Annotated in this window: 58 protein-coding genes and 8 pseudogenes (2 of these 66 running past the window's edge); 38 read left to right on the top strand and 28 right to left on the bottom strand. The window is 61.0% G+C overall.

What is annotated here, in order from left to right:
- From ABIA96_RS18095 to ABIA96_RS18065, 7 genes and pseudogenes are all read right to left on the bottom strand, one after another.
- Positions 1-169, bottom strand: a pseudogene (locus ABIA96_RS18095) (four-helix bundle copper-binding protein) (its annotated part extends 41 nt beyond the left edge of the window); the annotation flags it as partial.
- A 54-nt stretch (positions 170-223) separates the two neighbouring features.
- Positions 224-490, bottom strand: a complete 267-nt coding sequence (locus tag ABIA96_RS18090) for a hypothetical protein (protein WP_354138395.1) — start codon at positions 488-490, stop codon at positions 224-226.
- Positions 487-705, bottom strand: a complete 219-nt coding sequence (locus ABIA96_RS18085) for a hypothetical protein (RefSeq protein ID WP_354138394.1) — start codon at positions 703-705, stop codon at positions 487-489. Before ABIA96_RS18085 ends, ABIA96_RS18090 begins: the two co-directional genes overlap by 4 nt.
- 266 nt (positions 706-971) lie before the next feature.
- A complete protein-coding gene (locus tag ABIA96_RS18080) occupies positions 972-1,718 on the bottom strand; it encodes a Crp/Fnr family transcriptional regulator (protein WP_354138393.1) in 747 nt (248 codons plus the stop codon).
- Positions 1,718-4,876 carry a CheR family methyltransferase gene (locus ABIA96_RS18075; protein ID WP_354138392.1) on the bottom strand — a complete coding sequence of 1,053 codons (3,159 nt, stop codon included), beginning with the start codon at positions 4,874-4,876 and terminating at the stop codon, positions 1,718-1,720. Before ABIA96_RS18075 ends, ABIA96_RS18080 begins: the two co-directional genes overlap by 1 nt.
- Before the next feature lie 269 nt (positions 4,877-5,145).
- Entirely contained in the window at positions 5,146-5,427 is a 282-nt protein-coding gene (locus ABIA96_RS18070) for a hypothetical protein (RefSeq protein ID WP_354138391.1), read from the bottom strand.
- A 9-nt stretch (positions 5,428-5,436) separates the two neighbouring features.
- Positions 5,437-6,444 carry a chemotaxis protein CheB gene (locus ABIA96_RS18065; RefSeq protein ID WP_354138390.1) on the bottom strand — a complete coding sequence of 336 codons (1,008 nt, stop codon included), beginning with the start codon at positions 6,442-6,444 and terminating at the stop codon, positions 5,437-5,439.
- Positions 6,445-6,530: 86 nt separating this feature from the next.
- Between ABIA96_RS18065 and ABIA96_RS18060 the strand changes: the two genes are divergently transcribed.
- On the top strand, positions 6,531-6,932 hold the full coding sequence (locus ABIA96_RS18060; RefSeq protein WP_354138389.1) for a response regulator: 402 nt from the start codon (positions 6,531-6,533) through the stop codon (positions 6,930-6,932).
- A 1,484-nt stretch (positions 6,933-8,416) separates the two neighbouring features.
- Here ABIA96_RS18060 and ABIA96_RS36635 read toward each other — a convergent pair.
- Positions 8,417-8,614 (bottom strand): recombinase zinc ribbon domain-containing protein, encoded by a 198-nt coding sequence (locus tag ABIA96_RS36635; RefSeq protein ID WP_502918827.1) that lies wholly within the window; start codon positions 8,612-8,614, stop codon positions 8,417-8,419.
- 237 nt (positions 8,615-8,851) lie between these two features.
- Here ABIA96_RS36635 and ABIA96_RS18045 point away from each other — a divergent pair, with 237 nt between their 5' ends.
- The 3 genes from ABIA96_RS18045 to ABIA96_RS18035 all read left to right on the top strand — a co-directional run bounded on the left by ABIA96_RS18045 (position 8,852) and on the right by ABIA96_RS18035 (position 10,131).
- Positions 8,852-9,064, top strand: a complete 213-nt coding sequence (locus tag ABIA96_RS18045) for a hypothetical protein (protein ID WP_354138388.1) — start codon at positions 8,852-8,854, stop codon at positions 9,062-9,064.
- 15 nt (positions 9,065-9,079) lie between these two features.
- The gene (locus tag ABIA96_RS18040) at positions 9,080-9,331 is read left to right on the top strand and encodes a gamma-glutamylcyclotransferase family protein (protein WP_354138387.1); all 252 of its coding nucleotides are present in this window, start codon (positions 9,080-9,082) and stop codon (positions 9,329-9,331) included.
- A gap of 629 nt (positions 9,332-9,960) precedes the next feature.
- Positions 9,961-10,131, top strand: coding sequence for a DUF2934 domain-containing protein (locus ABIA96_RS18035; protein ID WP_354138386.1), 171 nt, complete (start codon positions 9,961-9,963; stop codon positions 10,129-10,131).
- On the opposite strand, the gene ABIA96_RS18030 is transcribed toward ABIA96_RS18035, so the two are convergent.
- Genes ABIA96_RS18030 through ABIA96_RS18020 form a run of 3 tightly spaced genes read right to left on the bottom strand, consistent with a single transcriptional unit; the run spans position 10,121 to position 12,234 of the window.
- Positions 10,121-10,558, bottom strand: coding sequence for a DUF3147 family protein (locus ABIA96_RS18030; protein WP_354138385.1), 438 nt, complete (start codon positions 10,556-10,558; stop codon positions 10,121-10,123). The two genes, ABIA96_RS18035 and ABIA96_RS18030, sit on opposite strands and share 11 nt — an antisense overlap.
- Positions 10,559-10,562: 4 nt before the next feature.
- The gene (locus tag ABIA96_RS18025; RefSeq protein WP_354138384.1) at positions 10,563-10,901 is read right to left on the bottom strand and encodes a DUF3147 family protein; all 339 of its coding nucleotides are present in this window, start codon (positions 10,899-10,901) and stop codon (positions 10,563-10,565) included.
- A 22-nt stretch (positions 10,902-10,923) separates the two neighbouring features.
- Positions 10,924-12,234, bottom strand: coding sequence for an Nramp family divalent metal transporter (locus ABIA96_RS18020; RefSeq protein ID WP_354138383.1), 1,311 nt, complete (start codon positions 12,232-12,234; stop codon positions 10,924-10,926).
- A 395-nt stretch (positions 12,235-12,629) separates the two neighbouring features.
- Here ABIA96_RS18020 and ABIA96_RS18015 point away from each other — a divergent pair, with 395 nt between their 5' ends.
- From ABIA96_RS18015 to ABIA96_RS17995, 5 genes are all read left to right on the top strand, one after another.
- Positions 12,630-13,184 (top strand): phosphatase PAP2 family protein, encoded by a 555-nt coding sequence (locus ABIA96_RS18015; protein WP_354138382.1) that lies wholly within the window; start codon positions 12,630-12,632, stop codon positions 13,182-13,184.
- A 2-nt stretch (positions 13,185-13,186) separates the two neighbouring features.
- Entirely contained in the window at positions 13,187-13,795 is a 609-nt protein-coding gene (locus ABIA96_RS18010; protein ID WP_354138381.1) for a cysteine hydrolase family protein, read from the top strand.
- Positions 13,796-13,938: 143 nt separating this feature from the next.
- Positions 13,939-14,202: a hypothetical protein gene (locus ABIA96_RS18005; protein WP_354138380.1), complete on the top strand. Its 264-nt coding sequence runs from the start codon at positions 13,939-13,941 to the stop codon at positions 14,200-14,202.
- A 7-nt stretch (positions 14,203-14,209) separates the two neighbouring features.
- Positions 14,210-14,665: a carbohydrate porin gene (locus ABIA96_RS18000; RefSeq protein ID WP_354138379.1), complete on the top strand. Its 456-nt coding sequence runs from the start codon at positions 14,210-14,212 to the stop codon at positions 14,663-14,665.
- Complete coding sequence (locus ABIA96_RS17995) at positions 14,619-15,341, top strand: carbohydrate porin (protein ID WP_354138378.1); 723 nt, start codon at positions 14,619-14,621, stop codon at positions 15,339-15,341. The genes ABIA96_RS18000 and ABIA96_RS17995 overlap by 47 nt, the downstream gene beginning before the upstream one ends.
- Positions 15,342-15,436: 95 nt before the next feature.
- Here the strand turns inward: ABIA96_RS17995 and ABIA96_RS17990 are convergent.
- From ABIA96_RS17990 to ABIA96_RS17980, 3 genes and pseudogenes are all read right to left on the bottom strand, one after another.
- A pseudogene (locus ABIA96_RS17990) lies at positions 15,437-15,634 on the bottom strand (DUF6496 domain-containing protein); the annotation flags it as partial.
- 366 nt (positions 15,635-16,000) lie between these two features.
- Positions 16,001-16,516 (bottom strand): inorganic diphosphatase, encoded by a 516-nt coding sequence (locus ABIA96_RS17985; protein ID WP_354138377.1) that lies wholly within the window; start codon positions 16,514-16,516, stop codon positions 16,001-16,003.
- A 70-nt stretch (positions 16,517-16,586) separates the two neighbouring features.
- Positions 16,587-17,102 (bottom strand): YciE/YciF ferroxidase family protein, encoded by a 516-nt coding sequence (locus ABIA96_RS17980; RefSeq protein WP_354138376.1) that lies wholly within the window; start codon positions 17,100-17,102, stop codon positions 16,587-16,589.
- 82 nt (positions 17,103-17,184) lie between these two features.
- Between ABIA96_RS17980 and ABIA96_RS17975 the strand changes: the two are divergent.
- Positions 17,185-17,661 (top strand): annotated as a pseudogene (locus ABIA96_RS17975) (FAD-dependent oxidoreductase); the annotation flags it as partial.
- 68 nt (positions 17,662-17,729) lie between these two features.
- Here the strand turns inward: ABIA96_RS17975 and ABIA96_RS36630 are convergent.
- Positions 17,730-17,801, bottom strand: a pseudogene (locus ABIA96_RS36630) (DUF72 domain-containing protein); the annotation flags it as partial.
- A 646-nt stretch (positions 17,802-18,447) separates the two neighbouring features.
- On the opposite strand from ABIA96_RS36630, the pseudogene ABIA96_RS17970 reads away from it, so the two are divergent.
- From ABIA96_RS17970 to ABIA96_RS17945, 6 genes and pseudogenes are all read left to right on the top strand, one after another.
- Positions 18,448-18,648 (top strand): annotated as a pseudogene (locus ABIA96_RS17970) (DUF892 family protein); the annotation flags it as partial.
- 85 nt (positions 18,649-18,733) lie between these two features.
- The gene (locus tag ABIA96_RS36625) at positions 18,734-19,153 is read left to right on the top strand and encodes a hypothetical protein (RefSeq protein WP_502918826.1); all 420 of its coding nucleotides are present in this window, start codon (positions 18,734-18,736) and stop codon (positions 19,151-19,153) included.
- Positions 19,154-19,222: 69 nt separating this feature from the next.
- On the top strand, positions 19,223-19,408 hold the full coding sequence (locus ABIA96_RS17960) for a hypothetical protein (protein ID WP_085402360.1): 186 nt from the start codon (positions 19,223-19,225) through the stop codon (positions 19,406-19,408).
- Between the two features lie 71 nt (positions 19,409-19,479).
- Positions 19,480-19,782, top strand: a complete 303-nt coding sequence (locus tag ABIA96_RS17955) for a plasmid stabilization protein (RefSeq protein ID WP_354138374.1) — start codon at positions 19,480-19,482, stop codon at positions 19,780-19,782.
- A 20-nt stretch (positions 19,783-19,802) separates the two neighbouring features.
- Positions 19,803-19,949 carry a hypothetical protein gene (locus tag ABIA96_RS17950; protein WP_354138373.1) on the top strand — a complete coding sequence of 49 codons (147 nt, stop codon included), beginning with the start codon at positions 19,803-19,805 and terminating at the stop codon, positions 19,947-19,949.
- 7 nt (positions 19,950-19,956) lie between these two features.
- Positions 19,957-20,708 (top strand): annotated as a pseudogene (locus ABIA96_RS17945) (MauE/DoxX family redox-associated membrane protein).
- A gap of 53 nt (positions 20,709-20,761) precedes the next feature.
- On the opposite strand, the gene ABIA96_RS17940 reads toward ABIA96_RS17945, so the two are convergent.
- The 4 genes from ABIA96_RS17940 to fdhD form a co-directional block, all read right to left on the bottom strand.
- Positions 20,762-23,026 carry a xanthine dehydrogenase family protein molybdopterin-binding subunit gene (locus tag ABIA96_RS17940; protein WP_502918832.1) on the bottom strand — a complete coding sequence of 755 codons (2,265 nt, stop codon included), beginning with the start codon at positions 23,024-23,026 and terminating at the stop codon, positions 20,762-20,764.
- Positions 23,027-23,028: 2 nt separating this feature from the next.
- Positions 23,029-24,045: an FAD binding domain-containing protein gene (locus ABIA96_RS17935; RefSeq protein WP_354138371.1), complete on the bottom strand. Its 1,017-nt coding sequence runs from the start codon at positions 24,043-24,045 to the stop codon at positions 23,029-23,031.
- On the bottom strand, positions 24,042-24,551 hold the full coding sequence (locus tag ABIA96_RS17930) for a (2Fe-2S)-binding protein (RefSeq protein ID WP_354138370.1): 510 nt from the start codon (positions 24,549-24,551) through the stop codon (positions 24,042-24,044). Before ABIA96_RS17930 ends, ABIA96_RS17935 begins: the two co-directional genes overlap by 4 nt.
- Before the next feature lie 163 nt (positions 24,552-24,714).
- Positions 24,715-25,443, bottom strand: coding sequence for a formate dehydrogenase accessory sulfurtransferase FdhD (gene fdhD, locus ABIA96_RS17925; RefSeq protein ID WP_354138369.1), 729 nt, complete (start codon positions 25,441-25,443; stop codon positions 24,715-24,717).
- Positions 25,444-25,653: 210 nt separating this feature from the next.
- On the opposite strand from fdhD, the gene ABIA96_RS17920 reads away from it, so the two are divergent.
- The 7 genes and pseudogenes from ABIA96_RS17920 to ABIA96_RS17890 all read left to right on the top strand — a co-directional run bounded on the left by ABIA96_RS17920 (position 25,654) and on the right by ABIA96_RS17890 (position 33,238).
- Positions 25,654-27,975 carry an FdhF/YdeP family oxidoreductase gene (locus tag ABIA96_RS17920; RefSeq protein ID WP_354138368.1) on the top strand — a complete coding sequence of 774 codons (2,322 nt, stop codon included), beginning with the start codon at positions 25,654-25,656 and terminating at the stop codon, positions 27,973-27,975.
- A 27-nt stretch (positions 27,976-28,002) separates the two neighbouring features.
- Positions 28,003-28,437 carry a PPC domain-containing DNA-binding protein gene (locus tag ABIA96_RS17915; RefSeq protein WP_354138367.1) on the top strand — a complete coding sequence of 145 codons (435 nt, stop codon included), beginning with the start codon at positions 28,003-28,005 and terminating at the stop codon, positions 28,435-28,437.
- A 14-nt stretch (positions 28,438-28,451) separates the two neighbouring features.
- Positions 28,452-28,661, top strand: a complete 210-nt coding sequence (locus ABIA96_RS17910) for a hypothetical protein (RefSeq protein WP_354138366.1) — start codon at positions 28,452-28,454, stop codon at positions 28,659-28,661.
- Positions 28,662-28,693: 32 nt separating this feature from the next.
- A complete protein-coding gene (locus tag ABIA96_RS17905; protein ID WP_354138365.1) occupies positions 28,694-29,407 on the top strand; it encodes an MgtC/SapB family protein in 714 nt (237 codons plus the stop codon).
- Positions 29,408-29,656: 249 nt separating this feature from the next.
- A complete protein-coding gene (locus tag ABIA96_RS17900) occupies positions 29,657-30,229 on the top strand; it encodes a gluconate 2-dehydrogenase subunit 3 family protein (RefSeq protein ID WP_354138364.1) in 573 nt (190 codons plus the stop codon).
- A gap of 9 nt (positions 30,230-30,238) precedes the next feature.
- Positions 30,239-32,016: pseudogene (locus ABIA96_RS17895) on the top strand (GMC family oxidoreductase).
- Positions 32,009-33,238 (top strand): c-type cytochrome, encoded by a 1,230-nt coding sequence (locus ABIA96_RS17890; RefSeq protein ID WP_354138363.1) that lies wholly within the window; start codon positions 32,009-32,011, stop codon positions 33,236-33,238. The pseudogene ABIA96_RS17895 and the gene ABIA96_RS17890 overlap by 8 nt, the downstream one beginning before the upstream one ends.
- 4 nt (positions 33,239-33,242) lie before the next feature.
- Here ABIA96_RS17890 and ABIA96_RS17885 read toward each other — a convergent pair whose 3' ends face one another.
- The 5 genes from ABIA96_RS17885 to ABIA96_RS17865 are packed head-to-tail and all read right to left on the bottom strand — an operon-like array spanning position 33,243 to position 37,086.
- Complete coding sequence (locus tag ABIA96_RS17885; RefSeq protein ID WP_354138362.1) at positions 33,243-33,518, bottom strand: cytochrome C oxidase subunit IV family protein; 276 nt, start codon at positions 33,516-33,518, stop codon at positions 33,243-33,245.
- Positions 33,515-34,159: a cytochrome c oxidase subunit 3 gene (locus ABIA96_RS17880; RefSeq protein ID WP_354138361.1), complete on the bottom strand. Its 645-nt coding sequence runs from the start codon at positions 34,157-34,159 to the stop codon at positions 33,515-33,517. Before ABIA96_RS17880 ends, ABIA96_RS17885 begins: the two co-directional genes overlap by 4 nt.
- Positions 34,152-35,759, bottom strand: coding sequence for a cytochrome c oxidase subunit I (ctaD, locus tag ABIA96_RS17875; RefSeq protein WP_354138360.1), 1,608 nt, complete (start codon positions 35,757-35,759; stop codon positions 34,152-34,154). The genes ABIA96_RS17880 and ctaD overlap by 8 nt, the downstream gene beginning before the upstream one ends.
- The gene (gene coxB, locus ABIA96_RS17870) at positions 35,756-36,697 is read right to left on the bottom strand and encodes a cytochrome c oxidase subunit II (RefSeq protein WP_354138359.1); all 942 of its coding nucleotides are present in this window, start codon (positions 36,695-36,697) and stop codon (positions 35,756-35,758) included. Before coxB ends, ctaD begins: the two co-directional genes overlap by 4 nt.
- Positions 36,698-36,732: 35 nt before the next feature.
- Positions 36,733-37,086: a hypothetical protein gene (locus ABIA96_RS17865; protein WP_354138358.1), complete on the bottom strand. Its 354-nt coding sequence runs from the start codon at positions 37,084-37,086 to the stop codon at positions 36,733-36,735.
- A 118-nt stretch (positions 37,087-37,204) separates the two neighbouring features.
- Here ABIA96_RS17865 and ABIA96_RS17860 point away from each other — a divergent pair, with 118 nt between their 5' ends.
- The 6 genes from ABIA96_RS17860 to ABIA96_RS17835 are packed head-to-tail and all read left to right on the top strand — an operon-like array spanning position 37,205 to position 44,266.
- Positions 37,205-37,861 carry a cytochrome c3 family protein gene (locus ABIA96_RS17860; RefSeq protein WP_354138357.1) on the top strand — a complete coding sequence of 219 codons (657 nt, stop codon included), beginning with the start codon at positions 37,205-37,207 and terminating at the stop codon, positions 37,859-37,861.
- Entirely contained in the window at positions 37,858-40,761 is a 2,904-nt protein-coding gene (locus tag ABIA96_RS17855; protein ID WP_354138356.1) for a TAT-variant-translocated molybdopterin oxidoreductase, read from the top strand. The genes ABIA96_RS17860 and ABIA96_RS17855 overlap by 4 nt, the downstream gene beginning before the upstream one ends.
- Positions 40,758-42,110 carry an NrfD/PsrC family molybdoenzyme membrane anchor subunit gene (gene nrfD / locus ABIA96_RS17850; protein WP_354138355.1) on the top strand — a complete coding sequence of 451 codons (1,353 nt, stop codon included), beginning with the start codon at positions 40,758-40,760 and terminating at the stop codon, positions 42,108-42,110. The genes ABIA96_RS17855 and nrfD overlap by 4 nt, the downstream gene beginning before the upstream one ends.
- Positions 42,103-42,633 (top strand): DUF3341 domain-containing protein, encoded by a 531-nt coding sequence (locus ABIA96_RS17845; RefSeq protein WP_354138354.1) that lies wholly within the window; start codon positions 42,103-42,105, stop codon positions 42,631-42,633. Before nrfD ends, ABIA96_RS17845 begins: the two co-directional genes overlap by 8 nt.
- Positions 42,630-43,160, top strand: a complete 531-nt coding sequence (locus ABIA96_RS17840; RefSeq protein ID WP_354138353.1) for a c-type cytochrome — start codon at positions 42,630-42,632, stop codon at positions 43,158-43,160. Before ABIA96_RS17845 ends, ABIA96_RS17840 begins: the two co-directional genes overlap by 4 nt.
- Complete coding sequence (locus tag ABIA96_RS17835; RefSeq protein ID WP_354138352.1) at positions 43,157-44,266, top strand: hypothetical protein; 1,110 nt, start codon at positions 43,157-43,159, stop codon at positions 44,264-44,266. Before ABIA96_RS17840 ends, ABIA96_RS17835 begins: the two co-directional genes overlap by 4 nt.
- On the opposite strand, the gene ABIA96_RS17830 is transcribed toward ABIA96_RS17835, so the two are convergent.
- Positions 44,208-45,041 carry a thioredoxin domain-containing protein gene (locus ABIA96_RS17830; RefSeq protein WP_354138351.1) on the bottom strand — a complete coding sequence of 278 codons (834 nt, stop codon included), beginning with the start codon at positions 45,039-45,041 and terminating at the stop codon, positions 44,208-44,210. The two genes, ABIA96_RS17835 and ABIA96_RS17830, sit on opposite strands and share 59 nt — an antisense overlap.
- Positions 45,042-45,180: 139 nt before the next feature.
- Between ABIA96_RS17830 and ABIA96_RS17825 the strand changes: the two are divergent.
- A pseudogene (locus ABIA96_RS17825) lies at positions 45,181-45,782 on the top strand (cysteine hydrolase family protein).
- On the opposite strand, the gene ABIA96_RS17820 reads toward ABIA96_RS17825, so the two are convergent.
- The gene (locus ABIA96_RS17820) at positions 45,783-46,982 is read right to left on the bottom strand and encodes an oxalate decarboxylase family bicupin (RefSeq protein ID WP_354138618.1); all 1,200 of its coding nucleotides are present in this window, start codon (positions 46,980-46,982) and stop codon (positions 45,783-45,785) included.
- A gap of 12 nt (positions 46,983-46,994) precedes the next feature.
- Positions 46,995-47,918 carry an NADP-dependent oxidoreductase gene (locus tag ABIA96_RS17815; RefSeq protein ID WP_354138350.1) on the bottom strand — a complete coding sequence of 308 codons (924 nt, stop codon included), beginning with the start codon at positions 47,916-47,918 and terminating at the stop codon, positions 46,995-46,997.
- A gap of 144 nt (positions 47,919-48,062) precedes the next feature.
- Here ABIA96_RS17815 and ABIA96_RS17810 point away from each other — a divergent pair, with 144 nt between their 5' ends.
- The 4 genes from ABIA96_RS17810 to ABIA96_RS17795 all read left to right on the top strand — a co-directional run bounded on the left by ABIA96_RS17810 (position 48,063) and on the right by ABIA96_RS17795 (position 50,724).
- On the top strand, positions 48,063-49,139 hold the full coding sequence (locus ABIA96_RS17810) for a flavodoxin family protein (protein WP_354138349.1): 1,077 nt from the start codon (positions 48,063-48,065) through the stop codon (positions 49,137-49,139).
- 16 nt (positions 49,140-49,155) lie between these two features.
- Positions 49,156-50,115, top strand: a complete 960-nt coding sequence (locus tag ABIA96_RS17805; RefSeq protein WP_354138348.1) for a cation diffusion facilitator family transporter — start codon at positions 49,156-49,158, stop codon at positions 50,113-50,115.
- 94 nt (positions 50,116-50,209) lie between these two features.
- Positions 50,210-50,539, top strand: coding sequence for a four-helix bundle copper-binding protein (locus ABIA96_RS17800; RefSeq protein ID WP_354138347.1), 330 nt, complete (start codon positions 50,210-50,212; stop codon positions 50,537-50,539).
- Positions 50,540-50,550: 11 nt separating this feature from the next.
- On the top strand, positions 50,551-50,724 hold the full coding sequence (locus ABIA96_RS17795; RefSeq protein WP_354138346.1) for a hypothetical protein: 174 nt from the start codon (positions 50,551-50,553) through the stop codon (positions 50,722-50,724).
- Here the strand turns inward: ABIA96_RS17795 and ABIA96_RS17790 are convergent, their stop codons facing one another.
- Positions 50,725-51,447 (bottom strand): DUF72 domain-containing protein, encoded by a 723-nt coding sequence (locus ABIA96_RS17790; RefSeq protein WP_354138345.1) that lies wholly within the window; start codon positions 51,445-51,447, stop codon positions 50,725-50,727.
- A gap of 227 nt (positions 51,448-51,674) precedes the next feature.
- On the opposite strand from ABIA96_RS17790, the gene ABIA96_RS17785 reads away from it, so the two are divergent.
- The 4 genes from ABIA96_RS17785 to ABIA96_RS17770 all read left to right on the top strand — a co-directional run.
- On the top strand, positions 51,675-53,462 hold the full coding sequence (locus ABIA96_RS17785) for a thiamine pyrophosphate-requiring protein (RefSeq protein WP_354138344.1): 1,788 nt from the start codon (positions 51,675-51,677) through the stop codon (positions 53,460-53,462).
- 3 nt (positions 53,463-53,465) lie between these two features.
- Positions 53,466-53,693 (top strand): hypothetical protein, encoded by a 228-nt coding sequence (locus tag ABIA96_RS17780; protein ID WP_354138343.1) that lies wholly within the window; start codon positions 53,466-53,468, stop codon positions 53,691-53,693.
- Between the two features lie 82 nt (positions 53,694-53,775).
- A complete protein-coding gene (locus ABIA96_RS17775; protein WP_354138342.1) occupies positions 53,776-54,327 on the top strand; it encodes a DUF4142 domain-containing protein in 552 nt (183 codons plus the stop codon).
- A 197-nt stretch (positions 54,328-54,524) separates the two neighbouring features.
- A protein-coding gene (locus tag ABIA96_RS17770; protein ID WP_502918831.1) for an SDR family oxidoreductase crosses the window boundary here: on the top strand, positions 54,525-55,080 show its 5' portion. 335 nt of this gene lie beyond the right edge of the window; the window shows 556 of its 891 coding nt (coding positions 1-556); it begins with the start codon at positions 54,525-54,527; the stop codon falls past the right edge of the window.

The following is a 55,080-nucleotide window of genomic DNA, read 5'->3' as shown; positions in this document are numbered from 1 at the left end:
ACATCGCTGCGCATTCCTCCATATCGCCAACGCGCATGCAGTCCCTGGCACATTCTGCGCAGATCTCCGCACATTCCTTGCAAGTATGCTTGTAGTGAGGGGTGTTGATCAGCATGAAGTGAGCCGACGTCCGGCACATCTCCGCACACGCCATCATTAAGCGAAAATGCCCCATCAGACTGCAGCGTCATGCTCGCTCCTCGGAAAGCTGACTGCAATCCGTCTAACACGGCGCGACCCGCGCGGCTCCTGGTGGCTCCAGCGACGCGCCGTTCAGATACTGACGAGGTCGCATAGCCCGATAGTCTGCAATACCAGAAGCGGCATCGAACAATCCGATCCGCCGGTCTAGGCGCCTCAGCTCGATGCGATGGAGCAGTACCAGCCCTGCGGCCTGTCGCTTGGCTTCATCATCGCCATCACAAACCAGATTTATGCAGCCAAAGATATGGCCGCCCGGGTCAATCTGAAAGGCACGGTAGTGTTTCATGATCCTCCTCGTTCCCGGTATCCTTGGATGCCCGGAGCGGTCAGCCACTGCGTCAGGCTTGAGGTCACCTCGCTCTGCTTCGCACGACGCAACAACATTTCGCGATCTTTGCCCGGCGGCATGCGGCGCGCGCGGTCTCGCGCGTTTTCGGCCCATTTAAGAAGCCGTTGCTGCAGCGATTGATCGTGTTTCGTTCGATTGCGTTTGGCGGTCATTGGCGTTCGGTAAAAGAGGCAACCGGCCCCGGCGGGAGGTGACGCCGAGGCCAATTAGCGTGACGGTCGGGGGCTGCCCAAACCGGTATTGTTGGAGTTTTGGCGGAAATGTGAGTTCCGGCATTTCCATAGGTTAATGCGTTGATTTTTTATGCGCCGAGCCAGATGCCGCATCGCAGCCTGACGCTGGGGATGCAGGCTTCGATATTTGACGGCAGCTCACGCCCAACGAAAACGCCGAACGGAAAATCGAGCGATGCCGTGCGTCAACCGGGACGGTATATCTGCAAGTAGCCCGGTGAATACATCGCCACGTTCTTGAGGGCCTCGATATCGTTGATCGTCAGCATCCGGTCCCGCAGCACGATCAGGCCAGCAGCCCGCAATTCCTGAAGGGTCCGGTTGAGATGGACGACCGATAAGCCGGTGGCATCAGCGAGGTCCATTTGGGTCACGGGAAGACCGCACGAATTGCCGTCGGTCAGACCGACCGGACGCAGCCGCTCGAACAACTCGCAAAAGAGATGGGCAACTCGCTCCAGTGCCGTGCGCCGACCGAGATTGGTCGCCCACTCGCGCTGAATTGCATTGTTCAGGAGCGTTTCGCACCAGAACGCCTCCGCCAGGGAGTGGTCGTCGGCCACCATCTTCTCCAAACGCGCACGCTTGATTTCCCCATAGGTGACCGGCGTGATGGCTGCGATCGAGTGATCCATCCGCGACAACAGGTAGGCGTACACATCGCAGGTCTCACCAGGAACGACGAAATTGACGATCTGGCGCCGGCCATCCTCGAGCGTCTTGTACCGGCATAACCATCCCGACAGCAGAATCCGAATGCTGTCGACCATATCCCCTTCCGAGATCAGATCTTCACCTGGTCCAGCATGGTGCAAGCCCTCGAGGACCGCGTACTCGAGGGTGGCGATCGCTTGTTCCGTCAGGGATCGCAAGGCGTTCAGGCGGCGAACGACCGTGTGCGCGAGACTCCCCTGAGAGACCGGCGTATGCATCAGTTGGCTACAGCGGGTGTATGAAACGCGCGTCTGCTGAGAGGCATCGTGATCGTACAGTCCAGCCCATGGCTGTTGTACGCCAGGCTCGTCTGCCCCTTGAACTCAAAAGCAAGTGTCCGTTCCAGGAGCTCGGTGCCAAAACCCTTGCGTTGCGGCGGACTGACCTTCGGCCCACCCCGCTCGCGCCATTCGAAAACAAGTTGCGGCGGATCCACCGACTCGTCGATGCGCCAGGATACTTCGATACGACCTGAGGATTGGCTCAAGGCGCCGTATTTGAGCGCGTTGGTTGCGAGTTCATGGATGGCCAGCGCAAAGGTCTCCGCCGGCTTCGGCTGGAATCGCACGGCGGGTCCGGAGACGCGTAATTGGTCGTCTTCGCTGGCGTTGCAAGCGAGCACTTCCTCGACCAGGAGATATTCGAGATCGACGCCCCCTTCGGGATCGCGCGTGACCACGGCTTGCGTCCGCGCGAACGCATTGAGGCGACCATCGAGATGCGCCGAATATTCCTCTACGGTGGTGCTGCTCTCGGCCGACCGGCGGGCGATCGAGCGGACGACGCCCAGGGTGTTGCGCACCCGATGCTGAAGTTCGGCAAGGAGCAGGCGCTGCTGCTCTTCGGCCCGCGTGATCGCGGTGACGTCGACGAACGTGATCACGACGCCGGCAATGAAATTATCGATGCTTCGATAGGGCAAAATCCGGACAATGTAGCGCGTTCCGCTGTCGGGCGCGGTCAGCTCGCGCTCCGAGCTCGCGAGCGTACGCAGCACGCGACGCACGTCTTCATAGAGGTCCTCGATGGGGATACGCGCCTTGATATGGGCAATCGGACGGCCCGCATCGGTCTCGACCATGTGCAGGACTTGCGTGATCGCCGGCGTGAAATTCATCACGCGCAGGTCATTGTCCAGGAACACGGTCGCGATCTGCGTGCTCTCGAGGAAATTCTTGAGGTCGCTGGTGGCGCGCGTCAATTCTTGCACGCGGTGGGCCAGCTCGCCGTTGACCGTCGTGAGCTCCTCGTTGACCGATTGCAACTCCTCGCGCGAGGTCTCTAGTTCCTCATTTGCGGATTGTAGCTCCTCGTTCAGGGACTGGTACTCCTCGTTCGACGATTTCAATTCCTCGTTGGTACTTTCGAGTTCCTCGATCGTGGACTGGAGGCGTTCGCGCGCCGCCCGCAATTCACCTTCAAGTCGCTCGACGTGCTCCGTTCGGATCAGCGCGTTCGGATTGTTGTCCAGATCTTCTTTGGCGCCGAGCGGACCATCCTTGAACAGCACGACGAAATTGCGGGTGCCGCTGGCACCATCCTCGATCGGCTCGATCGTGATATCGACGAGCACACGGTGACCGTTGACGCCAAGCTGCACCTGCTCGACATGGACGGCTTCTTTGCTCTCGACGGCACGGCTGAGCGCAGTGCGCAATTCCAACCTGAGGTCCCGGTGCACGAGTTGAAGCAGTTCGAGCGTCGCCGCGCCCGCCGTTGGCTCGATATAGCGCCCCGTGCGCCCGGCGAAATGCAGGATATGGAAATTATCGTCGATGATGACGTAGGCCGGTGCGTGGCGTTCAGCGATGCGCTGGGCCCGGCGTTCCAGGCCGATGTCGGGATTGAAAGATCGTATCGGCGGCACTCGCCCTGCCGAAGTCGTGATCGGAAACTCCGGCGGCAGCCGCGTGCCGGTCTCGAGCTTCTTGAAGATGCGCGCTCGGCGATCCAGCGGCGTAAACAGTTTTGGATGCCGCGTTACGTTCTCGGAATTGCCAAGAAACAGGAAACGGTCCGGCAGCAGCGCAAAGTGGAACAGCGGGATCACCCGGTTCTGGAGCTCGGCGTTGAGATAGATCAGGAGATTGCGGCACGAGACCAGGTCGAGCTTGGAGAAGGGCGCATCCTTGATGACGTTGTGCTGCGAGAAGATGCACATCTCGCGCAACTCCTTTACGACGCAATAGGTATCGCCCTCGCGAACGAACCAGCGCGCAAGGCGCTCCGGCGACATGTTGTCCTCGATATTCGTCCGGTAACGACCGACCCGCGCTGCGGCGAGCGCCCGTCCGTCGATATCGGTTGCGAAAATCTGCACCTGTGGCGCGGAGTCGAGCTTCGTCATGTGTTCGCGAAGTAGAATGCCGATCGAATAGGCCTCTTCACCGGTGGCGCACCCAAGCACCCAGACGCGGACCTGCTGGCCTGCGCGCTTGCCTTTGAAGATGTCCGGGACGATCTGCGTCTCCAGGACCTCGAATTCACGCTTGTCGCGGAAGAATTCGGTGACACCGATCAGCAGGTCATTAAAGAGGTGATGGACTTCGTCCTTGTCGTTCTTGAGGAAATCGACATAGGCGGCAATCTCGTCGATCTGCACCACCAGCATGCGCCGCTGCACGCGGCGAAGGAAAGTGTTCTGCTTGTAGCCGTGGAAATCATTGCCGGTCTTGGTGCGAAGGACGTCCGCGATGCGGGACAGCGAGGTCGAGGCAGCCGCGAGGACTTCATCAAATCCGAGCTTTTCCTCGAGCCGGCGCAAATGGCGGGCATAGATCTGGACGTGCTCGGGAATCTGTTCCGGCGGCAGCACATAGTCGGAAATTGCCGCGGCCTTGTTGCTGTCGTGTAGGTGTTCGGAACCCGGGTGCTCGACCTGTTCGGCGATCGCGAGGCCACCATGGTCTTTCAGCGTGGCGACGCCGAGCGTGCCGTCACCGCCTGTGCCGGCCAGCACCACACCGATGGAGTGCTCGGCTCGATCCTCGGCGAGCGATACGAGAAAACTGTCGATCGTTGCCCGTTCGCCGGGCTCCTGCGCCGCCTTGCGCACTGCGAACTTGTCGCCCTGAACGGTGGTGATCATCGCAGTCGGACACACGTAGATCGTGCCGCCCTCGACGATGGCTCCATCATGGATATCGGAGACATCGCCGCCGCGGGCCTTCGCGAGAATCTCGCGCAATCGGGTCTCGTCGAGCGCCTCATGAAGTTGTAGTGCGAGCACGATTGCCTGATCGGGCTCGAGCGAAAGCTTGGAGAAAAAGCGGTCGATACTGTTCATCGCGCCGGCGGAAGCGCCCACGCCAATGATCAGCCGCGCCCCGGACTGGCGTTCCCGGTTGGCCGGGGCGGCGGCGGCTTTGTCGTCCATGCTGCTGTATGCTCCCGTTTCTTAGCTTCTTGTTTGAGCACGATCTTTTCGGAAAGCCTCTATCCGGTTTCCCGGAGCATGCTCTGAACCGGATATCTTCTCCGGCCTTCTGCAAATAGCAGAATTGATGTAATCCCAACAACTAAAAGGACAAAACCTGCCTGACCGTTTCAAGCCATGTGCTCGCTTCGCGATTGTCACGCGACGGGCGAAGCATCGACGAGAGCAACCACCGCCGTCATATCGTTTCGATGCAACGGGACAGTCCGTCAGTGGCGGACGGGCGGAACCGGGAAGACCACCGTCCGAAGGTAGGCGATGCGCTGCTCGATCAGGACATGATGCCGTTGCCATTCGGTCAGGCTTTCCCTGAGCGCCAAAACCAGCCGCTCGGCCTGCCGCGTATCGTGGCCAGAATCCTGTAACCAAGTCAGCCGGTCCTGCTGATCGCGGAGCCGTTTGCCGCCCTCACTGAGGTCCGTCTCGGACTTGATCAACAGAAGTTCTTCCCGGCGAAGCTCCTCGGCACGGTCGGCAGGGAAGTTGGCCATGATGGTGCCTCAAGCTTCCGGCTTGGAGGGCGGAGTGCGAAGCGATTGTAGCACGACGCGGCGGATCATGTCGGCATATTCGCGGTATTCGGCGGACCGCGCGGCATACATCTCAGCCACCGCCGCTCGCCCGCTTTGTCTGGCGTCCATCGCCATCCGGTGCACCAGTTCAGCCCGCTCTTCGATGATGCGGAGCGCCACCCGTAAAGCCTCGTCGACCCGGCCTTCCTGCGACTTGGCGAGAGCATCGGCGGTGTAGCCATGCCCCACCTGGCAGCGGAACCGCAGGGGGTGGGCGTTCTTGATGGCGGAAAGAACACCCCCACAACTCGGGCATGTCAGCGCCGCCGGTTCCGCGATCTTGGTCAGCCGCTCGGTTCCGAGCCGCTCGCCCGCGGCAATTTCGACCTCGAGTCGAATTTCCGGTGGAATAGGAGGCATTGTCCCCGGGCTCTCCCGCGCCAGATCGGCGAGGACGTCTCCCAACCGTGCGCCCGAGACGCAGAGATCGACCGTGGTTTCTTCCAGCGCCCGCAACGGCATCTCGTCGGAAATCGCGTCCTGGGGATCCTGTACCAGCGCGATCCCGCCGCAGCGCTTGATGGCGTTGAGCCCTGCGGCTCCATCGGAGAGCAATCCACTCAAGACCACACCGATGACCCGGGGCCCAAAATGCAGAGCCGCGGAGCGGAACAGAGCGTCGATCGCGGGGCGCGCCATGTTCTCCCGTGGCCCGCGGCCGAGCATGATATGGCTGTCGTCAATGAGAAGGTGGTGGTCGGGTGCGGCCAGATAGACGTTGCCGTTTTCGATGACCATGCCGTCTGTCGCCTGCCGCACCGGAAGCTTGCCGGCCGCGCTTGCAACCGTCGACAGGATGCCGATGCCTTGCGCCGGGATATGCAATACGACGAAGACGGCCGCCGGCAGGTCTACGGGGAACCGGCCTAAAATCTGCTTGAGCGGCGCGGTCGCCCCTGCGGAACCGCCGATGACGATGATGTCGCGGTTGCCCATGGAACCCGCCTTTGCCTATTGTCGTTGTACCAAACCGGGCCTTTGGCCCATGTTCCTAACGGACCGATGCGTGTGCTGGAGGCACCATGCTGGAAACCCCGATCCCGTCATGCGCCCCGGCACCTTTGACAGGGCGTCGCATTCTCGTCGTCGAGGACGAGTATTTCCTCGCAGATGACATTGGACGCGCGTTACGGGCACTCGGCGCCGAGGTCATCGGGCCCGTCGGCAATGTCGGGGACGCCCTGCACATCTTGGAGCGCGGCGGCGTTCTCCATGGCGCCGTGCTCGATGTGAATGTCCGCGACCAGAGAATCTTTCCGATTGCACGCGGGCTCACGTCGCGGCGCGTGCCCTTTGTATTTACAACCGGCTATGACAAGGGCACCATAGGTCCCGAATTCGAGCATATCTCGCTCTGGGAGAAGCCGATCGATATTGCGGCGATGCTCCGTGGGCTGAGCGGGTTGATCCAAAACCAGACGTGATACTGAATATGACGAGAATTCGGCCCCAGATCGCTCCGCGCGCGAACTCAAACGAGCACCTCAGGATCTACGCACCCAACACCCGTCTCGATGCGCAGGTTTTGATCCATTCCCGCCAACTGGTTCGCGAGGCGCTAAGGCTGTTGCGCGACAGCGACCCTCTCGTTCGCGGGCTGCGATTGCGCGACGAACTCGGGAAACCCGGTGCTGACGGCGACGGGACATCGTCGTAGCGGCTTGGGCGGCTTTTGCTGCGGATCATCCGCGGCCGAGCTTGTCAGAGCTAAAGCAAATGCACAAAGGCCAGCCAAGCGGTTACGGCCATGCACAATGCAACTGCCAGATAAGGCAAGGCGATGCGCAAGATGGCAGGTCTCCCGGCTTGTTAGCTCACCATCATCCAGACAATCGCCGCAGTCATCACCATGAAGCCCGTTATCGCGGTTGCGATAAAGGCCCGTTCAACGCGATCCATCGCAACTCAACCCCTTTCCAGCCGGGCCATTTTGATGGACTGAGACGCTTTGCGCATTATCGTATGTGAATCGCCCGGCCAGGCCTTTGCAGATTTTGGGTCTCGAGGGTCTCACTGTCGGATTAACGGCGCGCCCCGGCAACACCCGAAAAGCCTGCCTCGCTTCACCGATTGACGACGTGGATGTCCCTGTGCCGAGGCCACAAAAAATCCCCAGAAATTCACTTAGGCGAATGCGGGAACACGACGCCGATTGTTCGGTTGCAACCGTCTGCAGTAAGTAACCGAATCACGGATGGATCTGGAGAGTGAATTATCTTCAGGTTTGACTCCGCGACGGCCCCAACAAAACAGAATAATGCTGGGGCCAGTCCCCGGAATGGAGGTCTTCATGGATGCGGTAGAGCGCGCCTTCGCGGGACTCTTTCTGACAGGACTGCTCGGAGTGTATCTTGGCGTCGGCTACCTGCTGTTTTTCAAGTAGCGCCACGCGATCCGACTCTCGTTGGACGTGCTCGCTGTGCCAGCGCTGCTCGACCGGAATCTCGTCGCCGGATCGTCGGCAAAAAGCGGAAGCTCCTCTAACCAGAGGACGTGTGTCCATTCTCCGCGAGACCAGATGCGCAGGCCTTGGGTGAGAGCCACTTCACAAGCGGCAGCATGAACTCAGTGCCCGGCGAAATTGAAAAACCATTCCGGTCCCGTACAGATCGAGAATGGCTATGGACAGAGAAGTCCATTCACGCGCTCTATGATGAGTTGCAGTTTTAACGAGCGGTGCAGATCTACGTCTGGGCGTGGCCGTTCCGCGGAGTCGTTTTGGTTGGGAGTGCGTGGAATTGCTCTTCTGCTCGGTGTAAATGATCGGTCGCTACCGACCCGGTCTTAAGCGCTGAAATGCGGTCCTTCAGGATGTCGTCCATCTCAGTGAGGCCGTTCTCGACCATGGAATACAGGTGCTTCAGCTTGTCCTCTGCGGTCGTCAATTCCGACCGAAGGGTGAGACGCGCTAATCGACCTCAGCGGCCTGATCTGCCCTGCGCTCTGCAAGTTTGCCAGGAATGACCTTCAGCCGCTCCGGCTTAAACAACCGTTCGGCCAGATTCTCCACGACGATGGAATCAAGCTTGTCCATCGGAACGGAGCGCCCCTTGCAGCCGGTCTTGCCCTGCCGCGCACAGGTCGAACAGGTGTAATATCTGTGCACCTTGCCGCAGCGTCATGGCCCCATTACAGGTCGCGCAGGTGGCGATACCGGTCAGCAGGATAGGGCCGGCTACAACGCGGGGCGAGGTCACTCCTGGGGTCACGCGCCTTTGCCGGGCACGACTGAATCTCCAATTTCCAATTTCCGGCCCCCAACGATTTCGGAACATCGAGGTTCCTATCGGATTGGTAGGTAATTGGACCAAGATTTTTGGCTATCCCGCCGGGGGAATATCCAATGAAACAACTCGATCGACGCACCAAGGCCTCCCTCGATGCCGTGCTCGAAGACGCCTGCCGCGACCTGCCGCACGGCGGAGATCACCTTTTCCGAAAAGCGATTGCCCAGAAGCTCATACACAGCGCGCGCAAGGGCAACACCACAATCGAAGGCCTGATGATTGTCGCCCGCAATGCCATTCGTGAGACGATGGAGCGCAAGTCGGCTTAGGAATATTGCGGGCAGGTGACGAGCGAGTGCCATGCCGCATGTCTTCGGTTCGGAACACTAAAAAGAGGGCGGCCTCTTCACGAATGCGGTCTCGATGGGGCCTTGCTGCTTGGCGAGTACCGAACGGTCGAGCGTTTTCCTCTCGTCATTGCCGGGCCGTGGTTCGCGCCAATGATGTTCAATGAACCTAGTTGCGGACATTGGATCACTGGCGAGGTGTATCGCATTGACGCATCCCGGCTTCAGAGGCTTGACCGGCTGGAATAGCTCGGCAAACCGGGCAACTTCCGCATCGCCATAGAGGTCGTCCCACTTAGTTTCGGCCAAACGGTCAGGGCCTTCGCCTCTATGAAATCGCGCGATCTCGCCGAGGGGGCATATCACAGCGATCTCCTTGAAAGTTACGAGGACGACCGATTTGTCGCTCCATGGCGACGGTAAGATCAGGCGACGCGCTTTACGATGCGCAACAGTCGTCGCACGCGGCAGGCTGGTTTGAGGATAGATCCGCACTTCTCCGCGCGCGGCGCGCGATCATGACTGCGATGGCAGTTCGCCGAATAGTGTCAGATAGGCGCGCGAAAATCACCGAGATGCCAGAAGCCATTTTCAGGCGCGACAGCCTTGACGCTAGGTAGGCGTCACGTCGCAGGAGGCTGCGCTGCACGGCCAGTAGCCTTTTCTGGCGTATGTAGTCGTGCAAGCGCATCCCCAGCACGGACCATGTAGCTTCTCGCAATGTGCGCACGGAGGTGCCGAGAGATCGGGCCAAGTCGATACAATAGACGGGAGACGCTAATCCGCCCAGATTGAATGGACGCTTAAATGGCGGTTAAGTTGGAACCGGCAACCGAAGATCGCGTTGCGCCTGCACAATCCGATGGTGGGAGGACAGCATGGCAAAGCCGACGGACGAGCAGATACGCGAGCGCGCTCACTTGCTGTGGCAAGCGGCGGGCGAGCCTGAAGGGCAGCAGGATCGGTTTTGGTTCGAAGCCGAGCGCGAGCTGACGCGGTCCGATCCGGCGCTCAATTCGGATGAGAAATCCGGCACCTTTACTGAGTAGCAGGCTTTGGCAACGCACGCCGCATTCTCCACATGCACACCGCGACGGCGAACCAGGTCAGCGACGCGGCAGCCAGGCAGAGCGCCGGATTGAGACGGGGTGCTTGCCACCAGATCACCAGCGCGAACCCGGCCATGCCGATGCTGCCCCAGCCAGCTCCGGCGGCATCAAGCGCGGCGGCGCCCTTGCCGCGCTGCTCGCCCCGCAGGCCCTTTTGTTGCTTGCGCTCGCGTTCATGCTTCTCGATCAAGGTCGCACTGGCGCAGAAAATCGCCGGAAAGGCCAGCATCAGCCCGCCGGCCTCGGACCCTACCCAGTCCGCCACGAGAGCGGCAACAACAGTCGCCAACCCGCCGAGGGCGAAGCGCACGACATATTCATAAGGTCGTCCCTGCTTGAGTGCGGAAAACTTTAAATGTACCACCATGACCTCACCCGATCAGGACTTGTTTGAGGCCTGTCGCCATCACGATCCAGACCGCGAGAGCCGCGAGAGTGGATTTGAGCGCCGACCAGTCGGCCCGCATCAGCAACTGGCAAACAACCATGCTGTAGGCGGCCAGCGCAACCGAACCGAGGATCATTGAGCGAGCTTCGACCGCAACATAGTCGCCGCCATGCTTCCAGAAGGCGAGGCCGAGCGTGGCAAGCGCCACCGAGGGTGCGGCGCCGAACAATCCCGCGAAACTCTTGGGCCGCAGCACGTCGCCTATGACCGCGAACAGTGAGACCACAAGGCCGCCGATGATAAATCGCAGTGCGTAATCCACGACAGCTCCTTGCTTCTCGCTTTTAGGACGTTGTCGGCATCAGCATGCTGACGGCCATGCCGACGATGCAAAGAGCCATCGCGGCTGTTGACGCCCAGCCAAGCCAGTACAGCCAGCCTTCGACGACAAGCTTGCTCATCACGTCACGGCGCCTGACCAGCAGCATCAGCATGGTCATCACCGGCGCCGCCAGCACGCCATTGATCACCGCGCTCCAGTAAAGCGCCTTGATTGGATCGATGGGCATGAAATTAAGCGCCACACCGAGGCCGACCGAGAGGGCAAGCACCGAATAGAAAGCCACCGCCTGCTTCGGTTTGCGCGCGAGGCCAACCGGCCATTTGCGGCCCTCGCCGATGGCGTAGGCGGTCGATCCGGCCAGCACCGGCACGGCAAGCAAACCGGTGCCAACGATGCCGAGCGCAAAAACCAGCTCGGCCATAGGCCCCGCGATCGGCTTCAAGGCCGCCGCGGCTTGCGCCGATGACTGCACATCGGTCACCCCCCGCTGATGCAGCGTGGCGGCTGTCGTGATGATGATCGCGATCGCAATGATGTTCGAGAAGGCCATGCCGATCATCGTGTCCAGGCGAATGCGCCAGAGCTCGCGCTCTTCAGTACGCGCGTCCTCCTTGAGCGGTTTCTTGTCGGGATGGATACGCTGCTCCTCGGCCTCCTGCGAGGATTGCCAAATAAACAGGTAGGGTGAGATCGTGGTGCCGAGGATGGCAACCAGCGTCGTCAGAAAGGTGCCGCTCCATTCGATCTTCGGGATGAACAGTCCCTTGAGCGCGTCAGCCCAGGGCACTTTGACGACCGCCAGTGCAACCACATAGGCAAAAAGTACTAGCGTCAGCCATTTGAGGATCGCGACATAGCGCTGGTAGGCGATGAAGATCTGCGCCAATACCGAGACGACCGCAAAGGCAATGACATAGATGATCGCCGAGCCGCCAATCACCAGCTTCGCGGCATCCGCCATGGCGCCGAGGTCAGCTGCAACATTGATCGTGTTGGCGACAAAGAGAAGACCGACGAGCGACCAGATCACCCAGCCGGGATAGTTGCGGCAGACATTGCCGGCGATGCCGTGGCCGGTCACTCTTCCGATCCGGCCCGAAATCTCCTGGATCGCTACCATTAATGGATAGCTGAGAAGCATCGTCCAGCCGATGCCAAAACCAAGCTGCGCGCCGGCCTGGCTGTAAGTGCCGATGCCGGAAGGATCATCGTCCGATGCGCCCGTAATCAGTCCAGGACCGAGCCGTTTCAGAAGGCCATTCTTCTCATCCGGCTTTTTGTTATCCGGCGTTTTGGCCTCGGCCTTTGCCATGTGCTCCTCGGGATCAGGGTGCCCCATGAGTGTCCCGGTTGCCACGTCAGGAAGCAATGAGGACTTCTCCGGTCAGAGTTCAACGCGCGATAGGGGACGCCCGCGCCGCCGGGACGCGGCTCGCTAGCCTAATGGTGCCAGAAGATCGCCAGCAGCAGAATGATCGGCAACGGGATGCCCAGCAATCACAACAATGCGCCTCGTCCAAAACCCATGGCTCTTTCCTCCAATCATCTGTCCCACGCTTTCAACGCCACCGTCCGCTGCACGGTTCCTCGCTGGGAACGGTTTCCGCGGCTGTTGATTGAGAGACCAGGACGACCTGCTCCGCTTGCCAATCGCTATTTTATGGGGATTGCGGCAGGCCAATCGGGGAAAGGAGGTCAAAGTTATCGATGACAATGCGCGTGTACCCATTACCCGCGGACACCGCGCTCGCGCGTGTGATCGCGCGCAACACCGGGCCCGTGCCCGAAGACGTATCTTCGATCATCACCTGGGGAGCCGACGGACATGTTCTGACGGCGCTGGCTGTCGGATGGTGGCTCTGGTCGCGCTCCAAGCCACCCGCGCAGCGACGGGCAAGCGATCATGTGCTGCTGACGACGTTAGCGGCGGTTCTGCTGCCTCACCTTCTGAAAACGCAGTTCGATCAGGTCCGGCCCGATCGCCGCACCGTGCGCGGCCATCTTCATGGCATTCCGCTCTCGGGCAAGGCGCTGGATGCGTTTCCGTCGGGTCACGCTGTGCATGTCGGCGCCCTTGCCTCCGCCGCAACCGAGTTGCCGCCAGCCAAGAGAAACCTTGTCTGGGCCGTCGGTGCCGTTCTCGTCTCGACGCGCATCGTATTGCTCGCGCACTGGGCAAGCGACGTGATCGCGGGTCTGGCGATCGGCGCGGTCCTCGAGCGCCTGATGCGGCGGCTGACCGGCTTTGGAAGGTCAAGCTAGTCATGGGCCAATTGCTCTCGCCGCCTGGCCCGCATGCCGTCCATCTCTGCATCGACATGCAAGGATTGTTCGCGCCCGGTGCTCCATGGGCAACGCCTTGGCTTGAGCGCGCGATGCCCGAGGCGGTCAGGCTGATTGCATACGCGCCGCAGCGTACCGTCTTCACGCGATTCATACCAGTCCGCAACAAGGCCGAGGCGCGCGGCGTCTGGAAGGCCTACTACGAGAAATGGGAGTGCGTGACACGTGATAGGGTCGATCCGGCGCTGCTGGAGCTGATGCCGGCCCTGCTACGCTTCGTACCGCCTGCCACGGTCATCGACCGCCAAACCTACTGCGCTTTCGCCAATGGCCGGCTGCAAGGCTTTCTGGACGGGCATCAGGTGGATACGCTGATTGTTTCCGGCGGTGAGACTGATGTTTGTGTGCTGGCCACCGTGCTTGCCGCGGTCGATATTGGCTACCGCGTAATCCTTGCCGAAGACGCGCTGTGCAGCTCATCCGATGAGAGCCACGACGCGCTGATCGAGCTCTATACCAAGCGCTTCAGCCTGCAGATCGAGGTGGCATCGGTTGACCGCATTCTAGCGAGTTGGGCGGTCGATGACTGAGCGCGTAGGATGAGGAACTTCTAGGGCGCGCTTAACATAAGTTAGACTTGCGCTCGCAAAGAAAACTCTTCGATCAACGGGCTTGAATTGGGGCCGATCACATGGCCCGATGGGCGGATGTCCCGCCGACCTGGATCGAAGCTGTGAGCCGCACCAAAAGAAGATTTGGCCAATTGCTTTTTGCCGCCACTCTCCTTGCGGCAGGGACGGCGGCCGCCCGGGAAGACAAGAAGACCGACGACGATAAGCCGGCCGATCCGGATACGGGCGAAAGTACCGTAGAGGGAAAGACGTTGGGTCTCTTACCCAATCCCTTGCAAAAATACGGCGTCAAGTTTGCGGCGAACTGTATCGGCGAAGTGTTGGCCCAATCCTTCGGGCGGCCTGAAACAGGGCTCCGTCTATGAAGGACGCTTGAACCTGGCTGTGGATGTGGATCTACAGAAGCTCGCCGGTCTCGATCAGCTGACTTTCCATGCCAACATGTTCCAGATTCATGGTGGCGGGCTGTCGCGCGGCAGTTTGCAGAATTACTTCGTGGTCAGCGGCATCGAGGCGTTGCCGTCTACCCGTCTTTACGAGGCGTACTTTGAAAAGCAGTGGGGCAACAAGAAAGTCTCAATCAAAGTGGGGCAACTCGCGGCCGACAGCGAGTTCTTCAATACTAAATACACCGACGTGCTGACAAACGCCTCGATGGGCTGGCCGGCTATCACCTCGCTTGATTTGCCAAGCGGCGGTCCGTCGCCTCCCTTGGCTGCCATGGGAGCCCGGCTTCTGGTGAATGTCACTGAGCAATTGTCCGTTCTTGGCGGCATCTTCGATGGCGATCAGGCTGGGCCTGGCCCCGGCGAATCCGCAGGAGCGTAACCGGTATGGCGTCAACTTCCGCGTCAACGATCCGCCCCTGCTGCTCGGCCAGATCCAGTATGCCTGGAATAACACGAAGGGCGATCCGAACCCCGCCGGCCAGATCAAGTTTGGCGGCTGGCGTCATTTTGGGTCTTTCGCCGATCAGAGATTGGCGTCCAATGGTCTCCCGCTGGCTTCGCCCGCCAGCAGCGGCGAACCTCTGCTCCTGTCCGGTGATATCGGCGGCTGGATGGTGTTCGAGCAGAAGCTCTATCGTGTGCCGAAAAGCGATGATCGTGGCATCGGCATTTTTGCGCGCGTCTCCGGAGCGCCAGCCGACCGCAATCTGATCGACCGTTACGTTGACGCCGGCATCGAATTCATTGGTCTCAACGACAGCCGTCCCGACGACAAGTTCGGAATCGCGGCCGGCTACGCGCATGTATCCAAACGCGCCCAGACCTTGGATGCAGACTACCGCGCATTCGTCGATCCAACTTGGCCGATGCGGAGTTTCGAAGGCCTTCTGACAGCCGTGTATCAATATCAGATCAGGGACGGCTGGACGCTGCAGCCTAAGCTGCAATACATCATCCATCCGGGCGGAGGTGCCACCAGCCCTTCCAGCGCAATGCCTGGCAAGGCTCTTCACAATGCGACCGTGCTTGGCCTGCGAACGACACTGAAGTTTTAGGCCTGTAAACTTGGCGCCCCGCGTTGCAGGGAACGTCGAGACGGCCCGAATGACACGTGACTGCGCAGTGACTGCATATTGCCCCGCTACTTCTTTTTCTTGGGGACTTTCTTGCCCTTTTTGCGGGCCTTGGAAAGGCCGATCGCGATCGCCTGCTTCTTGCTCTTGACCTTGCCGCCCTTTCCGCCACGGCCGCTTTTGGCGGTCCCCTTCTTGTACCGTCGCATCTCGCTCTTGACGTCCGAGCCCGAGCTCTTCGAGGCGCGACGCTTCTTCTTTGCTTTCTTTGCCATGGGTTTCTCCCTTTCTGTGTTCGGATAACGACAGACGTGGTCAAGATGACGGGTTGTCACCCCCACCAACCATCCAATCCTCGATGCCTACGTCGTCTTCCTCGGTACTGAGCCGCCAACTGCGTCGGCGGGCTCGGTCGGACATCTGTTGCTTCAGCTGAGTTCTGGTGCGGCGCATCGATCAAGGTTCTCCACGCCATCAACCATGAAGCGTCCGGCGGCGTTCCTATGCGGTCATCCTATTCAGCGCGCGCTGCCCGCGTCATCGAAAATGTGTCGCCACACAGCTTAGCCGCGCGGCGGATCAGCAAGATACACGCTCTAGTCACCAGTGCTGAGTGCGCAGGCGATGGCTGAGAGAGCAGCTCAGCGGGCCAGACGCTTGATGGTCTTGGTCGCACGGTTTGGCCCATGCCAGCCAAGAAACTTCAGCTCCTTGTTCTCCAGCGCATTCGTTGCCCGGAAGAACTGTTCGAGATCATCGCGCGCGTGCGATGGAAGATTGCGGATGTCCTGGAGATCCGTTTCGAGCGGTGACCGGTCCGGCACCGCAAAAATGCGGTCGTTTCGCTCGGACTTGCCCTTTTTCTTCTGCTCGACTTCTAGAATGCCGATCGGCCGGCAGCGTAGCACAACACCGGGATAGGTTTGCGCGTCGTGCAGGATCAGCACATCCAGCGGATCGCCATCCTCGGCCTTGGTCGAGGGAATGAAACCCCAATCGTAAGGATAGGTCAGGCCTGCCATCAGCGGCTTCGCCAGGGCAAAGACACCGAGCTTCGGATCGAATTCGAGCTTGCACGAACTGCCGCGCGGCGTCTCGACCACGGCAAAGATATTATCGTTGTCAGCCCAGCTCGGCAGTTTCGTCAGATTCGTCATGGTGGATGACTAGGGCCTCGAAAGGAGCAGCGGGCCCGACGGAAATCGGTCCGTCGGGCCCTTCCGGGAATCAAGCAGCGGTGGAGGCCTTCTTGTTGACGCCCTTGCGCAACGCGACTGTGTTGAGCTTGGTGTTCGCCGCCTTCTCTTCGTTGAGGTTCGTCGTCAGGAAGCGCACGATATCGTCGTGGCTGAGCTCTTCCGCCCAGGCGATCAGTGTGCCATAGCGGCAAATCTCGTAATGCTCGACGGCCTGCGCGTTGGCGACGATCGCCGCGTCCAGCACCGTCTTGTCTTCGATCTCGCCAGCCGTCTCGTCGGCCTCCTTGATGATGCCGTCGATGGCCGGGCATTGCGTGCCGCTTGGCGATTGGCCAAGTTTCTCGAAGACCTTCTCAAGCCGTTCGATCTGCTTGTTGGTTTCCTCGAGATGATTCTTAAGGCCGGTTGCCAGATCACGGTTGGTGGCCTTGTCGATCATTTTCGGCAAGGCCTTGGTGATCTGCTGCTCGGCATAATAGATGTCCTGCAAGCCATGCAGCAGCAGGTCGTCCATCGTCTTGATGTCTTTGGTGAATAGTCCCACGGCTTACTCCTCGCTCTAAAGCGGGGAAACGCACGCTCAGCGTGCCGGTTCCTATGCGACAACGCCGCAGCCGGCCGGGAGGATGATGACGTGGCGTCTCGTGCGCTCGCAGGAACTCGCGCAAGCAGGCCGCGTTTTTCCTCTTTGGGTGGAGTTCAACATGGTCAGCACCTCGCTCTGGATGGAGGCCGAGATCCTGCCGGAGGCGGGGGCGCTTGGAGGTGATGTGCACTGCGATGTCGCCGTGGTCGGCTCCGGTATCGCTGGGCTCTCGACGGCGTACGAACTCATGAAGCGCGGCCGGTCAGTCGTCATCATTGATCGCAAAGGCATCGCAAGCGGTATGACGGCGCGCACGTCGGCGCACCTTGCTCCGCTCTGCGATGATCTGATGAGCGAATTCAAGAAGCTGCGCGGCGCCGAGGCCGCCAAGCTGTTCTACGAAAGCCAGGCCGCCGCCGTCGGCCGCATTGAGTATATCCAGGCCAGTGAGAAGATCGCCTGCGACTTTCTCCGTCTTGACGGCTATCTGTTTCAAGGCAACGGCATGCCGGCCGATATATTCGATGAAGAGCTGGCAGCGGTGCGCGAGGTGGGCGCTCCCGTTCACCGGCTGGTCGGCGCGCCTCCTTCGGGAAAAAACGGACCTCGCCAGGAGGCGTAGTGCCAGCCGGAGGTGCCAATCAGAACGCGCGCCATCTGCCTTGCCATTGTTGGGCGCGATGCATCCAAGCCGCGCTTCAAAGAACAACGTTGAGGCGCAGGGTACGTTGCTGTCGGTGCCGGCCTTCTAGGTTCGGACAACCACTCTGTCGATCGCGTCCTACGCTAGAAGCTCGAGCGCAGGCCCTCACTTGGGAACAGAACGGCGGACAGCAACGTAATAGGTTTCGTAGAACTCTTACACCCAACGGTTAGGGCCCGTAAGACGAGGTGTGCCATGCAGAGTCGGCGACGTTTCAAGCAAACCCGACCCTTTGAAGAGCGCTTGGCCGAAGAAGCTCACGAATTGCGTCGGCGAGCTGAGGAACTTTCCCCTTCGCGAGAGCGGGAAGCGACGCTGAGGAAGGCGCGGCAAGACGAAATTGCAGCCCGTTTGACCGAATGGCTAACTTCACCTGGTCTTCGGTCTCCGCAATGAGCCAGAATCATCCTTTCATTATCAATGTCTTAAACCCTGCCGCTTTTTCCGGGAAAGGCAGCCTCATCGTGCTCGAATACACAGATGAGGAGACCGCACGAAAGGTGGCGAGGAAGATTGCTCTTGAGACCGGACGGTCAGTGACGATACGCACCGAGGATATGCGTATTATCGATACGTTTCCGGCAGCGGTGCATTGAAGTCAACGATTCCACGGGCACTGGCGACCATGGCGAGATCGATACCCGTGGCCCCTGGAATGAAGGCGGCGAATGAGTCTTCACGGAATCGCCGGCCATCCAGGCCGCAGAACCCGGCCCGGCGACCGCCATCGTGACGGAAAGCTCGCCACCGGTCGAGGAGGCCGGGCTTGGCGATCTGCTCCTCGAGGAACTGCGCGGTATTGGCGATCATCGGAGGAACGCCTCACGCACCATTCGGTTGTTGCGGATCCTCAATTTCGGAGAGTAACAGACCGACGGAGGAAGTCATGCGGATAACCACACTCTTCGCGCTCGTCTTCGCCGCCACGGCGATCGGCCTTCCGGCAGCCGCCCAGGAGCCAAGTTCCGGACAGAACCTTCAAAGCGAGGCCGACAAGGGCGCGAAAACCCAGAATTCGGGCGCTTCTGGCTATGTCGGAAATCAGGAAAAGCCGGGCGCTGCGGCTCATCCGCCTCGCGAACCCAATGCCGCCACCGTTGGCACAAGTCCAGCAATGGCGCCCAGCGCTCAAAACTCCGGAGCCGGCATCAGCGGATCAGCCGGCAACAAGAATGGACCTCCTGCCCAAAAGGGCACAGTGGGCTCAAGCCAACAAAGTCTCCCGGTGCAGGAACAAGATTCCTCGAACATCAAGGGCCTGCCGGGCGGCAAGAGCGGTTCCGCTGCCAAGCAATCGCCCCGTTAGGACAGCGCCGAATGGGTCACCCGCGCGTTGCAACTCCATGAATTCCAACATCAACGAGGAGAAAACGGAATGAGCGTCAAGGGCGAGATCAAGGAAGGTGCCGGCTACATCAAGGAAGAGATGAACGAGCACGGCAAATCGCCGGAAAGCCAGCGCAAGGCCCAGGAGGGGCGCGACCTGCGCAACGAAGGCAGGGTGGAGGACGGCAAGGCGCCGAAGACCACACCGCCCGGCAGCGGCCATCCCGAGAAGTGAGCCAGAGACGCCGCTTCGCTAATGCGAGGCGGCGTTAGTTCGTTGCGCCTATAACGTAGATGGAGGCGACCATGCCCCGTGGTGACAAATCCAGTTACACCGCCAAGCAGAAACGCCAAGCCGAACACATCGAGGAAGGCTACGAAGGCCGCGGCGTTCCGGAAAAGGAAGCCGAGCGACGTGCCTGGGCAACCGTGAACAAGGAAACGCACGGGGGCAAGAAGAGCGGGTCCGGCCGCGGGACGAAAGAGGATCACTCTCCCTCGCGGAAAGGCGGGCGACTCGGCGGCGCCGCGTCGGCCGAACGGCCAGCGGCGGAGCGATCGCGGTCGGCGAAGAAGGCCGCGAAAACCAGAAAGCGGCGTGCCGCCTGAATTCGTCGAGGGAGATCGAGATGGGCGAAATCGTCTATTTCATCGGAGCCTTCGTGCTGATGACGGCACTGTTCTACGGTTCCCTGAGCTATCGCTATCGAAACCGCGCGTTGGACCGCGTGGCGGAGGAGATTCCGCGCGAGCGGTATCGTAGAAATCAGACCTAGCGACGCCATGCCGAATCAGACGCGTACCAAATCCGCGGCTCTATACCGAATGGTGACGCCGGAGCACGTCTGCCCGTTCGGCCTGAAGTCGCTTGATCTCCTGGAGCGACAAGGATTCGAAATTGAGGATCACCAACTCAAGAGTCGAGCCGAGATGGACGCCTTCATGGGGCGCGAAGGCTTTGATACGACGCCCCAGGCTTTCATCGGCGGCAACCGCGTCGGTGGCTATGATGATCTCCGCCGCTACTTCCATGAACCGGTCGCGGACACGGCTGCGACCAGCTATCAGCCCGTCATCGCGGTGTTCGCGGCAGCGCTCGCGATGGCTCTGGCGGCGACTTGGGCCGCGAGCGGAACCTTGGCGACGCTGCGCGCCCCCGAATGGTTCGTTGCCCTTCAGCATGTGCATCCTCGCGATTCTGAAGCTGCGGGACCTCGAGACGTTCTCGAACATGTTCCTGGGTTACGATCTCCTGGCCCCAGCGGTACGTGCGATATGCGTACATCTACCCGTTTGGCGAGTTGATCGCCGGCGTCCTGATGATCGCGGGCGGCCCGCTGAGGTGGATCGCCATTCCGATCGCTTTTGTCATCGGCATCATCGGGGCAGTCTCGGTTTTCAAGGCCGTCTACGTGGATCGGCGCGAGCTCAAATGCGCTTGCATCGGTGGCGACAGCAAAGTCCCTCTCGGCTTCATTTCGCTGACCGAGAATCTCATGATGGTGGCGATGGCCCTGTGGATGGCGATTCGGTAATCGCCAAAGAGCCAGCAAAGGCCATAAAGACCTCGTTGCCGTCTCTTCGTTATCTACTTCGTCTCGGCGATCAGCTTGTCCAGCGTGATGGGAAAATCGCGGACACGGTGTCCCGTCGCATTAAAGATCGCGTTGGCGACGGCCGCCGCCGTGCCCACGATCCCGATTTCGCCCAAGCCCTTGACGCCGAGCGGACTTACCTTGTCATCCGCCTCATCTACAAAGATGACCTCAATGTCGGAAATATCAGCGTGCGCGGGCACGTGATACTCCGCGAGGTTATGGTTCATGATCTTGCCCATGCGGTGGTCCGTCATGGCTTCCTCGTGCAGCGCCATGCCGATGCCCATGACGACGCCGCCGAGAATCTGGCTACGCGCAGTTTTTGGGTTGATGATGCGGCCGGCCGCTGCCGCGCAGACGATCTTCGGAATACGAACCACACCGAGATCTTCGTCGACCCTTACCTCGGCGAACACAGCGGAGTGCGTGTAGCTGGTGTATTTCCGCATTTGCAGGAGGCTCGGGGATGCCTTGCCGCTTTCGACAATCTCCGAAAGGTCGGCTGCGTGCATGACCTCTTCGATGGAAAGGCTGCGCGCGTGGTCCCCATCGTGCGCGATACGGCCGCCAGCAAAGACTGTCCGCTCGTAGTCGGCGTCCGCGAGCGGCGAGTTGGTCATCGTCTTCGCGTATTTGAAGAGTGTCTGTTTCACGGCCTCGCAGGCCGCAAGCACTGCTGATCCGTTGGATGCAGCCGTCCACGAGCCGCCTTCGACGGGAGAGGCTGGCAGCGTCGAATCGCCGATTCTTGGCGTGACGGACTCCAGCGGCACACCGAGCGCATCGGCACCGATCTGAGCCAGAATTGTCCAGGTGCCGGTTCCGATATCGGAGGCCGCAGTGGAGACTTCGAGGCGTCCATCCGAAGTCAGTTTCGCCTGGGCGGTGGCCTTCATCAGAGATGCTTCCCACATTCCAGTCGCCATCCCGAACCCAATCAGCTCGTGGCCGTCCTTCTGGGATCGAGGCATGGGGGAGCGCTTGGGCCAGCCGATCGCGGTCGCGCCGTCGCGATAGCACGACATTAGGGCCTTGGATGTGAACTGCTTCCCGGTGTTCTCGTCCTTGGACGCGAAATTGATCTCTCTGAATTGGAGGGGATCAATACCAACTTCATGACAAAGTTCGTCGATGGCGCACTCGATCGCATTGACGCCGACGGCCGCGCCCGGTGCCCGCATGTCGCACGGTGTCGCGGTGTCGAGCTTTGCGAGACTGTAGCTGAGCTTGACGTTGTCGCAGTGGTACAACATGCCCGACCAGTTCACGATCGCTTCCTGGTAATCTTCATAATGGGAGGTCGCGGCCACGGCATCGTGCATGATCGACGTCAGCCTACCGGTTTCGTCGGCAGCCAGAGCAATCGCGTGGTAGGTATCGGGCCGGTGACCGATGTAGAACATTTGCGATCGGGTGAGGACGACACGCACCGATCGCTTGAGTTCGAGGCTCGCCATGACGGCGAAGAATAATTGCTGTTGGGGACGCAGCGCAGAACCGAATGCACCGCCGACATAGTGATTGATGACCTTGACGTTCCTGGACTTGAGGCCGAACACGGAAGTGACGTAACCTTGGCTGTTTTGAGATCCTTGGGTCTTTTCATAGATCGTCAGCTTTCCCGGTGCTTCGAACACGCAGGTCGTGCCGAACAGCTCCATCGGATTGTGATGTTCGGCATTGATCCGGTACTCGCTGGAGATGCGGCAGGGCGACTTTTCGAAGGCCGCCTCGGCGTCGCCGCGGGGCGATGGCGGAGGCGGAATGCCACTGCGCTTCTCGGGCGGATCGTAGGCATCTGGGCGCTTCATCTCGAGTTCTGTACAATGATCGCCGAGTTCGTACTCGGCACGGACGAGCGAGGCGGCGTCGCGGGCCGCTTCGAAACTATCCGCAACGACCAGTGCGATGGGTTGCCCGTCGAACAGGATTCGATCGGAGTGCAGGGGACGGAACGGATGACCCGGCGGAGCGACCTCGTCGCGCCATTTCCGGTCCAGCCATGCTGCGCTCCTCACGTTTTCATGGGTGAAGATGCGGACAACGCCTGGCAGCGAAGCGGCACGCTTGGTATCCAGCGTCGTGATCCGTCCGGCCGGAACCGTTGCCGACACGATCACCCCATACAAGAGGTCCGCGGTAGGATATTCCGCAGCATAGCGCGCGCGGCCCGTGACTTTCAGCTCACCATCGACACGGTTTGTGGGCTTGCCGATCAGATCGTAGTTGGTTCGGTGCAATTCCACTGGAGCGATCCCTAGCGAATGGTCTTAACGGATTGATCTTGCGGCGTGCCACGCGCGGCCTGGGTCAACGCGCGAATGATCGTGCGGCGCGCAAGTGCGATCTTGAAGTCGTTCTGTCCCTGACCCTTGGCGCCCCGGAGCGCCTCCTCGGCGAAGTGTCGGAAGCTGGCCTCGTTGGCTTCCGCGCCGTGCAAAGTCTTTTCGAGGGCCTTATCACGCCACGGCTTGTGCGCCACCCCGCCCATCGCCAGGCGAAGATCCGCTATCACGCCATCTTCCATCGTCATTCCGACGGCTACGGAAACCAGCGCGAAGGCGTAGGACAGCCGATCGCGAATCTTGAGGTAAGTGTGATGGCGGCCGAAATCGGTTGCAGGCAGGATGACCGCAGTCACGAGGTCACCCTGTTCCAGTGTGTTGTCGCGTTCGGGGGTCGTCTCCGGCAGCCGATGGAATTGCTCGAACGGTATCAGCCGGCGTCCTTTCACGCTCTCGACCTCGACTTCGGCATCGAGCGCAGCCAGCGCGATGCACATGTCTGAAGGATGTACTGCGATGCAGCTCTCGCTTGCGCCGAAAATGGCGTGAATGCGATTGACGCCACCGATGGCACCGCAACCCGATCCAGGCGTCCGCTTGTTGCAGGGGGTGGAGCTGTCGTAGAAATAATAGCAGCGCGTCCGCTGGAGCAGATTGCCTCCGGTCGTCGCAGCGTTGCGAAGTTGCGGCGAAGCGCCCGCCAGGATCGCGCTCGCGAGCAGAGGGGACCGCTTCACGATCTGCGGGTGCCAGGCGAGGTCGCTGTTCGACACCAAGGCCCCGATCTTCAAGCCGCCGTTCTCTGTGTCTGCGACCTCTTTGAGCGGAAGACGGTTAATGTCGACGACGCGCGACGGCTTCGCGACATCGTACTTCATGAGGTCGACGAGATTGGTGCCGCCTGCCAGAACTCTTGCTTCAGCGGACTGTGCGAGCGCAGCGATGGCGCCAGCAATCGAATTCGCGCGCACATATTCGAAACGGTTCATTCTGCTGCTTCCCTGGCTGTCGATTGCTCGCCGAGGACGTCAGCGATGGCATCGGCAATGTTGGTGTAGGCACCGCAGCGGCAGATATTACCACTCATCTGCTCGCGGATGTCTGCTCTGGAGCGGATGCGTGCTTCCCTCATCAAGCCGACCCCGGAGCAGATCTGGCCCGGTGTGCAGTAGCCGCACTGGAAGGCGTCGTGTTCGATGAAAGCGGCTTGTAACGGATGCAACTGGTTGCCGTCGGCCAATCCCTCGACCGTCGTGATCTCGGCTCCGTCGCGCGAAACGGCCAGAATGAGACACGAGTTGATACGTTGTCCGTCGATCAGGACTGTGCATGCGCCGCACTGACCATGATCGCACCCCTTCTTCGAGCCAGTGAGTCCAAGCTGTTCCCGCAACAGATCGAGCAATGTGACCCAAGGAGGCAACGACAGCTCGTGGCGCGTTCCGTTAATCGTCAGAGCGATTGGGAAAGTCGGTGTAGAAGCTGAATCCGGCACAACGACCTCACATGGAATAGGATTGAAGTGAACTCGGTTGGGTATCCACTCGTTCCTAGCATCGGGCGAGCGCGGCGGGAGTTATAGGAATTGGTGAGTGGGAACTCGGCTGCGGGAAGCCTCGGCGCGAATGTCTTTCGCGGAGGCCGCGCCTATCGGCACCTCAACGAAGAACTCCCGCAGGATGGCTGAATATTTCGAAATCACTTCCGCGTGCGATTCCGATCAACGTCACCCGGGCAGCTTGAGCGGTGCGAATTGCGAGCGCAGTTGGCGCGGAGACTGCGATGACGATTCCGGCATCGATCGCAGCGGCCTTTTGCACCATCTCGACCGATATGCGGCTCGTGAGAATGACGGCGCCGGTGCGGCCTGAAACGCCCTCCGATGCCAGCGCGCCAGCGAGCTTGTCGAGCGCATTGTGGCGCCCGACGTCCTCGCGCAGGATCATGTCATGATTGCCGGGTCGAAACAGGCCGGCGGCGTGAGTAGCGCGGGTCGCGTGGTTCAAAACTTGAGCTTCGCCAAGGCTTTCGATCGACATCCGGATCTGTTCCGGCGTGAGGCTGATCCGTCGCTCAACGGGGCGGCGTGTCCGGTTGGCTTCGGCGAGGCTTTCAATGCCGCATAAGCCGCAGCCTGTGGGGCCGACCAGTCGCCGGCGCCGATCCTTCAGGAGACGCCCCGCACCCCTGCGCAACCAGGCTCGAACCTCAATGCCGTCCAGGCCAGGAACGACCGAGAGTTCCTCGATCTCGCCAACATCTTCGATAATTCCTTCCGTCAGACTGAACCCGAGCGCGAGATCGGTCAAATCGGAAGGCGTGGCCATCAAGACGGCAACGGTTGTTCCGTCGTAGACAAGCGCGATGGGGCACTCCTCGGCCACCACCCGTTCGTCCTGCGTCCCCTTCGAGGTCAGGCGCGGCAGTTTGACTGTCGATTCGTACGCGCGCTCGCGTCGCGCGAAGTGGGAGCCGTGCATAATGTCCGTCCAGCGACAACGTATCGACGCGCGAGCTGATGCAATGTTCCTGTTGCGGAGGAACCAGCGATGCCGCCTCCGGTTTCCCGTTGGGGGGGTGCAATCGAAGGGCCCGCCATGCGGCAAAAAGCAAAAGTCGAAACCTATGATGCGCCGGCTGGTGGCTGGGGCTCGCTCAATGCCGTCATGCACATTCTCACGCAGGAAGAGGTCGCGATCCTCGGCAGCGAAATCCTGCTGAAACAGAACAAACCCGGCGGGTTCATGTGCGTGAGTTGCTCCTGGGCCAAGCCTGCAAGCCCGCATCCGTTCGAGTTCTGCGAGAACGGCGCCAAAGCGACCGCGTGGGAAATAACAGGCAAAACCGTTACGCCGGAGTTCTTCGCACAGCATACGCTCACCGAGTTGAGGAACTGGTCCGATCACCAGCTGGAGGAGCAGGGACGGCTGACCCACCCGATGCGCTACAATGCGGACAGCGACAGATATGTGGCGGTTGATTGGTCCGAAGCATTTCGCGAGATCGGCAACGAGCTCAACAGGCTCGATCCCCGCACGGTCATCATGTACACGTCCGGCCGCGCCTCGTTGGAAGCGAGCTACATGTACCAGCTGTTCGGCCGCATGTACGGCACGAGCAACTTTCCTGATAGCTCCAACATGTGCCACGAGACGACGTCGGTGGCTCTTCCGCAGGTGATCGGATCACCGGTCGGCACGGTGCTGCTGAAGGACTTCGAACACACCGACTGCATCTTCTTCTTCGGCCACAACACCACCACGAACGCGCCCCGCATGTTGCATCCGTTGCAGGAGGCGGCCCAGCGCGGCGTGCCGATCGTGACCTTCAACCCGCTCCGTGAACGTGGGCTGGAGCGTTTCGTCAATCCGCAAAGCCCCGTACAGATGATCGCGGGCGGTACGCGCATCAGCTCGCAATATCATCAGGTTCGGATAGGCGGAGACGCTGCGGCAATGGTCGGCATCTGCAAATGGGTGATCGAGTCCGACGATCTGGCTCTGGCGAACGGAAGCGCGCGCGTCGTTGACGTCGATTTCATTCAGCAACACACGGCCGGATTCGAGGAGTTTGCCGCCTTCTGTCGCGCGCAGGATTGGAACGAAATTGAGCGCGCGTCGGGGCTCTCCCAGGGGGCCATGCTCGACGCCGCGAACACCTACATGGCTGCCAATGCGGTGATCGCCAATTACGGGATGGGGGTGACCCAACACAAGCATGGTGTCGAGACCGCCAAGATGATCGTGAACCTACTGCTGCTACGCGGCAATATCGGCAAGCCCGGGGCCGGCATCTCGCCGATCCGCGGTCACTCCAACGTCCAGGGTCAGCGCACCGTCGGCATCTCGGAAAAGACAAAGCTCGTGCCGCTCGACAGGCTCGCCGAGCTCTATGGCTTCGAGCCGCCGCGATGGGATGGCCTGACGACTGTGGACGCCTGCCAGGGCATTTTGAAGGGAGATGTGCGCGGCTTCGTGAGCCTTGGCGGCAATTTTGTGCGCGCCATTCCAGAACGGTCGCTGATGGAGCCGGCCTGGTCCGGCCTGCGCCTGTCGGTGCAGATCGCGACCAAGCTCAATCGCAGCCATATCGTGCCGGGAGAAGTCACCTATCTCCTGCCGTGCCTTGGCCGCATCGAGATCGACGAGCAGGCAAGCGGCACCCAGGCGGTCTCGATGGAGGATTCCACCGCGTGTATTCATGGCTCGCGTGGTCAGCGCAAGCCGGTGGCCAAGGACGCTCTGTCCGAGCCGGCAATCGTCGCGGGCCTTGCCAAGGCGACGCTCAAGGCTAATCCAAAAGTCGACTGGGACGCCTGGACCGGCGATTATTCGAAAGTGCGCGATGCCATAGAACGGACCTATCCCGACCAGTTCAAGGACTTCAACAAGCGCATGTTCGAGCCCGGCGGCTTTCCGAGACCGCTGGGGGCGCGGGAGCGCAAGTGGAAGACGCCAAACGGCAAGGCGAACTTCACCGTTCCGAAGAGCGCCTTTGCGCCGCCACCGGAGAGTGACGGCGTCTATGAATTGATGACCATGCGCGCCGATGGGCAGTTCAACACGACGATCTACAACGAGGACGATCGCTTTCGCGGCATCCAGGGCAGCCGCTACGTCATCCTGATGAATTCCGCCGACATGGAGGCGGATGGCCTGAAGTCGGGCGACACCGTCACTCTTGTGACTGAGGCTGGTGACGGCGTCGAGCGCAGCCTGAGCGAGCTTCAGATCGTGCCTTACGACATCCCGCGCAGGACGATTGCAGGCTACTACCCGGAATGCAACGGCCTGATCCCGTTGTGGCACTACGCGGAAGGCAGCAAGGTGCCCGCGGCCAAATCCGTTCCGGTACGGATTTTCAAGGATGTTCCTCCGGAGATCATCGAAGGCGGAGAGATCCCTATCGCGAAAAACTGAATGCCAGCCTCCAAAATGGAATGTCCGATGAAATCAAAAGCGTTCAATGACGGCGTCGAGCGGACCTTTGTTCTCGTGCTCGATCAGGGTGAGGAAGCCTTCAGGTCGATCACGGAGTTTGCCGAGCGCGAAAAGATTACGGGCGCGTCAGTGTCCGCGATCGGAGCGTTTTCGCGGGCGAAGGTGGGTTGGTTTGACTTTGCTGTAAAAACCTACGAGCCGATCGAGGTCGGCGAGCAATGCGAAGTGTTGAGCTTGCTCGGTGACGTCGCACAGGGAGACGATGGCAAGGCCAGCCTGCATCTTCACGCCGTGCTTGGGCTGCGGGACGGCACGGTGCGCGGTGGCCATCTGCTCTCCGGCCTGGTGCAGCCGACGCTCGAAGTGACGATCACGGAGACGGTGGTGCACTTGCGTCGCAAGAAGCGCCCAGAACTCGGCATCGCGCTCATCAGCATCTAGCGATTGGAGGCATCATGTACGCCTTGTTTGAAGGAGATCGGCAGATCGGCAAGCCGTTCGCGACCGAAAAGGAAGTCTGGGACGCGGCGTTGATCGAAGGCCTCATCACGGATGTTCCTGTCGCAGATGAGGAAGGTGGTCGTCTGCTTCCAGCCGGCTATCACGTCCAACAGGTGAATGAACCGTCGCGTCCCGTGGGCGCAGGGACGAGCCGGAATTCCTGACAGAAGCTCCTAAATGCGATCGCAAAGCTTCGATGAATATGCCCCTTCATCCGACTGCCACCGATATCGCGATACGGCTCGCGCTCACCATGCTGGCAGGCGGGATTGTCGGTCTTAACCGCGGCGCCCGGGGGCATGCCGCCGGCTTTCGGACGACGATCCTCGTCTGTCTCGCGGCCTCGATTGCGATGATCCAAGCCAATATCCTGCTGTCCCTCGGAGGTAAGACCGCCGAATCCTTTTCGGTCATGGATCTCATGCGTCTCCCTCTCGGAATCCTCACGGGTGTCGGCTTCATCGGTGGCGGAACAATCCTGAAGCGAGGTGACCTCGTTACCGGCGTCACGACGGCGGCGACGTTGTGGCTGGTTACCGTGATCGGGCTATGTTTCGGCGGAGGACAGCTCGCGCTTGGGACTGCGGCGACCGTATTGGCCGTATTCACGCTTTGGGCCCTCAAAATGGTCGATATCTGGATGCCGCGAGAACATCGTGCCCGCCTGGTCGTGAAGGGCCCATCACAGTGGCACGTGGTCGACGATGTACGAGAACTGGTCGGACAAAGGCACATTCGTGCGCGGTTTCAGGAGCAGACACGGGCGGCCGACGGCAAAAGCGCGAAATATGCGTTTGAGCTTGCCTGGAGGCAGCCGGAACAGGCAGAGCTGCCGCTGGATGTCTTGCAGGCAATTGAAAAACAATTCGAGATCGAGGCCTTTGAGATCACAACAGACAACGGCCGCTGATCCGAAATTGATCAGGTCCGACTAAATATTGGGAATGGCGTAGGAACGGTCGCACCCCGGTTTCGTTGGCGGAACAGCTCACAGGATCCCCCAATGCGGCGACGGACATTTCTGATTTCGCTGGCGGCCTGCCTTGCCAGCACAACTTCGCTCACGCGCGCCGGCGTTGTTCACGGTCATGTACAATGGTCGCCCTATCCCGGTTCGGCGCCCGAATGGGTCCGGCCCGGTCCGTGGCAATTTTTTAACTTGGCCGAAGCTCGCGCGATGGAGGCGATCGCCGATCGGATCATTCCGTCCGATCCGGATACGCCGGGCGGCAAGGATGCAGGCTGCGCCGTCTTCATCGATCGTCAGCTTAAGGGGCCCTATGGCGCAAGCCAAGGCCTCTACACGCTTGGACCCTTTGTGAAGGGCACCAAAGAACAAGGCTCGCAATCGGAGCTCACGCCCGGCGAACTCTATCGCAAGGGATTGGCGGCCCTCGACAAGCACTGCAAGTCAACGCAGAGCGGCAAGACCTTTGCGGAGCTTGATTCCGCTGCGCAGGACGACGTGTTGCGGAAGATCGAGGCGGGCGAGATCAAGTTCGAGAGTATCGACGCCCAGGGCTTCTTCTCCGCGCTTCTGAAGGATATTCCGGAGGGGTTTTTCTCCGACCCTATCCATGGCGGCAATCGCGACATGGTCGGTTGGAAGATGATCGGCTTTCCCGGCATCCGCTACGACTATCGCGATTGGGTGGGTCGCCACAACGAGCGCTATCCGCACCCGCCCGTCAGCATCGCTGGGCGAGCCGATTGGACCCCAGCCAAATCGTGAGTGCTTCACATGGGCCGCAAGCTTCCGCGAAAAGACGTTATCATCATCGGGCTAGGCTGGACCGGCTCGATCATGTCCTACGAGCTCGCGGATGCCGGCCTGGATGTGATCGCGATCGAACGCGGTCCCTGGCGTAATACGGCCACAGATTATCCACCCGGCTATGCGGCTGACGAATTGCGCTATCGCATTCGCCACGAGCTGTTCCTCAGTCCAAGCCAGACCACGTTTACATTCCGCAACAAGATGGACCAGACGGCGCTGCCGATCAGAAGTTGGGGTGCGTTCATGCCGCCGAACGGCGTTGGTGGAGGAGGGGTGCACTGGAATGCGGAAACCTGGCGCTTCCTGCCGTCGGATTTCGTCCTGAAGACCCATCTCACGGAACGCTACGGCGCAAGCTTTCTGCCCGGGGACATGACCATCCAGGATTGGGGTGTCACCTATGACGAGCTCGAACCGCACTACGACCGGTTCGAATATCTCTGCGGCACGTCTGGTCAGGCTGGTAACGTCAAGGGCACGATCGTGGAGGGCGGCAATCCCTTTGAGGGACCGCGCTCGCGGCCGTATCCAAATCCGTCGCAGGAGCAGCCGTTCGGCCACACGCTGTTCGGCAAAGCGGCCCGCGATCTCGGCTACAAGCCGTTCCCGCAGCCCTCAGGCAACATGTCGCGTCCCTACCAGAATCCTCTGGGTGTCCGCCTCGGACCCTGCACCTATTGCGGCTTCTGCGAGTGGTTCGGCTGCGGCAACTACTCGAAGGCCTCGCCGCAGACGACGGTGCTGCCGGCGCTGGTCCGCAAGCCGAACTTCACCGCGCGTGACAATAGCGAGGTCACGCGGATCAACCTTGACAGCTCGGGCAAGCGCGCCACCGGCGTGACGTTTGTGGATGCCGCAGGCCAGGAGTGGGAGCAGCCGGCTGATCTCGTCGTGTTGTCTGCTTTCGCGATCTTCAACGTCCAGCTTCTTCTGCTATCCGGAATCGGCAAGGCTTACGATCCCGTGGCCAACACAGGAGTCGTCGGCCGCAATTTCACCCACCAGACGATTTCCGACGTCGTCAGCTTCTTCGATCCAGCTAAATTCGTCTTCAACCCCTTCATCGCCTCCGGCGCGATCGGGATGTGTATCGACGAGTTCAATGGCGACAATTTCGATCATGGCCCGCACGGCTTCGTCGGCGGCGGCTACATGGGGCAGGTGCAGACCAATGGCCGGCCGATTGAAACGACACCGGTGCCGCCGGGAACACCGCTGTGGGGCGCGCAATGGAAGAAGGCTGTGAAGGAGAACTATCAGAGCGCGATGAAGCCCGGCACCGGCGTCCATGGCAGCATGTACAGCTACCGCGATGTCTACATGGATCTCGACCCGACCTATAAGGATCGCTTCAACCGGCCGCTGGCGCGGATCACGATGGATTTCCACGACAACGAGATCAAGCAGAACAAATTCCTGACCGATAAATTTGCCGAGATCTTTCAGGCGATGGGTGCAAGACAGGTCGTCAAGGAATACCGCAAGGCACCGTACGACGTCACGAAATACCAGACGACGCATCTGTGTGGTGGCGCGATCATGGGCCGCGATCCCGGCACCAGCGCGCTCAATCGCTATCTCCAGAATTGGGCGTGCCAAATCTGTTCGTGCTCGGCGCCAGCGCATTTCCGCAGAACGCCGGTTATAATCCGACCGGAACGGTCGCCGCGCTTGCCTATTGGGCCGCGGATGCAATCCGTTCCAAATACCTTAAGAACCCAGGGCAACTGATCAATGCGTAGGGCCGCGCAGTTCCCTCTCGCCACGCTCGCGCTCGCTTCGGGCATTTGCGGAGCCATGGGAGCGGGCCTGCAGGATTTCGCCGCCGTGGAACGCGGGCGCTATCTCGCCAGCGCCGCCGACTGCGGAAGTTGCCATACCATTCCCGGGAGTGATCATCCTTTCAGCGGTGGTCGCCCGATCGAGACGCCCTTTGGTGCGCTGGTCGCACCCAACATCACACCGGATCGTGAGACAGGGATTGGAGCATGGAGTGATGAGGAGTTCAATGCGGCGGTGCGAAACGGTCGCCGTCGTGATGGGAAGCGGCTCTACCCGGCGATGCCTTTCCCGTATTTTGCGCGGATGACAACGGAGGATGTGAAGGACATTCGGGCCTATCTGTCGACGGTCGATCCGGTGCGGAATCCTGTGACCGTGAACCGCCTGCCGTTTCCGCTGAATCAGCGTATGGCCATGGCTGTCTGGGACGAGCTTTATTTCACGCCGGGCACCTTCAAAGACGAGCGGTCGAAGTCGAAGCAATGGAATCGGGGAGCCTATCTGGTCCAGGGCCCCGGCCATTGCGGCGCCTGCCATACGCCGAAGACTTTCCTGGGCGGGGACGAGATATCGAAGCCCCTGCAAGGCTATGCGCTTCAGGGCTGGGTCGCCCCGGACATCACGAGCGGACAAGGGCCGCTCGCGCAATGGTCCCCCGACGATGTCGCGCAATATCTCAAAACCGGTCACAATCGATTTGCCGCCGCGGCAGGACTTATGGGCGAGGTGGTCGAGCTCTCGACGTCCAAACTGACGGACGAAGACGTCCAGGCGATGGCGACGTACTTGAAAGATGTCTCCGGTCCCAAGCCTGCAGCCGATAGCTCGGCCGACGCCAAGGTGCTGACCGCGGGCAGCGCGATCTACCAGGACCTCTGCTCCGCGTGCCACAAGTCGGATGGCACGGGCGTTCCCAATCTCATTCCAGACCTGACCCACGCCGCTACCGTCAACACCGGCGATCCCACGACGGTGCTGCGCGTGATCTTGCAGGGCGCGCAGAGCGTCGCGACCGACCGAGAGCCGACCGGCCCCGCCATGCCTTCGTTCGGTTGGCAACTGAATGATGAGCAGGTGGCTGCCGTGGCGAGCTACGTCCGCAATCATTGGGGCATGGCGCCGCCGGTCAGCCCGGATGACGTCAGGAAGGAACGCGCGGCGCTCGACGCGCGAACCGACTGAAGCTTTATGTTCGCGTCATGAAGTCCATCAACCCGAGCCAGAGCAGGATGCCGAGCCAGAACAGTCCGGCGCCTGCGAAAACGATCGTCAGGCCGTTCCGGTGCCGCAATTCCATGAAAATTGCTGCGACCAGCGCCGCTTTGACGGTGCCGATACTCAGGGCCACGACAGCATTGCCTGCCCCGAGTGGTACATAGGCGAGTGCGACCGTCAGTGCCAACAAGGCCAGCAGGCCGAGCCAGGCGCCGACGAGCGCCAGAGGCGGTCGCCATTGTGTCATGACGCAGCTCGCCCTGGCAGGTAGATCAGCGCGAACAGGAAGATCCAGACAACGTCGACGAAGTGCCAGTAGAGCGCCGCGCTGTGCAGTGCCGTGTGATGGCGTGTCGTTGGCGCCCTCCGGCTGATGATCGTAAGCGTTAGCAGTAGGCAAATCGCGATCAACATGTGAACTGCATGGATCGCCGTGGCGATGAAGTAGAAGACGAAAAATAGCTGGACGCCATTGGCGAGAGGGCTCGCCAACTGGAAATCGATGCCGGGGATCAGATGCTCGTGATACTCCTTGCGGTACTCGATCCCCTTGAGCGCGATGAACGCAAGGCCAAGGCACGCGGCGCCGACGAGAAGCCACGTGACGATCTTGGCGGTGGCGGCCGAGAAGATCCCGACGGCCCATGCCACCAGGAAGCTGGATGTCAGGAGAACGGCCGTGTTGATCGTTCCGATCAGGATGTCCGTATGTCGGCTGCCCTCTGCGAAGGCTTGGGGAAACGCGTGCCTATAGACGAAATAGGCAAGGATGAGGCCCCCGAACAACAGGATTTCGGTCGCAATGAACACCCACATGCCGAGCTCGGCACTGTGGTCACGATGAGGGATAGAGACATATTGGGAGGCGAAGGCGGGCGGCTCAGGCATTTTGCGGCTCCGCCTCAAACGCCTCGTTGTATTGGTACGGTTCGCGCGTGACGACCGGCTGTGTCGCGAAATTCTCCTCGGGCGGCGGCGAGGACGTCTGCCATTCCAGTCCGGGTGCGTTCCAGGGATTTGCCGGCGCGCGGGCCCCGAAGAAAGCGGAATAACCAAGATAGACCAGCGGCATCAGATAGGCCACTGCGAGTATCACGGCGCCCCCGGATGAGAGCACATTCCAGACCTGAAACTCCGGCGGATAGACGTGATAGCGCCGCGGCATTCCTTCCGCGCCCAGGATGAACTGTGGAAAGAAGGTCAGGTTGAAACCGAAGAAGATCAGAACGGCGGCGGTGCGCGCCCAATATTCCGAATAGAGGCGGCCCGTGATCTTCGGCCACCAATAATGCAGGCCGCCGAAATAGGCGGTCACCATGCCGCCGACCATGATGTAATGGAAATGCGCCACGACGAAATAGGTGTCGGTCGCGTGCACGTCGAAGGCAAGGCAGGCCAGAAAGAGACCGGTGAGACCGCCGATCGTGAACAGGCCGATGAACGCCAGCGCATAGAGCATGGGTGCATCGAAACGCAGCGACCCCTTGTGCAGCGTTGCGGTCCAGTTGAACACCTTGATGGCGGAGGGCACCGCGACGATGAAACTCATGAAGGAAAACACGAGGCTCGCGATCAGCGACTGGCCGCTGACGAACATGTGGTGGCCCCACACCAGGAAGCCGACCCCGGCGATCGCGAGGCTCGCCCATGCCACAAATTTGTAGCCAAACACCGGCTTGCGCGAGAAGCACGAGATCAGCTCGTTGATTACGCCCATGCCGGGCAGGATCATGATGTAGACGGCGGGGTGAGAGTAGAACCAGAATAAGTGCTGGAACAGCAACGGATCGCCGCCGATCCGGGGATCGAAAATGCCGACGCCGAAGAATCGTTCCGTTGCCATCAGGAGAAGTGTGATCGCCAGCACCGGCGTCGCCAGCACGAGGATGACGGAAGTTGCATAGAGCGACCACAGAAAGAGCGGTAGGCGATACCAGGTCAAGCCTGGGGCGCGCAGGCGGTGGATGGTGACGATGAAGTTGAGTCCGGTCAGGATCGATGAAAAGCCGGCGATGAACACGCCAGCGGCCGCGACGATGACATAGCTGTTGGAGTAAAGGCTCGAAAATGGCGTGTAAAACGTCCAGCCGGTGTCGATGCCCCCGGCGAGAATCGCGAACAAGGCGGTACAACCGCCGAGCATGAAGATGTACCAGCTCATCAGGTTGAGGCGGGGGAAGGCGAGATCGCGCGCACCGATCATCAAGGGTACGATGAAATTGCCGAGCGTATTGGGGATGGACGGGATCAGGAAGAACCACACCATGATGATGCCATGCATGGTGAAGAGCCGGTTGTAGAGATCGGAGCTGACGAGATCGGCTTGTGGAGTGGCCAGCTCGATCCGGATCGCGGTGGCGGCCGCGCCCCCGATGAAAAAGAAGAAGATGAGACTCGCAAAATAGAGGATCGCAATGCGCTTGTGGTCCGTGGTCAGGAACCAGGATCTGAGCGTATAATCGGTCGTGAGATAGTTCTTCTCGCTCATGATGGACGCCCCGCGAGCGATTTGATGTAGACGACAAGCCGCAACAGCTGGTCCTCGCTGACTTTGCCCTCGAATGAGGGCATCAACGGCTGATAGCTGGCGACGATCTGGCTCCGCGGCAGCAGGATGGAATCCCGGATGTACTTGTCGTCCGCGATCACCGTGCTACCGTCAGAAAGGGGAACGGGCTTGCCGTACAGTCCTTCCAATGGCGGGGCTCGCACCTGGCTGCCGTTGCCGTGGCAGCCGCTGCAGCCGAGCTGACGAAACAGCGCGCCGCCTTCGTCGGCGAGGGGGCTCGCGGGGGCCTGCTGCGTCAACCAATGGGAATAACCGGCCGGCTCCATCGCCACGATCTCGCCGATCATGCCGGAGTGCTCCGTGCCGCAATATTCCGCGCAGAAAAGATGATAGTGGCCCGGTCGGTCGACCTCGAGCTCGATGTCCTGATAGCGGCCGGGGACGACATCGTGCTTGAGCCGCAGCGCCGGAATGAAGAAGCTGTGAATGACGTCCTGGGACGCCATGACGAGGCGGACCGGCCGCTTGACCGGCAGGTGCAGCGCATCGATCTCGGATTGGCCGCCGGCGTGTTGCGTCTTCCACATCCACTGCTTGGCGACAACGAAGACGACCAATTCGTCCGTTGGTGTCTTGTACATCTCGAAATAGACGCTTGCGCCCCACACGAACAGACCAAGGAAGCAGACAAAGGATGCCGCGGTCCAGCTGACTTCCCAGTGCCAGCTCTTGGAGGTGCGGTGCCCACGGTCGATCTCATTGCCGGCGCGATAGCGTACGCAAAACAAGATGAGCAGGAAGAACAGCAGGCCGAGGACGAGCGCGCTTGCGATCAGAAGGCCGGCAAACAGCAGGTCAACGTCGCCGCTTTGTGGCGACAGCCCGGGGCGCCAGAACGGAATCCATTCACGCCACATCTAGGGCGAGCTCCGGCGATGCTTCCGGGATTGCATCATGGCGACGGCCATCCGGGCAAACCCTTGCGTAGCAGGATATCGACTGCGCGATCGATAGGGATACGGACTGTTCCGCGCGGGCGATCGCTATATCCGTAGCTCTGCGCGAAATGCGCATCATCCTCCCGTGATCGCTGGAGCGTGTCGTGGGGATCGACCTCGAGCGGCGGCGCGTTCGAGCTCAGCGCGGGACGGCCCGCCGGCGTGGTCGTTGTCTTCGATAGGGGGAACATCCAAGGCAGCGTGAGCGGGGTGACGACAATGAAGATCGCAAGGCCGCCTGCGAGCCATCCGACAAGGCGTATCCCAACGTCCGACCGCTCGTAGTCGAAGCGCTTGCTGTCCGCCATGTTGCTGCCCTCGATCGCGGCAGGACAATGCCGGGGGTCGAATAGCGTTCCTAGTTAGGAACCAACGGGCTGCGGCAGCATTGCCGACCCGACAACTCGCTACCGGGTCACAGCGGGAATGGTCCAGTTATTCTCTCCTGTGGCGGACACATGGATGCGCCTCTTTCTGATCGGAGGTCTGTCGCTCGCCGGCGGCAGTACCGTGGCCGTCGTGGGCTTTGCGCGTTCGGCCTACATGACCGAGACCGACATCCGGCCGCAGCAGCCCGTACCGTTCAGCCATCGCCATCATGCGGGGGAACTCGGCATCGATTGTCGCTATTGTCATAGCAATGTCGAGATGGGCCCAAGAGCCGGCCTCCCACCGACTGAGACTTGCATGACGTGCCACTCGGCGATCTGGACGAATGCGGCCATGCTGGAGCCGGTGCGGGAAAGCCTCGCTCACAACACTCCAATCCAGTGGACACGCGTCGCTAAGCTCCCCGATTACGTGTTCTTTCGTCACGACATCCACATCGCCAAGGGAGTCGGATGCGAGAGCTGCCATGGTCGCATCGACCAGATGGCGCTGACCTATCGGGCGAAGGCGTTCACGATGGAGTTCTGCATCGATTGCCATCGCGATCCGGCGCCGCATCTGCGTCCTTCGGATCACGTCACTGACATGGCCTGGCGGCCGCCGGCAAACGCGCGCAAGGAAGGGGAAGCGATTGCGGCCCATGAAGGCATCCGGTTCGGCGAACTGACCCATTGCTATGTGTGTCACCGATGAAACGCCGCATCGAAAATCGATCCCAAGCGACGGCCGGACCACGGGTCTGGGCAGGCATCGAAGAACTCTCCGATGATCCCCGATTTCAGGCCTTCATCGAGGCGGAATATCCTACCGCCCTGGAGTTGCCGATGACGGCGCGCCGTCAATTCCTGAAACTAATGGGCGCCTCCTTCGCGTTGGCCGGACTGACCGGATGCGAGAAGAGCTCGTTTGTCGCCGCGCTGCCCTATGTCGACCAGCCTGAGAGCGAGACGATCGGGCTGCCGCGCTACTATGCGACGGCCGTCTTGCTCGACGGCTATGCGCAGCCTGTGATCGCAACGACCCATGCGGGACGGCCCACCAAGCTCGACGGCAATCCGGATCATCCGGTCACTCGCGGCCGCAGCGACGTCTTCATGCAGAGCGCCGTGCTGCAACTCTATGACCCAGATCGCGCGGCCGCACCGAGCCGGCATGGCGAGCCCGCGAGCTGGGCTGTTGTGGAATCGGCAATCGGAACGATGCGCGAGAACTGGCGGGCCGATCAGGGCGATGGGGTCCGCCTGCTGCTCGGCCCCACCACGTCGCCGACACTGCTGCGGCAGATCGATGCTTTCCAGAGGCAGTTTCCAAAAGCCCGCATTCACATCCATGCGGCGACGGGACCCGCAGCCGGGCGGCAGATCACGACTGCGGTCTACGGGCAAGCAGTCGATCTGCATTATGAGCTCGCAAACTGCGATGTCGTGGTTGGCTTCGATGAAGACTTTCTTGGGCCGGGCCCCAACCAGGTGCGCAACGCTTTGGGCTGGTCGCAAGCGCGGCGACGGTTTGGCGATCAGCCCGGTAACCGATTGTTCATGGCCGAAAGTGTCCCGTCGCCGACGGGCGCTTTGGCAAATCAGCGCCTGATTGCCGATACGAGGCGAATGCCTGCTCTCGCCGAAGCGCTTGCAAGCACGTTCGGCGTCGCCGGCGCATCGAGGCCTGAGTTGACGGAAGTTGAAGCCGGGTGGATCGCGCGCGTCGCCGATGCCTGCAAGGAGAAGACGGGGCGGTCGCTGTTTGTCTCGGGATTGAGCGGCGGTATTGCAACTGCTCTCTGGGTCGCGCGGATCAATCAACAGCTCGGCAATGGCGGTGAAACCCTGAAGCTGACCGCGTCGCTTGCAGGCCCCTCGGAAACCGGAACTTTGGCCGCGCTGGTGTCGGACATCAATGCCGGACACGTCACCTCTCTCATCGTGCTCGACTGCAATCCGGCTTATACCGGGCCGGGAGAGCTCGAGCTTGGCGCGGCGATCGCGCGCGTCCGCTCGTCTCTGCACATCGGATTGCAGCGGGACGAGACCGGAGAAAAGTGCGAGTGGCAGCTTCCCCTGGCGCATGCGTTGGAGAGCTGGAGCGATGCGAAGGCCGTCGATGGTACCTTGACGATCCTTCAGCCGGTCATTTCGCCGTTCTACGACGTCAAGACGGCGCATCAGATCTTCGCAATGTTGCTCGGAGAGACTGATCCGTCTTCGGATGCCGCTGTCCGCGAGACCTGGCGGCAAAACTTTGGCGACGCATTCGAGGTGCGCTGGAGACAGGCGTTGCTTGATGGCTTCGTGGAAGGCGCAGCACCGTTCGTCACGGTACCGCCAGCGGCTGACGCGACCGCCCCGCCCGGTACTGCTGGCGACCTCGACATCGTATTTCAGCCGGATCCGACGATCTGGGACGGCCGGTTCGCTAACGTCGGTTGGCTTCAGGAGCTTCCCAAGACGCTGACGACGGTGACATGGAGCAATGTGATCGCGGTGAGCCCGGCGCTCGCAAAGCGCCTTGCGGCGGCCAATGGCGATCATGCCGAGGTGGCAATCGGAAAGCGTCGCATCAACGGGCCCCTCTGGGTCATGCCAGGGCAGGCCGACAATACGGTTGCACTTTATCTGGGGTACGGCAGGACCCGCGCGGGACGCGTGGGTGACGGCCTGGGCTATGATGCCTACCAAGTGCGCCCCGACGCCGAACCGTGGCTGACGCAGGGGAGCCTGCGCAAGCTGGATACGCGGGATGATCTCCCTGTCACGCAGCTGCATCATCGCATGGAGGGCTTTGATTTCGCGCGGGAGGTTAGCCCTGGTGAAGTGAAGCAAGTATCCGAGCAGTCGCCGACCGGTCAGGCCAGCCTATATGCCACCTGGCCGTCGGCAAAGAACGCCTGGGGCATGGTGATCGACCTCGACAGTTGCATCGGTTGCAACGCCTGCGTGGCGGCCTGCACGGCGGAGAACAATGTGCCCGTGGTCGGGGCGGACCAAGTGAGAGCCGGCCGCGAAATGCACTGGCTGCGGATAGCGCGCTACCACACCGGCGACATCGCTGAGCCTCGCAGCTTCTTCGAGCCCGTGCCCTGCATGCATTGCGAGGAAGCGCCTTGCGAGATGGGTTGCCCGGTCCATGCCACGACGCATAGTCCGGAAGGCGTGAATCAGATGGTCTATAACCGCTGCATCGGGACGCGGACCTGCTCCAGCTACTGCCCGTATAAGGTGCGCCGCTTCAATTTTTACGATTATCGCGCGCCTGCGGATTCGCCGACGCATGCTGCGCACAACCCTGATGTCACCGTGCGCGCGCGTGGCGTCATGGAGAAATGCACCTATTGTACCCAGCGCATAGAGGCAGCGCATGTCGCCGCGGACAAGGAGAATCGCCCGATCCGTGATGGCGAGGTCGTCACTGCCTGCCAGCAGGCCTGCCCCACCATGGCGATCGTGTTTGGCGACATCAATGATCCGAACTCGGAGGTCGCGCGTTTGAAGCGCGATGGACGGCATTACGTCCTGTTGGAAGAGCAGGGAACGCGGCCGCGGACGACTTATCTCGCGCGCTGGCGCGAGGACGAGACGGAATCGAGGCAAGGATGAGCGAGCAATCGGAGATCCTGCCGACCCGCCAGAGCATGGGTGGTGTCGCCGACCAGCTCACCGGCATTCCCCTTCATTTCCCCGCCGAGCGGCGCTGGCTGATCGCCATGCTGTTTGCAAGCGCTCTGCTGCTGTTGTTGCTGGTCTCAGCGGTCGAACTGTTCACGCGCGGTGTCGGCATCTGGGGCATCAACATCCCCGTGAACTGGGCTTTTGCGATCCACAACTATGTCTGGTGGCTCGGCATCGGCCATGCAGGCACGCTGATCTCTGCCCTCCTGCTTCTCACCGGCAGCGAATGGCGCAACTCGCTCAATCGTTTCGCCGAAACGATGACGCTATTCGCCGTGGTCTGCGCTGGCATTTATCCGCTGCTGCATCTCGGTCGTCCCTGGTACGTCTATTGGATGTTTCCCTATCCCGCGACGATGGGCGTGTGGCCGCAATTCCGCAGCCCGCTGGAATGGGACATTTGGGCGGTGATGACCTATCTCATCGTCTCGCTCGCCTTTTGGTATACCGGCCTGATCCCCGATCTCGCCGCCGCGCGCGATCGGGCGACCCGGCGCGGCTGGCAGATCTTCTTCGGCATCACGGCACTCGGATGGCGCGGATCTGCCAAGCATTGGTCGCGCTGGTCGCAAACGTATCGGCTGATGGCGGGGCTCGCTGTCCCACTGGTCGTGTCGGTCCATAGCGAAGTCTCGTTGCTGTTTGCGGCCGGGCAGATCCCGGGCTGGCATTCGACGATCTTTCCGCCGTACTTCGTGCTGGGAGCTGCGTTTTCCGGATTCGCTGTCGTTTCCATCATTGCCGTGACGCTGCGCTCCTGGTTCGGTCTTGAAAACCTCGTGACCGACGATCATCTCGATCTGCTCGGAAAAGTCCTGTTGGCGACCGGATTGATGACGGCCTATGGCTACGTCTTCGAAGCGTTCGATGTGTTCTATTCCGGTAACGAGCACGAGCTCCAGACCTTGGCCGACCGCTTCACCGGCGCTTACGCCTGGACTTATTGGGGCGCAGTCATCTTCAATTTCATTCCGCTCCAGGCCCTGTGGTGGCAAGCCGTGCGGCGGACGGGATGGGTGCTGCTGCTGATCTCGGTATCGGTTGCGGTCGGGATGTGGCTCGAGCGCTATATGATCCTCGTCACCAGTCTCTATCGCGACTTTCTGGTTTCTTCGTGGAGCCATTTCACGCCGACGTTTTGGGACTGGTCAACTTATTTCGGCACGATCGGCCTGTTCCTGGTGCCATTCCTAATCGCGATCAGGGTCATTCCGATGATTTCGATCTTTGAGACGAAAGAGCTTCTCCACGAGGAACAGGAGGAGCAACATGGCTGATATCGCGTACGGCCTGCTTGCGGAGTTTCGCACGCCCGAAGCGCTGATGGCCGCAGCCCGGGAAGCGCGCGAGGCCGGTTATCGTCATCTCGACGCCTTCACGCCGTTTCCGGTCGAGGGACTGGATCGCATTCTGCATATCCCGCGACCAGGCATTTCCTTAGTAGGCCTGGCGGGGGCAATTGCCGGGGCGAGCACTGCGCTGCTGATGCAGGTCTACGTCAATTACGATTACCCGCTCAATGTCGGCGGTCGGCCCGTCTATGCGATCTCGGCCTTTGCGGTCGTCACGTTCGAGCTCACGATCCTGTTCTCGGCGCTGTCCATGCTGATCGCGATGCTTTGGCAAAACGGGCTGCCGAGGCTCAATTACCCCGTGTTCGGCGCGCAACGGTTCCACCGCGCCAGCAGGGACCGCTTCTTCCTTTGCGTGAATGCGGATGATGACCAATTCAGCGCAGGTGAGACGTCGAACTTTCTTAGGAGGATTGGCGCGCTCTCGGTGGAGTTTGTGCCGAAATGACCAGGCTTGCGCTCGTCGTTGTGCTGGCCGGACTGGTTGCTGGATGTGACCAGAACATGGACGAACAGCCGCGCTATGGTGATTATTCGCGCGCGCCCCTGTTCGGCGGCAGTGTGCTACGTCCGTCGCCGGCCAATACGGTCGCCCGCGATGACCCCGAGCGAGAAAAGGCCGCTCACACCAAGCCGGCGCTCTCGCCTGAGCTGCTTGCGAGAGGAAAGGAGCGCTTTGGCATCTTCTGCTCGCCATGCCACGGCGGTGGTGGCGACGGGACTGGCATAGTCGTGCAACGTGGCATGCCGCGTCCGACCAGCTATCATGACGAACGTTTGCTTGCCGCTGACGACCAACACTTCTTCGACGTCATCACCAACGGCTATGGCGCGATGTATTCCTACGCCGCGCGGGTGCCCGCGGCCGACCGCTGGGCGATCGTCGCCTACATCCGCGCGCTTCAACTCAGCCGCCATGCCACGTTCGACGACGTGCCGGTGGACGAACGGTCCAAGCTGGAGGCCGCGCCGTGAAGTCTCGCGGCGTCGCAACGATTGCAGCCGTGGTCGCGGGCCTAGTCCTGATCGCCGGCTTTGCGGTTGATGCCCGATCGACAATTGCGGCCTATCTTGTTGCCTGGATCGCCTGGGGCGCAATTCCGATTGGAGCGCTGATCCTCTTCATGACCAGCTATCTGGTGCGGCGTCGCTGGACCGTGGCGCTGCATCCCGTCTTCGTCGCGGCAACCGGCCTTTTTCCGGTCGTTGCGCTGACCTTCATTCCGGTTCTGCTCCTCATGAAGGATATTTATCCCGCAATCGCCGATGGAGCTTCCTTGCCACCGTTCAAGGCGCACTGGTTCACGCCGTGGTTCTTCGTGCTGCGGACCGTGTTCTATTTTGCCGTCTGGATCGGGCTCTCTGCACGGCTTAGGAGATCCTGGCGCAATGATGAAGCGATGGTGCGCTCGGCATCGGCTGGTGCGATCGTCGGGGTGTTGCTCATATCGTTCGCCGGCATTGATTGGGTCGAATCGCTGGAACCCGAGTTTCACTCGTCGATCTATGGCCTGATCTATCTCAGCTTCACGTTAGTGAACGGAACGGCTTTCGTCATAGCGGCCGGCTTGTTGTCGACGCGTCCCATAGGGCCGAGCCGCGGCTATAGCGGCCTGCTGCTCGCAGTGCTGCTGCTGTGGTGCTACCTCCATGCCATGCAATACATTGTCATCTGGTCGGGTAACATTCCCAAGGAAGTCACTTGGTATTTGGCGCGGTCGGAGCATGGTTGGCAGTTCGCCCTGGCGGTACTCTCCCTCGGTCAGTTCGTCTTTCCATTCTGCGCGATGCTCAGCAGCAAGGTGCGATCCGATCCGCACTGGCTGCTGACTCTGTGCGCGCTAACGTTGGCGATGCGGGGGCTTGAATCGGCGATCCTCATCCTTCCTGCCATTCACGGGCTGTTACGCGCTGTGACCGCTGTGATGCTGATCGCCGCAGGAGTTTTCCTCGGCTTGGTGTTCTGGCTGGCGTTCGATGCGGTCCTCGCGCGGACGCCGGAAGAGAATGGGCCGATCGTGGCTATCTGGCCGCGAACTCGCGGCGAAACAGAAGTCCGATCAACAGGGCAAGGACAATGACGCTGATCGAGGAGGCGGCGAGCAGCAGCCGGCTCGCTGCCAGCGTGTAAACGCCGCTTGCGGGGTCAAATCCATAGCAGAGCAGGTGGACCTGATCGGTCCAGCGCCCGACGCGCCCCTGGCTCGCCTCGACCAGTGCGAGGCGCAGGCTCGCCGCATCAACCGAGAGGGCCGAGAGAGCGCGCGAGATCCGCCCTTCCGGTGTGACGACGAAAGCCGCCGCGGGATGGGCGAATTGATCATGCTCGCGATCATAGATTGTCTGAACCCCAAACGCGTGGCTCAGCGTCCCGATATCCGTAGCGGCCGCACGCAGGAAATAGCTGTGCTCGGGCAATCCGCCCCTCGGGCTTACTTGTTCGCTTTTCATCGCCCGTGCTTGAGCCGTCCCGTCCTTGGGATCGAAGCCGACGACGATCAGTCGGTAGTCCTGACCAGCCCTCAGGCCGGTATCTGCCAGCGCATTGGAAACGATCGATATTGCGGGACCGCAAAGCGTTTCGCAGGTGTAGTCGGCCAGTATCCAGACGGTCGGGACGTCTCCGAGCCAGCTCCGCAATTGCACGGTGCGACCGCTCTCGTCGCTCATGGGGACAAGCAAGGGAAGCAACGCGTTTGCGCGGGGAGCGATAGCGACCTGGCCGAGCTCGGAGCTGGTGACACCGGCTTGCGCTGGCAAGCAAACGGCCAAGCAGGCGCAGACCATCATGATCCACGTCAAGACCTGAAAGCGGGCCTGCCTTTCAGAAGCCTCGATTGGGCATTCGGTCGGCAAAATTCCCTCGGGATTGCGGATCGCCGCGTGACGATGGTTCCAAACGCGCTGCTTTGGAACGCCTCTTTGTCGCGGAGGTTCCTAATTCGAGGCACGCAGACACCCCTAAAATGCATTACGCGCTCACGAGTGGAGGACGATGAGAGACACCAAACCCGAGGTCGCCGAAATTCGCAACGCGGTCCATCTCTGCATCTTCGCTCCGGGCGGGCTCTGGGAGACGCCCTGGATGGAGCGCGTTCTACCTACCATCGTCGACATCGTCTCGCGGCATCAGTCGTGGACGATCTTCACGCGTTTCATCACACCGCGACATCCGGAAGAACGTCCAGGACAGTGGCAAAATTACCTCCACCACTGGCACCAAGCGACCCGCAATCATCTTGCGCCGTCGGCGCTCGAGTTTGTGCCGGCCCTTGCGCGTTACGTGCCTCCGTTGCGCATCGTCGACAAGCCCGCCTACTCTGCGTTCAACAATCCTGGCCTCGCAATTTTTCTGATTGAGCTTGGCGGGGAACGGTGGTCATCTCAGGCGCAGAAACAGCAGAAACAGACGTTTGCGTCTTGTCGACGGTGCTGAGCGCCGTCGATCTAGGCTTCAGGGTGGTGATCGTCGAGGATGCCTTGTGCAGTTCGTCGGATGTCGGGCACGACGCCCTGATGACGATGTACCGCACGCGCTTCCACGGCCAGATGGATCTGGTAACATCCGAAGAGCTGGCCGAGTATTGGCACGAATAGCTATACTACCGGCTGCTTGTCTTTTCGCAGCTTCTCGATCACCGCGCGATCGATGTTGAGATGCGCGGCGACGAGTTCGGGCGGAGTCAGTGCCATCCATTGCGTGAGCGATACATCGACGAAACGTGGCGCCTTGAACAGCTCGAGGAACCGAAGGGGTTCATTGCCGGTGTTTTCGATGAAGTGGCTCATCGACATCGGGACGTAGCCGACATCGCCGGCCCGGTAGTCGAATGTCCTTGCCCTCGCCTCGGCCGCGAAAACCGTCATTCGCGCCTGCCCAGAGATGTAATATTGCCATTCATCGGCATTCGGATGCCAGTGCAGCTCGCGCATGTGACCGGGATTGACCTCGACCAGCGCCGCAGCCACGTCGCTTGAAATCGGGAAGTTGCGCATATCGGCAATCCGGACATTGCCGCCCGCCGATTGGGTTGGCGGCTGCTGGGTCAGCCGGAACACCATGTCGAGCGGAACTGCGCCAAGCGGATCTTGAATCTCGTCCGACGGCAACGCTGGCGGCGGCTCTGCCTGAAAGATGAAGCGCTCTTCCTTGGGGATATGGTCGAGGGTTTCCCGCTCAACGCCCAGTGTTTTCGCCAGCACGCCGGGATCGTTGTGAGCAAACAAATCGGTGATCGCAAACGTGCTGTCCTCGGAAAACTCGCCGTCCGGAAACGCCAGCAGGAATTCACAACCTTCGTCCGGTAATCCTTGTATCGAATGGGGGATGCCGGAAGGGAAGTACCAGAGGTCGCCGGCACCTACGTCGGAAATGAAATTGTGGCCGTCGTTGTCGACGGCGGTGATGCGTGCCCTGCCGGCCAGCATGAACGACCATTCGGCCTGCTTGTGCCAGTGCATCTCGCGGACGCCACCGGGCGTCAGGCGCATGTTGACACCAGCCATGGTGGTGGAAATCGCCAGCTCTCGCTGCGTGACCTCGCGCGACCAGCCGCCCTCGCGGATTTTCATATGTGCGTCGGCAAACGAGAACCGCAGGTTCGGCATCGAGCCGTGGTCGGTGGAAGGCGGCCGCAGGATGTTGGGGTTCTGGCCTTCACGCTGCGCGTTGCGGGGACCAATAATGGTTGCGCCGTTGTTGCCGATCATAGGCTCGCCGCCTTGAGCTGAGGCCGCCGCAGTCGCGCCAAATGCGGCTGCGGCGGCCAGCAAGGAGCGTCGATTAGGGATATGCATCAATTGCTCCGTTTAAGCACAGGTCAGCACGACCTTGCCGGCCGTATGGCCGCGCTCGACGCTCGCAAGCGCTTCGGCTGCCTGCTCGAGTAGGAAGGTTGCCTGAATGTGGGGCTTCAGCTTGCCTGCATTGGCCAGCCTTCCGATCTCAGCCAGCTCTTCGCCGTCGGGCTCGACAGTGTAACGCATCGCCGTGACGCCGAGCGCCTTCGCGCGGTCTTGCGACGGCTCCGTCAGTGTCGAGATCAGACGTCCTCCCTTCTTCAGCAGTTCCCACGAGCGCTCACGGGTTTCGCCGTCGATCAGGTCGAACACCATGTCGATGTCCTTGGCGACCTCTTCAAAACGCTGGGTTTTGTAATCGATCACTAGGTCTGCCCCGAGCGATCGGGCGAAATCGACGTGCTCGGTCGACACTGTGGTCAGCACGCGGCAACCCATGGCCTTGGCCAGCTGAATCGCGAAATGGCCGACTCCTCCGGAGCCGCCGTGGATCAGGACCGTCTCACCCGCCTTGAGCTTGCCGCGCCGGAACAGGCCTTGATACGCCGTCTGCCCTGCGAGCGGGATGGCTGCCGCCTGGACATGATCGAGCCCCACCGGCATGTCCGCAACCGCGCGTTCGTCCAGGACAGCCCGCTCGGCGTAACCGCCACCGAAGACGGGAACCATGCCGAAGACGGCGTCGCCCGGTCGGAAGCGGGTCGCCTGGGCGCCGCATGTCTCCACAATGCCGGAGACGTCACGGCCAGGCGTGTAGGGAAGGCGATCGCCCTTTACGGATGGATATTTGCCCGACCTGATCTTGAAGTCGACCGGATTGACGCTCGCCGCACGTACGCGGACCAAAATCTGGCGTGCATCGGGACCCGATTGCTCAAGCCTTTCGACGCGCAGCACGTCTTTGGCGCCGAACTGGTGAAACCGGACTTTCATGATCTGTGTCATGCCGGCTGACGTCTGAGCACAGCTTCCGTTCCTATCTGATCGATTAAAGCGTCAGTCTCGCCAAATGGCACTCCAGAGCAGGAACTGGCGACGAAAACCTCTGTTACCGGACTGATTTGTCGAGGAGATACCATGAAGGAACTGGACGTTCGCAGAGGGATGCCGCCCGTCAAAATAGCGCGTGAAGAGTTCGAGCGCCGCTACAGGAGCCAGTTCGCGGATCCCGCTTTCGTCCCCCTCCAGCGCGAACTCGATGCTGTTGTCAGTGCTGCGTGGGATGCCTACAGCAATTCGCGCAAATCGCCGGTGACACGGAAGGCGGGCGCGGGGTTTGCCGACCCCGACTACGAACTCTCGGTTGACTGGCTGGCGGCACGCGCCGCCATTCTTGAGGCTCAGCGGCGGCACGACGATGCCCGGGAAAATCCGCGCATCCTCATCATCAACGGCTCGGCCCGCAGCGAGCACACTTGTCCCGGCGAGATGTCGAAAACCTGGCGTATGGTCAAGCTCGCCGAGCCCGTCTTCTCTGAGATGGGCTTTGCCGTCGACATCCTCGATCTCTCGCGGCTCACCGCCGAGTTCGGCAAGAACATCCATCCCTGCAAATCCTGCGTTTCCACCGCCATGCCGCTCTGTCACTGGCCATGCAGCTGCTATCCGAACTACTCACTGGGCCAGACCAGCGACTGGATGAACGAGATCTATCCGCTCTGGGTCGCGGCCCATGGCATCCTGATCGCGACGCCGGTCAACTGGTATCACGTGCCGGGCGGTCTGAAGGCGATGATGGATCGGCTGGTCTGCGCCGACGGCGGCAATCCCGATCCGACGTCAACGCACGGCAAGAAGGCTGTTGAAGCCAAGGCGCTGGAGCTCAAGGGCTGGCCTTATCCGCGACATCTCGCCGGCCGCCACTTCGGTCTCATCGTTCATGGCGACAGTGTCGGAGCCGAGGGCGTACGCCGAACCCTGTCAGACTGGTTGACCGACATGCACCTCATCTCGGCCGGCCGTTTCGGTGAGATGGATGGCTATGTCGGCTACATGGAGCAATATGCGACCTCCCACCAAGCGCTGGACGAAGATCGCGCGTTTCAGCGGGAAGTGCTGAATGCGGCCATAGCACTGGGCCGTGCCGTACACCTCGCCCGCAGCGCGCGGTTTGAGGATCCCGGGGCTGAACTCTCGGATCCGGCTCCGAAATGATCGAGGATCTCGGTGGGTGACCAAGACGGCGGAAGGATCGTCCAAAACCATCGTCTATGCCGCACTGGTCGGCAATCTCCTCGTCGCCATCACGAAGATCGGAGCTGCTATCTGGACCGGAAGCTCTGCGATGATGAGCGAAGCTGTGCACTCCGTGGTCGACACCACCAATGAAGTGCTGCTGCTCTACGGCTACCATCGCGCCAGCCGTCCGCCTGATGAATCCCATCCGCTCGGCTATGGGCGCGAGCTGTATTTCTGGAGCTTCATCGTCGCTCTATTGATCTTCGCGCTCGGGGCGGGCGCCTCGGTCTATCAGGGCGTCCTCCATGTCACTGCTCCCGAACCGATCGAGGATCCCGTCGTCAGCTTTGTCGTGCTCGGGTTGTCCTTTGTGTTCGAAGGCATCTCCTGGTTCTTCGCCTGGCGGCGGTTCCGGTCGGAGACTTCGCGCCTCGGATGGTACGAGGCCTTCGTCCGCAGCAAGGACCCGCCCGCCTTCATGGTGCTGCTCGAGGATAGCGCGGCGCTGGTCGGCATCGTCATTGCAACTGCGGCGACCGCTGCAGCTGCGTTTCTCGCCCAGCCGGTCTGGGACGGCGTCGGTTCGATCCTGATCGGCATGCTGCTGGGGATCACGTCCATCGGGCTTGCCAGGGAGAGCAAGAGCCTGCTGATCGGCGAGCCCGCTCATTCCGATCTGTCACGATCTATCCTCGACATCGCGCGACATTCGCCGGGCGTACTCCGGGCCAACGGGCTGTTGACGGCGCAGCTGTCTCCGGCCGAGGTGGTCGCGGCGCTGAGCGTCGAATTTGCCGACGATAAGCGCGCCGACGACATCGAGCAGTGCGTCATCGCCATCGAGACCGAGATCCGCAGGCAGCATCCAAGCGTTGCGGCTCTGTTCATCAAGCCGCAAACCAATGCGCGATTTCACGCCGTTCGCGCAAGGCGTTGGGGTACGGGGGACTGAAACACCTTCGCGCCCGGCCAGGAACCAAGGGCGCAGCGTCGTTTTAGTTGAAGGAGAGGGGGCGGCAACCAAAGGCCAATGGGAGTGATACGAGATGGCGCATACCGAAGAGATGACCCGCTGCATCGATCTCTGCATGAGTTGCTACCGGACGTGCCTCGCCATGGATTTGAACCATTGCCTCGAGACGGGCGGAAAGCATGTCGAACCCAAGCACTTCCGCCTGATGATGGCCTGCGCCGAAATGTGCCGGACTTCAGCGCATTTCATGCTAATCAACACACCCCACCACAAACATACCTGCGGTGAATGCGCCGAAATCTGCGCCGAATGCGCGCAGGACTGCGAGCGGATCGGTGGCATGGACGAATGCGTCGCCATGTGCCGGTCATGCGCGGAGTCCTGCCGCGCCATGGCCGCCTGAAGGAGCAACGCATGCTGGAAGAGAAACTCAAGGAAGCCATCCTCGGCGAGTTCAAGCGTCAAGCGGCGAACCGGCCAGAAGCACTGAAAGTCGAAGGCTCCACGGAGGAGCTCATTGTCAAAGGAAAGATCGATCTAGCCGACCTTGTGATGGTGATCGCCGGTTCGGTTGCCGGCGGGCCATAGCTAAAGGAGCGCCTTCAGCTTCAGCGCATCGACCGGTGCGGCGCTCTTCTGGTCGTTGTCGAAATAGACATAGACATCGCAGCCTTGCCGTTTCCAGGATTTGATGCGCTGGCCCCATTGGGTAAGCGTCGACCTAGGGTAGTGGCCGTAATAGCGCCCGCTCGGGCCGTGCCCGCGCACATAGACAAAATCGGCCGTCCGCTTCCACGGAGCCGGTGCATCGTGATGGTCCGATAGGCAGAGTGAGATATTTTCGTCCGCCAGCATTCGCAGGATTCGGGGTTGATACCAGCTCGGATGACGAAATTCGAAACTGTAGCGGCGCTTCTTCGACAGCAGCTTAAAGAAGGATGCAAGCCTCTCCTCATTCGACTCGAATTGCGGCGGCAGCTGAAACAGGATGGGACCCACCTTGCCGCGCAGAAGCGAGATGCGGTCCTCCAGTAGCTCAAGGCTGTTTTCACTGGTGTTAGACAGACGCTTCCAATGCGTGATGAATTTAGACGCTTTCCAGGCGAAGACAAAATCGCCGCCGGTTTGCTCTTGCCATGCCTTCACAGCTTCTGCCGTCGGCGTGCGGTAGAACACGCCGTTGAGCTCCGTGGTCTCGAATTGGCTGGCGTAGTAGCGAAGCTGCTCTTTCAAAGGCAAGCCTTTCGGGAAGAAGGGGCCGCGCCAAGAGTCGTAGTGCCAACCGGAAGTTCCAATCAGGACGCGCGCCATATTCCGGCATTTCTCCGTGAGACTTGAAAACGCGGAGCCAGAGGACGCGATCCTGGCAAGCACGCTGGTCTGCACAATATTTGCCTGTGAACCGGTCGACGGGCGTTCCGGATTAGGAACCCCTGGGTAAGGCGGCAGTTTTCGGCCGCTCCGGGAACATGCGGAGGAACATCTTACAAAACGAGCTGTTCTCGTTGCTTGCGTCTACAACCGGGGAGCCACCCCTTATGGCCCAGACCGTCTCCGACTTCATCGTCCAACGTCTGCATCAGTGGGGCATACGTCACATTTTTGGTTACCCCGGCGACGGCATTAACGGCGTCTTTGGTGCGATGAATCGGGCGGAGGGCAAGATCAATTTTGTGCAGGCCCGCCACGAAGAGATGGCGGCGTTCATGGCGAGCGCTTATGCGAAATTTTCCGGCGAGCTTGGCGTCTGTATCGCGACATCGGGGCCTGGCGCTTCGCATCTCATCACCGGGCTCTACGATGCGCTGCTCGATCACCAGCCGGTGCTGGCGATCGTCGGCCAGCAGGCGCGAAACGCGCTGGGCGGGAGCTATCAGCAGGAAGTCGATCTCGTCTCGATGTTCAAGGATGTCGCCGGCGCCTATGTCGCGCAGGCCTCCTCACCTGCTCAGGTGCGGCACCTGATCGATCGCGCCGTGCGCATCGCGCTGGCACGCCGGGCCCCCACGGCCATCATCCTGCCCAACGACCTCCAGGAAGAGCCTTATGAAGGCCCGCCTCGTGCGCACGGTACCCTGCATTCAGGTATCGGCTACAGCGCCCCGCGCGTGATACCGCGCGAGGCCGAGCTTGATCGCGCCGCGGAGGTGCTCAACGCCGGCAAGAAAGTCGCGATGCTCATCGGCGCCGGCGCGCTACAGGCCACCGACGAAGTGATTGCTGTCGCCGACCGCCTGTCCGCCGGCTGCGCCAAGGCGCTGCTCGGCAAGGCGGCACTGCCGGACGATTTGCCATGGGTGACAGGCTCGATCGGCCTGCTCGGCACCGAGCCGAGCTACAACATGATGATGGAGTGCGACACGCTGCTGATGATCGGCTCCGCGTTTCCCTATGCGGAATTCCTCCCGAAGGAAGGCGCCGCGCGCGGCGTCCAGATCGATATCGACGCGAGCATGAATTCGATTCGCTTCCCCATGGAGGTCAGCCTTGTCGGCGACGCCGCCGAGACATTGCAGAGCCTGTTGCCGCGGCTCACGCCCAAAAGCGACGGCACCTGGCGCAAGGGCATCGAGGACGACGTCGCCAAATGGTGGACAACGCTGGACGACCGTGCGCATCAACCTGCCGCGCCGATCAATCCGCAACTCGTCGCCTGGGAACTGTCGCCGCGCCTGCCCGAGCGCGCCATCATCACCAGCGATTCCGGCTCATGCGCCAACTGGTTTGCGCGCGACCTCAAGATCCGGCGTGGCATGACGGCCTCGCTTTCCGGCGGCCTCGCCTCAATGGGCGCAGCCGTTCCCTACGCGCTCGCCGCGAAATACGCCCATCCGGACCGGCCGGTCATCGCGCTGGTCGGCGACGGCGCCATGCAGATGAACAACATGGCGGAGCTGATCACCGCCGCGAAATACTGGCGATCCTGGCGCGATCCGCGTTTCATCGTCTGCGTCTTCAACAATGAGGATCTCAACCAAGTGACCTGGGAGCAGCGCATTATCAATGGCGACCCCAAATTCGAGGCCTCCCAGCGCATCCCGGACGTGCCCTACGCGCGCTTTGCCGAGATGATCGGCCTCACCGGCATCTTCGTCGACAGCCCGCAGCTGCTCGGTTCAGCCTGGGAGCAGGCGCTGGTAAGCGAGCAGCCCGTCGTGTTGGAGGTGAAGACCGATCCCGAAGTACCGCCGCTGCCGCCGCACATCACCTTGCAGCAGGCGAAGAATTTCTCCCTTGCCCTGATGAAGGGCGACCCCAACGAGACCGGGGTAATCAAGGGTGCAGCACGGCAGGTGCTCGACAAGATCCTGCCCGGAAAGGAGTAAGCCATGAGCGATTTCCGTGACATCCAGCATGGCGTCAACGATCCCGTCGACGGCGTCGATGTGAAACGCCAGATCAACACCAACCAGACGCCGCACGAGCGGGCGCAGCACCATGCCGATGTGCGTGCAGAGGCGTCGGCCTCGCCGTCCGAGCCGTTTCTGCCGGAACGGTTGCGGCGGAAGCCGACCGATCCGATCAACCCCCGCACCGGCCGTCACCCGACGGATTAGGAACCTCGGTCCCTGGGCCGTGTTGATGGGCGCAAAGTCCCGCGCGGCAGCGGCCGTGCGGCCAATCAGAGGGACTGGACCCATGAAACGTACCGTCATCGCCGTTGCCTGCGTGCTTCTTGCAGGGCCTGCGCTCGCCCAGTCGGTTGGCGAGAAGACCGGCGTCAATTCCGTGCTCGGCGTCGCGCCCGCCACCGCCGATTTCGTCAAGGAAGTGGCGATCAGCGACATGTTCGAGATCGAATCGAGCAAGCTCGCCGAGCAGAAGGGCAACGCGCAGGAGAAATCCTTTGCCCAGCAAATGGTGACCGATCACACCAAGACCAGCAGCGAGCTCAAGGCCCTCGTCGGCGACGGCAAGGTGCAGGCGACGCTGCCGACCGCGCTCGACAGTTCGCACCAGAGCAAGCTCGACAAGCTCAAGAATGCTTCGGGCAAGGATTTCAGCTCGGACTACGATTCCTACCAGGTCAGCGCACACAAGGACGCCGTCTCACTGTTCGATCGCTACGCCAAGGGCGGCGACAATCCCGCGCTGAAGGCCTGGGCCGACAAGACGCTCCCGGCGCTCCGCCACCATCTCGACATGGCACAGGAGCTTGGCAAGGCGCCGAGCGTCGGGCAGGCGAAGTAAGGCTTTGCGGAGGACGCCGGCCCTGCCGGCGTCCTCCGTTAGCAACATTGCGGCTCTCCGCGGATTGAGATTACAAAATCGCGGAGACCTCCATGGCACAAGATAAAGCTTCAGTATCCCGCCGGCACATCGTTCAGGCGGCAAGTGCCACGCTTGCCACGGCGTCGCTGGCAACCTCGACAGCGAAAGGAAACGCCATGGCCGAGCAGGACCTGATCAACCCCGTCACCCGCTATCCGAAGCCGCCGTTCAAGAAGCAGTCGCAGCCTTGGCCGGGCCTCGCCGGCAAGATGGAGCCGCGGCCCGATCATGGCGAGAGCAGCTACAAGGGCTCGGGCCGTCTTGCTGGCCGTAAGGCGCTGATCACCGGCGGCGATTCCGGCATGGGCCGCGCAGCCGCAATTGCATATGCGCGCGAGGGCGCCGACGTTGCCATCAACTATCTACCGGCGGAGGAGCCTGATGCACAGGAGGTGCTTGCGCTGATCAAGAAGGAAGGCCGCACCGGCCTCGCGATCCCCGGCGACCTCAAGGATGAGACCTTCTGCAAGAAGCTGGTCGACCAGGTCGTGCAGGGCCTCGGCGGTCTCGACACCATCGTCAACAATGCAGCCCGACAGCAGACGCGCGCCTCCATTCTCGACGTCTCGTCAGAGGATTTCGACGCGACCATGAAGACCAACATCTACGCGCCTTTCTGGATCATCAAGGCCGCGCTGCCCCATCTCAGGCCCGGCTCCTGTATCATCGGCA

Source organism: Bradyrhizobium sp. LB11.1, assembly GCF_040549385.1.
In the GTDB taxonomy this organism is placed as follows: domain Bacteria; phylum Pseudomonadota; class Alphaproteobacteria; order Rhizobiales; family Xanthobacteraceae; genus Bradyrhizobium.
Note: the sequence above shows the minus strand (reverse complement) of the source record. Positions and strands in the feature narration are given on the sequence as shown.

Coding starts and splice junctions, on each gene's coding strand:
- ABIA96_RS18010 (WP_354138381.1), top strand. CDS start 13,187: ATGGGCCAATTGCTCTCGCCGCCTGGCCCGCATGCCGTCCATCTCTGC.
- ABIA96_RS18085 (WP_354138394.1), bottom strand. CDS start 705: ATGACCGCCAAACGCAATCGAACGAAACACGATCAATCGCTGCAGCAA.
- ctaD (WP_354138360.1), bottom strand. CDS start 35,759: ATGAGCGAGAAGAACTATCTCACGACCGATTATACGCTCAGATCCTGG.
- ABIA96_RS18015 (WP_354138382.1), top strand. CDS start 12,630: ATGACAATGCGCGTGTACCCATTACCCGCGGACACCGCGCTCGCGCGT.
- ABIA96_RS18060 (WP_354138389.1), top strand. CDS start 6,531: ATGCTGGAAACCCCGATCCCGTCATGCGCCCCGGCACCTTTGACAGGG.
- ABIA96_RS17880 (WP_354138361.1), bottom strand. CDS start 34,159: ATGCCTGAGCCGCCCGCCTTCGCCTCCCAATATGTCTCTATCCCTCAT.
- ABIA96_RS17845 (WP_354138354.1), top strand. CDS start 42,103: ATGGCTGATATCGCGTACGGCCTGCTTGCGGAGTTTCGCACGCCCGAA.
- ABIA96_RS17955 (WP_354138374.1), top strand. CDS start 19,480: ATGCCCCGTGGTGACAAATCCAGTTACACCGCCAAGCAGAAACGCCAA.
- ABIA96_RS17785 (WP_354138344.1), top strand. CDS start 51,675: ATGGCCCAGACCGTCTCCGACTTCATCGTCCAACGTCTGCATCAGTGG.
- ABIA96_RS17855 (WP_354138356.1), top strand. CDS start 37,858: ATGAAACGCCGCATCGAAAATCGATCCCAAGCGACGGCCGGACCACGG.
- ABIA96_RS17915 (WP_354138367.1), top strand. CDS start 28,003: ATGAAATCAAAAGCGTTCAATGACGGCGTCGAGCGGACCTTTGTTCTC.
- ABIA96_RS17935 (WP_354138371.1), bottom strand. CDS start 24,045: ATGAACCGTTTCGAATATGTGCGCGCGAATTCGATTGCTGGCGCCATC.
- ABIA96_RS18045 (WP_354138388.1), top strand. CDS start 8,852: ATGAAACAACTCGATCGACGCACCAAGGCCTCCCTCGATGCCGTGCTC.
- ABIA96_RS17840 (WP_354138353.1), top strand. CDS start 42,630: ATGACCAGGCTTGCGCTCGTCGTTGTGCTGGCCGGACTGGTTGCTGGA.
- ABIA96_RS18090 (WP_354138395.1), bottom strand. CDS start 490: ATGAAACACTACCGTGCCTTTCAGATTGACCCGGGCGGCCATATCTTT.
- ABIA96_RS17865 (WP_354138358.1), bottom strand. CDS start 37,086: ATGGCGGACAGCAAGCGCTTCGACTACGAGCGGTCGGACGTTGGGATA.
- ABIA96_RS18020 (WP_354138383.1), bottom strand. CDS start 12,234: ATGGCAAAGGCCGAGGCCAAAACGCCGGATAACAAAAAGCCGGATGAG.
- ABIA96_RS17890 (WP_354138363.1), top strand. CDS start 32,009: ATGCGTAGGGCCGCGCAGTTCCCTCTCGCCACGCTCGCGCTCGCTTCG.
- ABIA96_RS17800 (WP_354138347.1), top strand. CDS start 50,210: ATGGCGCATACCGAAGAGATGACCCGCTGCATCGATCTCTGCATGAGT.
- coxB (WP_354138359.1), bottom strand. CDS start 36,697: ATGTGGCGTGAATGGATTCCGTTCTGGCGCCCCGGGCTGTCGCCACAA.
- ABIA96_RS17815 (WP_354138350.1), bottom strand. CDS start 47,918: ATGAAAGTCCGGTTTCACCAGTTCGGCGCCAAAGACGTGCTGCGCGTC.
- ABIA96_RS17810 (WP_354138349.1), top strand. CDS start 48,063: ATGAAGGAACTGGACGTTCGCAGAGGGATGCCGCCCGTCAAAATAGCG.
- ABIA96_RS17950 (WP_354138373.1), top strand. CDS start 19,803: ATGGGCGAAATCGTCTATTTCATCGGAGCCTTCGTGCTGATGACGGCA.
- ABIA96_RS17790 (WP_354138345.1), bottom strand. CDS start 51,447: ATGGCGCGCGTCCTGATTGGAACTTCCGGTTGGCACTACGACTCTTGG.
- ABIA96_RS17795 (WP_354138346.1), top strand. CDS start 50,551: ATGCTGGAAGAGAAACTCAAGGAAGCCATCCTCGGCGAGTTCAAGCGT.
- ABIA96_RS17910 (WP_354138366.1), top strand. CDS start 28,452: ATGTACGCCTTGTTTGAAGGAGATCGGCAGATCGGCAAGCCGTTCGCG.
- ABIA96_RS36625 (WP_502918826.1), top strand. CDS start 18,734: ATGCGGATAACCACACTCTTCGCGCTCGTCTTCGCCGCCACGGCGATC.
- ABIA96_RS17995 (WP_354138378.1), top strand. CDS start 14,619: ATGGCGATCAGGCTGGGCCTGGCCCCGGCGAATCCGCAGGAGCGTAAC.
- ABIA96_RS17780 (WP_354138343.1), top strand. CDS start 53,466: ATGAGCGATTTCCGTGACATCCAGCATGGCGTCAACGATCCCGTCGAC.
- ABIA96_RS17885 (WP_354138362.1), bottom strand. CDS start 33,518: ATGACACAATGGCGACCGCCTCTGGCGCTCGTCGGCGCCTGGCTCGGC.
- ABIA96_RS18070 (WP_354138391.1), bottom strand. CDS start 5,427: ATGGCCAACTTCCCTGCCGACCGTGCCGAGGAGCTTCGCCGGGAAGAA.
- ABIA96_RS17920 (WP_354138368.1), top strand. CDS start 25,654: ATGCGGCAAAAAGCAAAAGTCGAAACCTATGATGCGCCGGCTGGTGGC.
- ABIA96_RS18035 (WP_354138386.1), top strand. CDS start 9,961: ATGGCAAAGCCGACGGACGAGCAGATACGCGAGCGCGCTCACTTGCTG.
- ABIA96_RS17820 (WP_354138618.1), bottom strand. CDS start 46,982: ATGCATATCCCTAATCGACGCTCCTTGCTGGCCGCCGCAGCCGCATTT.
- ABIA96_RS17775 (WP_354138342.1), top strand. CDS start 53,776: ATGAAACGTACCGTCATCGCCGTTGCCTGCGTGCTTCTTGCAGGGCCT.
- ABIA96_RS18065 (WP_354138390.1), bottom strand. CDS start 6,444: ATGGGCAACCGCGACATCATCGTCATCGGCGGTTCCGCAGGGGCGACC.
- ABIA96_RS17860 (WP_354138357.1), top strand. CDS start 37,205: ATGGTCCAGTTATTCTCTCCTGTGGCGGACACATGGATGCGCCTCTTT.
- nrfD (WP_354138355.1), top strand. CDS start 40,758: ATGAGCGAGCAATCGGAGATCCTGCCGACCCGCCAGAGCATGGGTGGT.
- ABIA96_RS18075 (WP_354138392.1), bottom strand. CDS start 4,876: ATGGACGACAAAGCCGCCGCCGCCCCGGCCAACCGGGAACGCCAGTCC.
- ABIA96_RS18080 (WP_354138393.1), bottom strand. CDS start 1,718: ATGCATACGCCGGTCTCTCAGGGGAGTCTCGCGCACACGGTCGTTCGC.
- ABIA96_RS18030 (WP_354138385.1), bottom strand. CDS start 10,558: ATGGTGGTACATTTAAAGTTTTCCGCACTCAAGCAGGGACGACCTTAT.
- ABIA96_RS17905 (WP_354138365.1), top strand. CDS start 28,694: ATGAATATGCCCCTTCATCCGACTGCCACCGATATCGCGATACGGCTC.
- ABIA96_RS17960 (WP_085402360.1), top strand. CDS start 19,223: ATGAGCGTCAAGGGCGAGATCAAGGAAGGTGCCGGCTACATCAAGGAA.
- ABIA96_RS17985 (WP_354138377.1), bottom strand. CDS start 16,516: ATGACGAATCTGACGAAACTGCCGAGCTGGGCTGACAACGATAATATC.